General features: G+C 71.4%; 56 protein-coding genes (2 of these 56 running past the window's edge). 28 read left to right on the forward strand and 28 right to left on the reverse strand.

Annotated features, from left to right (window positions below):
* Window positions 1–966: the 3' portion of a sphingomyelin phosphodiesterase gene (gene sph / locus OG386_RS09965; RefSeq protein WP_328787803.1), read on the forward strand. Its footprint begins 24 nt before the window's first position; 966 of the gene's 990 nt are visible here — the last part of the coding sequence; its start codon lies beyond the left edge, outside the window; the stop codon is at window positions 964–966.
* A gap of 147 nt (window positions 967–1,113) precedes the next feature.
* Here the strand turns inward: sph and OG386_RS09970 are convergent, their stop codons facing one another.
* Window positions 1,114–1,428: a 4a-hydroxytetrahydrobiopterin dehydratase gene (locus OG386_RS09970; RefSeq protein ID WP_189741142.1), complete on the reverse strand. Its 315-nt coding sequence runs from the start codon at window positions 1,426–1,428 to the stop codon at window positions 1,114–1,116.
* 1 nt (window position 1,429) lies between these two features.
* The gene (locus tag OG386_RS09975) at window positions 1,430–2,695 is read right to left on the reverse strand and encodes a Twin-arginine translocation pathway signal (protein WP_405789443.1); all 1,266 of its coding nucleotides are present in this window, start codon (window positions 2,693–2,695) and stop codon (window positions 1,430–1,432) included.
* Between the two features lie 239 nt (window positions 2,696–2,934).
* On the opposite strand from OG386_RS09975, the gene OG386_RS09980 reads away from it, so the two are divergent.
* The 3 genes from OG386_RS09980 (at window position 2,935) to OG386_RS09990 (ending at window position 3,986) form a co-directional block, all read left to right on the forward strand.
* Window positions 2,935–3,123 carry a hypothetical protein gene (locus OG386_RS09980; RefSeq protein WP_328787804.1) on the forward strand — a complete coding sequence of 63 codons (189 nt, stop codon included), beginning with the start codon at window positions 2,935–2,937 and terminating at the stop codon, window positions 3,121–3,123.
* Window positions 3,124–3,225: 102 nt separating this feature from the next.
* Window positions 3,226–3,681 carry a hypothetical protein gene (locus OG386_RS09985; protein ID WP_328787805.1) on the forward strand — a complete coding sequence of 152 codons (456 nt, stop codon included), beginning with the start codon at window positions 3,226–3,228 and terminating at the stop codon, window positions 3,679–3,681.
* Entirely contained in the window at window positions 3,678–3,986 is a 309-nt protein-coding gene (locus OG386_RS09990; protein WP_328787806.1) for a hypothetical protein, read from the forward strand. The genes OG386_RS09985 and OG386_RS09990 overlap by 4 nt, the downstream gene beginning before the upstream one ends.
* A gap of 44 nt (window positions 3,987–4,030) precedes the next feature.
* Here the strand turns inward: OG386_RS09990 and OG386_RS09995 are convergent, their stop codons facing one another.
* The 3 genes from OG386_RS09995 to OG386_RS10005 all read right to left on the reverse strand — a co-directional run bounded on the left by OG386_RS09995 (window position 4,031) and on the right by OG386_RS10005 (window position 8,035).
* Window positions 4,031–4,243 carry a helix-turn-helix domain-containing protein gene (locus OG386_RS09995; RefSeq protein WP_328787807.1) on the reverse strand — a complete coding sequence of 71 codons (213 nt, stop codon included), beginning with the start codon at window positions 4,241–4,243 and terminating at the stop codon, window positions 4,031–4,033.
* A gap of 86 nt (window positions 4,244–4,329) precedes the next feature.
* Window positions 4,330–6,009, reverse strand: coding sequence for a BCCT family transporter (locus OG386_RS10000; protein ID WP_328787808.1), 1,680 nt, complete (start codon window positions 6,007–6,009; stop codon window positions 4,330–4,332).
* A 184-nt stretch (window positions 6,010–6,193) separates the two neighbouring features.
* Entirely contained in the window at window positions 6,194–8,035 is a 1,842-nt protein-coding gene (locus OG386_RS10005; RefSeq protein WP_328787809.1) for an AMP-dependent synthetase/ligase, read from the reverse strand.
* 85 nt (window positions 8,036–8,120) lie between these two features.
* On the opposite strand from OG386_RS10005, the gene OG386_RS10010 reads away from it, so the two are divergent.
* Complete coding sequence (locus OG386_RS10010) at window positions 8,121–8,852, forward strand: MerR family transcriptional regulator (RefSeq protein WP_328787810.1); 732 nt, start codon at window positions 8,121–8,123, stop codon at window positions 8,850–8,852.
* A gap of 63 nt (window positions 8,853–8,915) precedes the next feature.
* Window positions 8,916–9,590: a maltokinase N-terminal cap-like domain-containing protein gene (locus tag OG386_RS10015; RefSeq protein ID WP_328787811.1), complete on the forward strand. Its 675-nt coding sequence runs from the start codon at window positions 8,916–8,918 to the stop codon at window positions 9,588–9,590.
* A gap of 53 nt (window positions 9,591–9,643) precedes the next feature.
* Here the strand turns inward: OG386_RS10015 and OG386_RS10020 are convergent, their stop codons facing one another.
* From OG386_RS10020 to OG386_RS10040, 5 genes are all read right to left on the reverse strand, one after another.
* On the reverse strand, window positions 9,644–11,815 hold the full coding sequence (locus OG386_RS10020; RefSeq protein ID WP_328787812.1) for a 3-hydroxyacyl-CoA dehydrogenase NAD-binding domain-containing protein: 2,172 nt from the start codon (window positions 11,813–11,815) through the stop codon (window positions 9,644–9,646).
* Window positions 11,816–11,866: 51 nt separating this feature from the next.
* The gene (locus tag OG386_RS10025; protein ID WP_030771506.1) at window positions 11,867–13,081 is read right to left on the reverse strand and encodes an acetyl-CoA C-acetyltransferase; all 1,215 of its coding nucleotides are present in this window, start codon (window positions 13,079–13,081) and stop codon (window positions 11,867–11,869) included.
* A 94-nt stretch (window positions 13,082–13,175) separates the two neighbouring features.
* The gene (locus OG386_RS10030; RefSeq protein WP_266606460.1) at window positions 13,176–14,318 is read right to left on the reverse strand and encodes an acyl-CoA dehydrogenase family protein; all 1,143 of its coding nucleotides are present in this window, start codon (window positions 14,316–14,318) and stop codon (window positions 13,176–13,178) included.
* Between the two features lie 9 nt (window positions 14,319–14,327).
* The gene (locus OG386_RS10035; RefSeq protein ID WP_328787813.1) at window positions 14,328–15,353 is read right to left on the reverse strand and encodes an LLM class F420-dependent oxidoreductase; all 1,026 of its coding nucleotides are present in this window, start codon (window positions 15,351–15,353) and stop codon (window positions 14,328–14,330) included.
* Window positions 15,353–16,504, reverse strand: a complete 1,152-nt coding sequence (locus OG386_RS10040; protein ID WP_328787814.1) for a CaiB/BaiF CoA transferase family protein — start codon at window positions 16,502–16,504, stop codon at window positions 15,353–15,355. The genes OG386_RS10035 and OG386_RS10040 overlap by 1 nt, the downstream gene beginning before the upstream one ends.
* Window positions 16,505–16,772: 268 nt before the next feature.
* Here OG386_RS10040 and OG386_RS10045 point away from each other — a divergent pair, with 268 nt between their 5' ends.
* The gene (locus tag OG386_RS10045) at window positions 16,773–17,972 is read left to right on the forward strand and encodes a saccharopine dehydrogenase family protein (RefSeq protein ID WP_328787815.1); all 1,200 of its coding nucleotides are present in this window, start codon (window positions 16,773–16,775) and stop codon (window positions 17,970–17,972) included.
* Window positions 17,973–18,129: 157 nt separating this feature from the next.
* Here OG386_RS10045 and OG386_RS10050 read toward each other — a convergent pair whose 3' ends face one another.
* On the reverse strand, window positions 18,130–18,807 hold the full coding sequence (locus tag OG386_RS10050) for an endonuclease V (protein ID WP_328787816.1): 678 nt from the start codon (window positions 18,805–18,807) through the stop codon (window positions 18,130–18,132).
* Between the two features lie 26 nt (window positions 18,808–18,833).
* On the opposite strand from OG386_RS10050, the gene OG386_RS10055 reads away from it, so the two are divergent.
* Together OG386_RS10055 and OG386_RS10060 are read left to right on the forward strand one after the other, a co-directional pair.
* Window positions 18,834–19,133, forward strand: coding sequence for a YciI family protein (locus tag OG386_RS10055; RefSeq protein ID WP_328787817.1), 300 nt, complete (start codon window positions 18,834–18,836; stop codon window positions 19,131–19,133).
* A gap of 376 nt (window positions 19,134–19,509) precedes the next feature.
* Entirely contained in the window at window positions 19,510–20,199 is a 690-nt protein-coding gene (locus OG386_RS10060) for a GNAT family N-acetyltransferase (RefSeq protein WP_328787818.1), read from the forward strand.
* Here OG386_RS10060 and OG386_RS10065 read toward each other — a convergent pair whose 3' ends face one another.
* From OG386_RS10065 to OG386_RS10075, 3 genes are all read right to left on the reverse strand, one after another.
* Window positions 20,200–21,282, reverse strand: coding sequence for a WD40/YVTN/BNR-like repeat-containing protein (locus tag OG386_RS10065; RefSeq protein ID WP_328793208.1), 1,083 nt, complete (start codon window positions 21,280–21,282; stop codon window positions 20,200–20,202). It abuts the gene before it with no gap.
* 139 nt (window positions 21,283–21,421) lie between these two features.
* Entirely contained in the window at window positions 21,422–23,053 is a 1,632-nt protein-coding gene (locus OG386_RS10070) for an amidohydrolase (protein WP_328787820.1), read from the reverse strand.
* A gap of 64 nt (window positions 23,054–23,117) precedes the next feature.
* Entirely contained in the window at window positions 23,118–23,840 is a 723-nt protein-coding gene (locus tag OG386_RS10075) for a TetR/AcrR family transcriptional regulator (protein WP_328787821.1), read from the reverse strand.
* A gap of 71 nt (window positions 23,841–23,911) precedes the next feature.
* Between OG386_RS10075 and OG386_RS10080 the strand changes: the two genes are divergently transcribed.
* The 8 genes from OG386_RS10080 to OG386_RS10115 all read left to right on the forward strand — a co-directional run bounded on the left by OG386_RS10080 (window position 23,912) and on the right by OG386_RS10115 (window position 31,906).
* Entirely contained in the window at window positions 23,912–25,360 is a 1,449-nt protein-coding gene (locus OG386_RS10080) for a purine-cytosine permease family protein (RefSeq protein WP_328787823.1), read from the forward strand.
* Window positions 25,361–25,589: 229 nt separating this feature from the next.
* A complete protein-coding gene (locus OG386_RS10085; RefSeq protein ID WP_328787824.1) occupies window positions 25,590–26,006 on the forward strand; it encodes an SsgA family sporulation/cell division regulator in 417 nt (138 codons plus the stop codon).
* Between the two features lie 178 nt (window positions 26,007–26,184).
* Window positions 26,185–27,828: an ABC-F family ATP-binding cassette domain-containing protein gene (locus tag OG386_RS10090; protein ID WP_328787825.1), complete on the forward strand. Its 1,644-nt coding sequence runs from the start codon at window positions 26,185–26,187 to the stop codon at window positions 27,826–27,828.
* Window positions 27,829–28,238: 410 nt separating this feature from the next.
* On the forward strand, window positions 28,239–29,210 hold the full coding sequence (locus tag OG386_RS10095; RefSeq protein ID WP_266606448.1) for an acyl-ACP desaturase: 972 nt from the start codon (window positions 28,239–28,241) through the stop codon (window positions 29,208–29,210).
* Window positions 29,211–29,282: 72 nt separating this feature from the next.
* Window positions 29,283–29,585: a hypothetical protein gene (locus OG386_RS10100; RefSeq protein ID WP_328787826.1), complete on the forward strand. Its 303-nt coding sequence runs from the start codon at window positions 29,283–29,285 to the stop codon at window positions 29,583–29,585.
* A complete protein-coding gene (locus OG386_RS10105; protein WP_328787827.1) occupies window positions 29,578–30,711 on the forward strand; it encodes a hypothetical protein in 1,134 nt (377 codons plus the stop codon). Before OG386_RS10100 ends, OG386_RS10105 begins: the two co-directional genes overlap by 8 nt.
* Window positions 30,708–31,328, forward strand: coding sequence for a hypothetical protein (locus OG386_RS10110; protein ID WP_328787828.1), 621 nt, complete (start codon window positions 30,708–30,710; stop codon window positions 31,326–31,328). The genes OG386_RS10105 and OG386_RS10110 overlap by 4 nt, the downstream gene beginning before the upstream one ends.
* Complete coding sequence (locus OG386_RS10115) at window positions 31,325–31,906, forward strand: hypothetical protein (protein WP_328787830.1); 582 nt, start codon at window positions 31,325–31,327, stop codon at window positions 31,904–31,906. The genes OG386_RS10110 and OG386_RS10115 overlap by 4 nt, the downstream gene beginning before the upstream one ends.
* Here the strand turns inward: OG386_RS10115 and OG386_RS10120 are convergent, their stop codons facing one another.
* Both OG386_RS10120 and OG386_RS10125 read right to left on the reverse strand, forming a co-directional pair.
* A complete protein-coding gene (locus OG386_RS10120; RefSeq protein ID WP_328787831.1) occupies window positions 31,907–32,158 on the reverse strand; it encodes a WhiB family transcriptional regulator in 252 nt (83 codons plus the stop codon).
* 60 nt (window positions 32,159–32,218) lie between these two features.
* Window positions 32,219–33,010: a VOC family protein gene (locus OG386_RS10125; protein ID WP_328787832.1), complete on the reverse strand. Its 792-nt coding sequence runs from the start codon at window positions 33,008–33,010 to the stop codon at window positions 32,219–32,221.
* Window positions 33,011–33,296: 286 nt separating this feature from the next.
* Here OG386_RS10125 and OG386_RS10130 point away from each other — a divergent pair, with 286 nt between their 5' ends.
* Both OG386_RS10130 and OG386_RS10135 read left to right on the forward strand, forming a co-directional pair.
* On the forward strand, window positions 33,297–34,517 hold the full coding sequence (locus OG386_RS10130) for an IS110 family transposase (protein WP_328787833.1): 1,221 nt from the start codon (window positions 33,297–33,299) through the stop codon (window positions 34,515–34,517).
* A gap of 71 nt (window positions 34,518–34,588) precedes the next feature.
* Window positions 34,589–35,251, forward strand: coding sequence for a TetR/AcrR family transcriptional regulator (locus OG386_RS10135; RefSeq protein WP_328787834.1), 663 nt, complete (start codon window positions 34,589–34,591; stop codon window positions 35,249–35,251).
* Between the two features lie 9 nt (window positions 35,252–35,260).
* Here the strand turns inward: OG386_RS10135 and OG386_RS10140 are convergent, their stop codons facing one another.
* Window positions 35,261–36,151 carry an alpha/beta fold hydrolase gene (locus tag OG386_RS10140; protein WP_328787835.1) on the reverse strand — a complete coding sequence of 297 codons (891 nt, stop codon included), beginning with the start codon at window positions 36,149–36,151 and terminating at the stop codon, window positions 35,261–35,263.
* Between the two features lie 167 nt (window positions 36,152–36,318).
* On the opposite strand from OG386_RS10140, the gene OG386_RS10145 reads away from it, so the two are divergent.
* On the forward strand, window positions 36,319–36,984 hold the full coding sequence (locus OG386_RS10145) for a hypothetical protein (RefSeq protein ID WP_328787836.1): 666 nt from the start codon (window positions 36,319–36,321) through the stop codon (window positions 36,982–36,984).
* 258 nt (window positions 36,985–37,242) lie between these two features.
* Here OG386_RS10145 and OG386_RS10150 read toward each other — a convergent pair whose 3' ends face one another.
* The 3 genes from OG386_RS10150 to OG386_RS10160 form a co-directional block, all read right to left on the reverse strand.
* Window positions 37,243–37,674 (reverse strand): protein-tyrosine phosphatase family protein, encoded by a 432-nt coding sequence (locus tag OG386_RS10150; protein WP_328787837.1) that lies wholly within the window; start codon window positions 37,672–37,674, stop codon window positions 37,243–37,245.
* 507 nt (window positions 37,675–38,181) lie between these two features.
* Window positions 38,182–38,955: a barstar family protein gene (locus OG386_RS10155; RefSeq protein WP_328787839.1), complete on the reverse strand. Its 774-nt coding sequence runs from the start codon at window positions 38,953–38,955 to the stop codon at window positions 38,182–38,184.
* 406 nt (window positions 38,956–39,361) lie between these two features.
* Window positions 39,362–39,838 carry a hypothetical protein gene (locus tag OG386_RS10160; protein WP_328787841.1) on the reverse strand — a complete coding sequence of 159 codons (477 nt, stop codon included), beginning with the start codon at window positions 39,836–39,838 and terminating at the stop codon, window positions 39,362–39,364.
* A 365-nt stretch (window positions 39,839–40,203) separates the two neighbouring features.
* Here OG386_RS10160 and OG386_RS10165 point away from each other — a divergent pair, with 365 nt between their 5' ends.
* Together OG386_RS10165 and OG386_RS10170 are read left to right on the forward strand one after the other, a co-directional pair.
* A complete protein-coding gene (locus OG386_RS10165; protein WP_328787842.1) occupies window positions 40,204–40,419 on the forward strand; it encodes a hypothetical protein in 216 nt (71 codons plus the stop codon).
* Complete coding sequence (locus OG386_RS10170; RefSeq protein ID WP_327382301.1) at window positions 40,412–41,488, forward strand: response regulator; 1,077 nt, start codon at window positions 40,412–40,414, stop codon at window positions 41,486–41,488. The genes OG386_RS10165 and OG386_RS10170 overlap by 8 nt, the downstream gene beginning before the upstream one ends.
* A gap of 122 nt (window positions 41,489–41,610) precedes the next feature.
* Here OG386_RS10170 and OG386_RS10175 read toward each other — a convergent pair whose 3' ends face one another.
* Window positions 41,611–41,967, reverse strand: coding sequence for a hypothetical protein (locus OG386_RS10175; protein WP_328787843.1), 357 nt, complete (start codon window positions 41,965–41,967; stop codon window positions 41,611–41,613).
* Between the two features lie 205 nt (window positions 41,968–42,172).
* On the opposite strand from OG386_RS10175, the gene OG386_RS10180 reads away from it, so the two are divergent.
* The gene (locus OG386_RS10180) at window positions 42,173–42,403 is read left to right on the forward strand and encodes a hypothetical protein (protein WP_328787844.1); all 231 of its coding nucleotides are present in this window, start codon (window positions 42,173–42,175) and stop codon (window positions 42,401–42,403) included.
* 34 nt (window positions 42,404–42,437) lie between these two features.
* Here OG386_RS10180 and ligD read toward each other — a convergent pair whose 3' ends face one another.
* Entirely contained in the window at window positions 42,438–43,457 is a 1,020-nt protein-coding gene (ligD, locus tag OG386_RS10185) for a non-homologous end-joining DNA ligase (protein ID WP_328787845.1), read from the reverse strand.
* Window positions 43,458–43,532: 75 nt separating this feature from the next.
* Between ligD and OG386_RS10190 the strand changes: the two genes are divergently transcribed.
* Window positions 43,533–44,642, forward strand: a complete 1,110-nt coding sequence (locus OG386_RS10190) for an ATP-dependent DNA ligase (protein WP_328787846.1) — start codon at window positions 43,533–43,535, stop codon at window positions 44,640–44,642.
* Between the two features lie 82 nt (window positions 44,643–44,724).
* On the opposite strand, the gene OG386_RS10195 is transcribed toward OG386_RS10190, so the two are convergent.
* Window positions 44,725–46,125, reverse strand: a complete 1,401-nt coding sequence (locus OG386_RS10195; protein WP_328787847.1) for an FAD-dependent oxidoreductase — start codon at window positions 46,123–46,125, stop codon at window positions 44,725–44,727.
* 170 nt (window positions 46,126–46,295) lie between these two features.
* A complete protein-coding gene (locus OG386_RS10200) occupies window positions 46,296–47,273 on the reverse strand; it encodes an NAD(P)/FAD-dependent oxidoreductase (RefSeq protein WP_328787848.1) in 978 nt (325 codons plus the stop codon).
* A 66-nt stretch (window positions 47,274–47,339) separates the two neighbouring features.
* Here OG386_RS10200 and OG386_RS10205 point away from each other — a divergent pair, with 66 nt between their 5' ends.
* Both OG386_RS10205 and OG386_RS10210 read left to right on the forward strand, forming a co-directional pair.
* The gene (locus tag OG386_RS10205; protein WP_328787849.1) at window positions 47,340–47,957 is read left to right on the forward strand and encodes a helix-turn-helix domain-containing protein; all 618 of its coding nucleotides are present in this window, start codon (window positions 47,340–47,342) and stop codon (window positions 47,955–47,957) included.
* A complete protein-coding gene (locus OG386_RS10210; RefSeq protein ID WP_328787850.1) occupies window positions 47,954–48,448 on the forward strand; it encodes a nucleotide triphosphate diphosphatase NUDT15 in 495 nt (164 codons plus the stop codon). The genes OG386_RS10205 and OG386_RS10210 overlap by 4 nt, the downstream gene beginning before the upstream one ends.
* A gap of 18 nt (window positions 48,449–48,466) precedes the next feature.
* Here the strand turns inward: OG386_RS10210 and OG386_RS10215 are convergent, their stop codons facing one another.
* The 4 genes from OG386_RS10215 to OG386_RS10230 form a co-directional block, all read right to left on the reverse strand.
* Window positions 48,467–49,129, reverse strand: coding sequence for a GOLPH3/VPS74 family protein (locus OG386_RS10215; RefSeq protein WP_328787851.1), 663 nt, complete (start codon window positions 49,127–49,129; stop codon window positions 48,467–48,469).
* A gap of 95 nt (window positions 49,130–49,224) precedes the next feature.
* A complete protein-coding gene (locus OG386_RS10220; RefSeq protein ID WP_328787852.1) occupies window positions 49,225–51,285 on the reverse strand; it encodes an MDR family MFS transporter in 2,061 nt (686 codons plus the stop codon).
* Window positions 51,286–51,378: 93 nt separating this feature from the next.
* The gene (locus OG386_RS10225) at window positions 51,379–52,746 is read right to left on the reverse strand and encodes a 6-phospho-beta-glucosidase (protein ID WP_328787853.1); all 1,368 of its coding nucleotides are present in this window, start codon (window positions 52,744–52,746) and stop codon (window positions 51,379–51,381) included.
* A gap of 120 nt (window positions 52,747–52,866) precedes the next feature.
* Entirely contained in the window at window positions 52,867–53,856 is a 990-nt protein-coding gene (locus tag OG386_RS10230; protein WP_328787854.1) for a helix-turn-helix domain-containing protein, read from the reverse strand.
* 217 nt (window positions 53,857–54,073) lie between these two features.
* On the opposite strand from OG386_RS10230, the gene OG386_RS10235 reads away from it, so the two are divergent.
* Window positions 54,074–54,742 (forward strand): helix-turn-helix domain-containing protein, encoded by a 669-nt coding sequence (locus OG386_RS10235; RefSeq protein ID WP_327382314.1) that lies wholly within the window; start codon window positions 54,074–54,076, stop codon window positions 54,740–54,742.
* A gap of 64 nt (window positions 54,743–54,806) precedes the next feature.
* Window positions 54,807–55,250, forward strand: partial view of a toxin-antitoxin system, toxin component gene (locus OG386_RS10240; protein WP_327382315.1) — the 5' portion only. It continues 114 nt past the right edge of the window; 444 of the gene's 558 nt are visible here — the first part of the coding sequence; the start codon lies at window positions 54,807–54,809; the stop codon falls past the right edge of the window.

Here is a 55,250-nt window from a genome sequence, read left to right on the forward strand (position 1 = left end):
CGTCGCGCCGCCGCCACGGCCGTCGCGGCGGTCGCCGCGGGCGCACTGGCCGCCGCCACCGCGCCCGCCGCCTCGGCCACGGAGACCGCCGCCGCCCCGCGGCTCAGCGTCCTGTCGTACAACGTGTTCCTGATGAGCAAGAACCTGTACCCGAACTGGGGCCAGGACCACCGGGCCGCCGAGATCCCCAAGACCTCCTTCTACAAGGGCCACGACGTGGTCGTGCTCCAGGAGGCCTTCGACAACAGCTCCTCGGACGCACTGAAGGCCAACTCCGCCACGCAGTACCCGTACCAGACCCCGGTCGTCGGCCGCAGCAAGAGCGGCTGGGACGCCACGGGCGGGGCGTACTCCGCCACCACCCCGGAGGACGGCGGGGTCACGATCCTCAGCAAGTGGCCGATCGTCCGCAAGGAGCAGGTCGTCTACAAGGACGCCTGCGGCGCCGACTGGTGGTCCAACAAGGGCTTCGCCTACGTCGTCCTGAACGTGAACGGCACCAAGGTGCACGTGGTCGGCACGCACGCGCAGTCCACCGACCCCGGCTGCGGCGCGGGCGAGGCCGCGGAGATGCGCGCCCGTCAGTTCCGTGCCGTGGACGCCTTCCTGGACGGGAAGAACATCCCGGCGAACGAGCAGGTCATCGTGGCGGGCGACCTCAACGTCGACTCGCGCACGCCCGAGTACGCGAGCCTGCTCGCCAACGCCGACCTGGCGGACTCCGACAGCCGCACGGGCCACCCGTACTCCTTCGACACCGCGCTGAACTCGATAGCCAACTACCGCTACCCGACCGACCCGCGCGAGGACCTGGACTACGTCCTCTACCGCAAGGGCAACGCCCGCCCGGCGGGCTGGGAGAACAACGTGGTCAAGGAGCAGTCGGCGCCCTGGACGGTCTCCAGCTGGGGCACGTCCTACACCTACACCAACCTCTCCGACCACTACCCGCTGATCGGACGCTAGGCCTGTCGTCCCTGCGCGCCTCACCCGGCAGTCAACGAGCATCATCAACATCCGCTGGGCCAGCCAGTGGTACGGCGTCTCCTGAACAGCACAACGCCCCCTTCCGGCCCTTCGGGGTCGGGAGGGGGCGCTTTCGTGCGTCCGGGCTCAGTCCAGGGGGAGGGCCTGGTGTGCAGCCACGATCGCGTCGATGCGGTGCGCAAGGTCGAAGTCAGCCCGCGTCAGTCGGTTGCCCGCGTCGTGCGTCGTGATCGAGGCACGCAGGTGGTCGATACGGAGGTCGAGGTCTGCGTGATGCTGGATGCGCCGGGACCGGTCTGCGATGGTGACGATCGCGGCCACCGCGGCGTGGTAGCGGATCTCGTACGTCCGGGTGATCGCATCGCCCTCCTGTACCCAGCCCGGGAGCTTCTCCAGGCCTTCGGCGATCTCCTCGTGCGTCAACGGCTTCGGTACACCCATGTCAGCTCCCCTCGTTCACGGGCGCCAGAACCTCCGCGAGGTCCCGGCCTACCGGGGCATCGTGCCACGGCCGCATGGCCCGCTCCAGGCCCCGCAGTTCACGCAGCATGCGGGCCGACCGGGTCTCGGCCGCGATCTCGGCGGCCGCGCGGGCGATCTCGACGGCTTGTTCCGGCTGGCGGGCGCCGGCCGCCGCGGTGGCGTGCCGGGCGAGGTACACGCCGCGGTCCCGGCGGGCCGTCGCGGGTACCTCATCGAGGACCTGCGACCACAGGTGCTCGGCCTCCCGGCCGAGGCCGAGCCGCCCGTAGCAGGTGGCCCGTTGCACCTCGAGGTAGCCGGGGGTGCGGCGGCAGGCGTTGCCCCAGGGCAGGTCGTCGTCGACGCGGCCGAGGAGCTCTCCGGCGTCGTCGATGAGCCGGTCGACGGCCGTACGGTCGCCTGTGAGGCTGGCGCCGTGGGCCTGCTGCTGCATCGCCATGATCCGCACCTTCGGGAACAGGCGGTCGTCGTCGAGGGCGGCTTCGCACAGGTCGATGACGCCGTGGCCGTCGCCGAGGTCGGTCCGCACGTGGGCGAGGTTGACGAGGCTGTAGCCGATGAGGTGCGGGTCCTGGGACCTGGCCGCTATTTCCTGCGTGATCCCCCGCCAGAACGCGGCCGCGCCGAGGTCGCCGGCGTCTTGGTAGAGCCAGCCGACGAGCGCCGCGTACGCGGCTCCGACGCGCAGCAGCCCGCGCCGGGTCTCGCCCTGCGCGGACCGGACGAGCTTGTCGATGAGCTGGTACTGGGCAGACACGGTGCCGATGAGGTCGTGCGGCCCGAGGAACATGTCGGCCCGGTAGTGGCCCTCCAACTGCTGCTGGAAGTAGTCGATGAGCGCGGGGTCGACGTGCTGCCTGGCAGTAGGGCCGGGCAGGAGCGCGGCCGCGGTGACGTTGACGAAGGTCCTGCGGTTCACGTCTTCCTCTTGGTGTGCCTCGGGGCGGATCCAGCCGGCGGGTGCCGTGAATCCCAGCTCCTCGGGCCACCGTCCGAGCGCGTCATGCAGCACGGTCGCGGTCTCTTCCGGCGGCCAGCCGGGTGCACCGCCTTCCCACCGGCGCCACGTGCGCGCGCTGACGGTGAAATGGGCGTCGTCGAGGAACCGTTGGCCGTGCGCCTGTAGCGCGCCGGCGGCCTGTTCGATGCTGCGCCACCCGACCCGGAGTCGGGCGGCCCTGAGCGCGTCGTTTCGGGGGCTCACGGCCCCAGTGTGAGGTGTCATCGCGTCTGTCCCCGGCCGTGGCCGCTACGTGGCCACCGATGGCCGCGCGATGGCCTATCTGCCCATCTGCGTGCCCGCCCATCATCCTCCTATGACGACGAGCAGCGCAGACGAACAGCACCGCAGAACAGGCGTGTTGCCGGAACTGTGGCCGGGGCCCAGTGCTGAGCTGGTGGCTCGTGCGGCTGTCGGCTGGGAGCGGTTCCTTCGCTCCGCAGCAAAGCACGTGGAGCCGTCCGATGACTGAGGTGTACGAGTACCAGCCTCACCGGCTGCTCCGTAAGCGAGTCCGCGACATCGCATCCGGCGTCGAGGGTGAGCTCATGGCCGTCATCGCCGAAGGCGCCACGGACATCGCGTACATCAGGAAGTCGGACGGCCGCGAGTTCACGACCGCCGCCACCAACGTGCAGGCAGCCGGCCAGTGAGTGCGCTCGGGCGTCAGGCCCTGTACGTCGCGATCGTGTTCGGCGTGCTCGCCGTGATCGTCGTCGGCACCTGTTGATCTGACCGACCAACGAGGAGACCCCATGGCCAGCCCACCCCCGCCCCCATGTAGTGCCGGTAAGGGCGAAACCCCGACTCCGGCTATCGGCGCCACCCTCACTGCGCCCCGCCGCGCCGGCGACCCGCGCAGCCTTCTCCCTGCCGACGAATTCATGATCGTCACGGCTACTCTCGCCCGCCAGCACCCCGAGCTGGGCTGGGTCGCCGCAGAGCAGCGGGTGGTCGAGGCCTTGAAGTTCGTCGCCACGGTCGCACACAGCGCCTCCACCGATCTCGCCCCCTCCGGCCCGGTCGATGCCGGCTGGCACGCCCTGATCTCCTGCACCGTGATCTACGCCGAACTGTGCGCGCGGTTGGGTACGGTCGTCCACCACCACCCCGAGGTCACCGGGGCGGCAACTCCCGCACCCGGCCGGTTGGACCGCACCACGGCCGCGATCGAGGCCGCCGGGTACGACATCGCCACGGACCTGTGGTGATCACCACCGAGTACGTGACGTCGACGACCGACGTCGTCGTCTGTGAGGCCTGCTGGGTCGAACTGGTCGAAGCCGTTCGCACGACGGCACACGGTCACGGCCGGGACCTGCTGTGCATCCCCTGTGCCGAGGCCGGCTACCCGCCCCGCGTCACCCTGTTCCCCCCGCTCGGAATCTACGGACTCAACGGAAGGAAGCTGAAGATGGGCAAGCACGGCTCCGGAAGCCCGAAGCTGCCGCCGGATCCCGGCCCGCCGCTGCCGTCTCCGCCGCCCACCCCTACACCCGGCCGCCCGCCGGTGTAGGGCCGCGAGACTGCCCCGGCCGGCAATCCCCCCGTCGGCCGGGGCTACTCACGGACCAGCTGTACGAGCGGTGCGCCGATGGCGTCGGCAATGAGGACGAGGGTGTCGAGGCGAGCCGCAGCATGACCGCCCTCGATGCGATTGAGCGTGTGCCGTTCGATGCCGGCCCGCGGGGCGACCTCCTCTTGGATGAGGTGCGCGCGCCGGCGCGCTGCCCGAATGTTTTCGCCGATCTGCCTGCGGCGGGTGAGTACCAACTCATCCGACCACTACCCGCTGATCGGCCGCTAGGGAGGCGTCCTGTCGGACCGGGCCGGCGGCGCCCGGTCCGGCGGCGCCGCCGTCAGCGCCGGCCGCCGGGTGGCGGGGACGCGGAGGGCGGCTCGGCCGCGTCGGCCTCCGGATCGCCGGACGGCCCGATGCGGATCTCGAATTCGCCGCCGTACTCCTCGTGGCCCGCGGCCACGGCCACGGCCACGGCTTCCTCGCCCCGTTCGCCCTGGATGATCAGCGGGTCCCGGCGCAGGTCCCGCATGAGTGCCACGCACATACCGATCATGACCAGGGTGAACGGTGCCGCCACGAGGATCGTCAGGTTCTGCAGTCCGGCGAGCGCGTCGCCCTCGCCGTTGCCGATGAGCAGCATGATCGCCGCGACGGCGCCGGTGACCACTCCCCAGAAGACGACCACCGGCCGGGACGGTTCGAGGACGCCTTTTTGCGAGAGCGTGCCCATCACGATGGAGGCGGCGTCCGCGCCGGAGACGAAGAAGATCGCGACGAGGATCATGACCAGCAGGCTCATCACGGTGGCGGCGGGGAACTGCTGGAGCAGCCCGAAGAGCTGTCCCTCCGGGGTGCTCTCCTTGGGGAGGTCACCGCTCTCCTGGAGCTTCATCGCCGTGCCGCCGAAGACGCAGAACCACAGCAGGCTGACCGTGCTCGGTACGAGGATCACGCCGCCGATGAACTGCCGGATGGTGCGGCCGCGGCTGATCCGGGCGATGAACATGCCGACGAACGGGGTCCAGGAGATCCACCAGGCCCAGTAGAAGACCGTCCAGCTGCCGAGCCAGTCGGCGACCTCGCCGGCGCCGGTGGCCTCGGTACGGCCGACGAGCTGGGGGAGGTCGCCGAGGTAGGCGCCCAGGGACGTGGGCAGGAGGTCGAGCACGATGATGGTCGGCCCGGCGATGAACACGAAGACGACGAGCACCAGGGCGAGCACCATGTTGATGTTCGACAGCCACTGGATGCCCCGCTCCACTCCGGACACCGCGGAGGCCACGAAGGCGACGGTCAGGACGGCGATGACGGCCACGAGGAGTCCCGTGCCGACCGAATCCAACCACCCCAGCTGGCGGATGCCGCTGCCGATCTGGAGGGCTCCGAGGCCGAGCGAGGCGGCGGAACCGAAGAGGGTGGCGAAGATCGCCACGATGTCGATGACCCGGCCGGCCCCGCCGTGGGCGTGCCGGGCGCCGATCAGCGGCTCGAACACGGCACTGATCGTCTGGCGGCGGTCGCGCCGGAAGGTGCTGTAGGCGATGGCGAGCCCGACGACCGCGTAGATGGCCCACGGATGGAGCGTCCAGTGGAACAGGGTGGTGGCCATCGCCGTCTGCATCCGCTCGGCGGAGTCGACCGGGTGCGTGCCGGGCGGGGGCGTCCCGTAGTGCGCCAGGGGTTCGCTGACGCCGTAGAACATGAGCCCGATGCCCATGCCGGCGCTGAACATCATGGCGACCCACGAGACGGTGCGGAACTCCGGGACCTCGTCCTCACGACCGAGGCGGATCCGGCCGTAGCGGCTGATCGCCAGCCAGAGGGCGAAGACGACGAAGCCGCTGGCGGCGAGCATGAAGGCCCAGCCGCAGTTGTGGATGAGCCCTTCGAGCAGGCTGCTCGACACGCTCTCCAGCGAATCCGTCGCCACGGCGCCCCAGAGGACGAACGCGAGGGTCAGGCCCGCGGTGACCCCGAACACCACCTTGTCCGTGCGGGAAGGCTGATCGGCCGGCAACGAAGCCCCCCTTCCCCGAAGGGCTGGAACCGTACATCGCGACAGAGCATCATGCGTTTCACATTTAAGCTCATATCGACCAATGAGGGCCGTAGCCGCGGGGGCAGCCGCGCGGCGGCTCACCTGCTCCGCTCCCCCGGTGCGGTGAGCGCGGATCCCGCCCACCGCACCGGGGACCACCGGTTCACGCCGGCTCGTGCGGCTCCTCGTACAGGCCCTCGATCAGTTCGCCGTACTTGTCGCGGACCACCCGGCGGCGGAGCTTGAGCGAGGGGGTGAGTTCCCCGGTCTCGGGGCCCCACTCCTCGGTCAGCAGCCGGTACCGCTTGATCTGCTCGGTCCGGTTGAGCCGGGCGTTGGCCGCCTCCACCGCGCGGGCGATCTCCTCCCGGACGGCGGGGTGCGCGGCGAGCTCGGCCGGGGAGGCCGCCTCGATGCCCCGGGCGACGGCCCATACCGGGGCCAGTTCCGGGTCCAGGACCAACAGGGCCACGAGGTAGGAGCGGCCGTCGCCGTGCACCAGGGCCTGGCCGATCAGCGGGTGCTCCTTGACCGTGTTCTCCACCAGGGCGGGCGAAACGTTCTTGCCGTTCGAGGTGATGATCAGTTCCTTCTTGCGGTCGGTCAGCCAGAGGAACCCTTCCTCGTCGACCCGGCCGATGTCCCCCGTCGCGAACCAGCCCTCGGGGTCGGCGGCGCTCTCCACCGAGCCGTCCGGCCGCAGGTAGCCGCCGAAGACGGTCGACCCGCGGGTGAAGATCTCCCCGTCCTCGGCCAGCCTCAGCTCCAGCCCCTCGATCGGGCGGCCCACCGAGCCGAGCCGGAAGCCGTCCGGGCTGTTGACCGTGCACACGCCCGAGGTCTCGGTGAGCCCCCAGGCGTCCATGATGGTGATGCCCCAGCCGGCCCAGAAGCGGACCACGTCGATCGGCATCGGCGCGGTGGCGCTGGCCGTCCACATCAGCCGGTCCATGCCCGCCAGCCCCAGCAACGGATCCAGCACCTGCTCCTTGGCCCGGGCGTACGAGGCTTCGAGCGCGGCCGGCACCTCCTCGCCGCGCTCCCGGTGGGCGGCCCGGGCGCGGGCCAGGTCGTTGGCCGCCTCGATGGCCGCGCGCTGCTCCTCGGGGAGCTGCGCGAGGACCGCGCGGACCGAGGCGGCGAGCTTCTCCCACACCCGGGGCACGCCGAAGAACTGCACCGGGTGCAGCTCGCGGACCGCCCCCGAGACGGCGGCGGGGTCGGCGCACAGCCGTACGTGCGAGGCCCGCAGCAGGGGCAGGTAGATGCCGAGGACCCGCTCGGCGATGTGCGCGAAGGGCAGGTAGCAGATGTGCTCGGCGTGTTCGGGCAGGTCCACGTGCCGGTCGAGGCGGATCGCCTGGAGCATGAGGTTGCGGTGGGTCAGCCGCACGCCCTTCGGGTCGCCGGTGGTGCCCGAGGTGTAGACGACGGTCAGCGGGTCCTCGGGGCGCGTCTCCTGCCAGGCCTTCTCGAAGTCGTCGGAGCGGTGGAGCCGGGCCCCGCCGGAGTACAGGGAGCCGTAGGTGGAGTGCCCGCCGGCCTCGGCGGCCTCGGCCACGACGAGACGCTCCAGGGGTACGTCCGGGGCGGCCAGCAGCGGCTCCCACCGCGCGAGTTCGCGGGCGCCCTCGACGACGGCGACCCGGGCCCGGCTGTGGCGGGCGATGTGGGCGATCTGCTCGGGGGCGGAGGTCCCGTACACGGTGACGGGTACGGCACCGAGGTGGACGAGGGCGAGGTCGCTGAGCCAGTGCTCGGGGCGGTTGCCCATCATCATCAGCACGTGTTCGCCGCGCTCGACGCCGAGGGCCGCGTATCCGGAGGCGAGGACGGCGACCTTGCGGCGCACCTCGCTCCAGGTGAGGGTCGTCCACTCGGCGGCGTCGGGGCCGGCCCGCCAGGAGAGGGCGGGCAGCTCCCCGTGCTCGGCGGCGTTGCGGGCCAGCAGGGCCGGCAGGGTGATCTCTTCGGGTCGTCCGGGCAGTCGCAGGTTCGTGGTCATGGGCAGCTCCTGGCCGTTTCACATCGTTGGTGCGACAGCAATACTGTTGAACCCAAGCTGTGGAGCAGAGAGCGAGGCGCAGACGATGGCCGACCAGGCACCCGAGCCGATGCTCACCGTCGACGAGCTGGCGGCCAGGGCGGGCGTCACCGTGCGCACCGTTCGTTTCTACAGCACCCGCGGGCTTTTGCCCCCTCCCGTGATCGGCCCTCGTCGGGTGGGGCACTACGGGCCGGAGCACCTGTCCCGGCTGGCCCTGATCGAGGAGCTGCAGCACCAGGGCATGACCCTGTCCGCCATCGAGCGCTATCTGGACGCGCTGCCCGACGACCTGAGCGCCCATGACCTGGCCATCCACCGCGCGATGGTGGCCAGTTGGGCTCCGGACGCGGCCCAGGAGGTGTCGCGGGAGGAGCTGGAGAAGCGGGTGGGGCGGAGCCTCGCGGACACCGACGTCCGGCGGCTGACGGCGATGAACGTGCTCGCCGCCTCGGGGGACGGGTTCCGGGTGGACGTGGGGCTGTTGCGGCTCGGGGTCGCACTGCTCGACGTACCCATCGCCCACGAGACGATCCTGGCGGCGCGCCGGGTGCTGATGGAGCACACCAGGTCGGCGGCGCACGAGCTGACGGCGCTGTTCCGGGACGAGGTGTGGGGGCCGTTCACGGAGGGCGAGAGCGACCCGGAGCGGGTGGAGTCGATGAAGGCGCTGTCTGCGCACATGCAGCCCATGGTGGTCCAGGCGCTGGTGACGGCCTTCCAGCGGTCGCTACGGGAGGAACTGCGGGCGGCGTTCGCCTCGGAACCGGAACGGTAGGGGGAGGCGGACGGCGGCCGCGCGGCCGGTCGGCGCCCCTGCCGCCCCGGTATTTTGTGGATCATGGCTGTCATTCACCGCACCACCATGTCGCCCGGCAAGCTCGAACTCCTGGCCGGCTGGCTGCCCCGGCGCCCCTGGTACCGGGGCGGCCCGGGTACCCCGCAGCTCGCCAAGGCCGGCGGATTCCGGCTCGACGACCCCGAGGGCGAGGTGGGCATCGAGTTCATGGTGGTCACCGACACCGCCGGGGACGATCCGGTGACCTACCTGGTCCCGCTGACCTACCGCGGGGCTCCGCTCGAGGGGGCCGACGACGGCCTGATCGGCACTTCCGAGCACGGCGTGCTGGGCCGTCGCTGGATCTACGACGGGACCCACGACGTCGTCCTGGTCGAGCAGTTGCTGGCCCTGCTGGCGGGACGCACGACGGCCCAGGACCAGAACGCGAGCGGCGTCCCCGACCCGACGGTCGAGGTCCGCACCGAGGGGGCCGGGGTGCCGCAGGGCCTGACCGGCCCCGGGACCGTGACGGACACCGCCGGGGCGAGCCTCGTCACCGTGGGCCCGACGGGTCAGGAAAGCCCGGTGGCGACCCTGACCGTGTCCCGCGTGCTGCACGACGGTCCCGCCCCCACCGCAGACGGCGCACCGGGACGGATCCTGGCCGGCTGGTCCGCCCCGGACGGCGCCCGACAGCACGGACCCTTCGCCCACCTGGCCGCGTTCACCGCCTGACCCGGAGGACGCCCCCGGGCCCGCTCACGGGCGGGCCCGGGGGTGCCGCGCGATCAGTCCGCGTAGGTCTCGCCGCGCTCCGACTTCGCGACCAGCGAGGCCGGCGGGATGAAGCGCTCGCCGTACTGGTCGGCGAGCTCGCGGGCACGGGCCACGAAACCGGGCAGGCCGCCCTCGTAGCCGTTGATGTACTGGATCACGCCGCCCGTCCAGGCCGGGAAGCCGATGCCCATGATGGAACCGATGTTGGCGTCGGCGATCGAGGTGAGCACGCCCTCGTCGAGGCAGCGGACGGTGTCCAGGGCCTCCGAGAAGAGCATCCGCTCCTTCATGTCCTCGAACGGGATCTCGTACCCCGGCTTGGCGAAGTGCTCGCGCAGGCCCGGCCAGATGCGGGCGCGCTTGCCGGCCTCGTCGTACTCGTAGAAGCCGGCCCCGCCGCTGCGGCCGGGGCGGCCGAACTCGTCCACCATGCGGTCGATGACCGCGTCGGCGGGGTGCTCGGTCCACGCCTTGCCCTCGGCCTCGAAGGCCTTGCGGCTCTCGTTACGGATCTTGCGCGGCAGGGTGAGGGTGAGCTCGTCCATCAGCGAGAGCACCTTGGCCGGGTAACCGGCCTGGGCGGCGGCCTGCTCGATCGAGGCGGGCTCGACGCCCTCGCCGATCATCGCGACGCCCTCGTTGATGAACTGGCCGATGACGCGGGAGGTGAAGAAGCCGCGCGAGTCGTTGACCACGATCGGGGTCTTGTTGATCTGGCGGACCAGGTCGAAGGCGCGGGCGATGGCCTCGTCGCCGGTCCGCTCCCCCTTGATGATCTCCACCAGCGGCATCTTGTCCACGGGCGAGAAGAAGTGCAGCCCGATGAAGTCGACCGGCCGCGCGACCCCTTCCGCGAGGCCCGTGATGGGCAGCGTGGAGGTGTTGGAGCACAGCAGTGCGTCCGGCTCGATGACGTCCTGGATCTCCTGGAACACCTTGTGCTTGAGGGAGGTGTCCTCGAAGACGGCCTCGATGACGGCGTCGCAGCCCGCCAGGTCGGCCGCGTCTGCGGTCGGGGTGATCCGGGCGAGCAGCTCGGCACGCTTGGCCTCGGTGGTCCGGCCCCGGGAGAGCGCCTTGTCGAGCAGCTTCTCGGAGTACGCCTTGCCCTTGGCGGCGGCCTCGGCGGTGACGTCCTTCAGCACCACCTCGATGCCCGCGCGGGCGCAGGAGTAGGCGATGCCGGCGCCCATCATGCCGGCGCCGAGGACGGCGACCTTGCGGACCGCGCGCGGCTCGATCCCCTGCGGGCGGCTACGGCCCGCGTTGACGGCCTGGAGGTCGAAGAAGAACGCCTGGATCATGTTCTTGGCGGTCTGACCGGTGACCAGCTCGGTGAAGTAGCGGGCCTCGATGGTCAGCGCGGTCTCGAAGTCCACCTGGGAGCCCTCGACGGCGCAGGCCAGGATGTTGCGCGGGGCCGGGTACGGGGCCCCGTTCAGCTGCTTCTTCAGGTTGGCCGGGAAGGCCGGGAGGTTGGCGGCGAACCGCGGGTTGGACGGCGTACCGCCCGGGATCTTGTAGCCGGGTACGTCCCAGGGCTGCTTCGACTCGGGGTTCGCGTCGATGAAGGCGCGGGCCTTGGCCAGCATCTCCTCGGGGGTGGCGGCCAGTTCGTGCACCAGGCCGTTGTCCAGGGCGCGCTGCGGGGTGTACTGGGTCCCTTGCAGCAGCACCTTGAGCAGGGCGTCGGCGATGCCCATCAGGCGCACGGTACGGGTGACGCCGCCACCGGCGGGGAGCAGACCGAGGGTGACCTCGGGCAGGCCGATCTTGGAGCCGGGCGCGTCGAGGGCGACGCGGTGGTGGGAGGCGAGACAGATCTCGTAACCGCCGCCGAGGGCCGCACCGTTGATGGCGGCGACGACGGGCTTGCCGAGGGTCTCGATCCGGCGCAGCGAGCGCTTGATCTCGGTGCCGGTGTCGAAGGCGATCTGCGCGTGCTCGGGGCGCAGCCGGATCATGTCCTTGAGGTCGCCGCCCGCGAAGAAGGTCTTCTTGGCGGAGGTGAAGATGATGCCGCGGATGGAGTCCTTCTCGGCCTCGGCGCGGTCGGCTACGCCTGCGATGGAGTCCTTGAAGGCCTGGTTCATCGTGTTGGCGGACTGGTTGGGGTCGTCGAGGATCAGGGTGACGACGCCGGTCTCGTCCTGTTCCCAGCGGATCGTGGTGGACTCGCTCATGGTCACTGCTTTCGTTTCGGAAGGTCCGGTGGGCAGGGGGAACGGGGCGGATCAGAGGCGTTCGACGATGGTGGCGACGCCCATGCCGCCGCCGACGCAGAGGGTGACGAGCCCGTAGCGCTTGTCCTGGCGCTCCAGCTCGTCGACGATCGTGCCGAGGATCATCGCGCCGGTGGCGCCGAGCGGGTGACCGAGCGCGATCGCGCCGCCGTTGACGTTGACCTTGTCGAGGGACAGGCCCATGTCCTTGACGAAGCGCAGGACGACGCCCGCGAAGGCCTCGTTGATCTCGACGAGGTCGATGTCGTCGATGGTCAGCCCGGCCTTGGCGAGGGCCTTGCGGGTGGCCGGGGCGGGGCCGGTGAGCATGATGGTGGGCTCGGAACCGGAGACGGCCGCCGAGACGATCCGGGCCCGCGGCGTCAGGCCGTTGCGTTCGCCCGCCTCGCGGGAGCCGATGGCGACGAGCGAGGCGCCGTCGACGATGCCGGAGGAGTTGCCGGCGTGGTGGACGTGGTCGATCTTCTCGACCCAGTGGTACTTCTGCAGCGCGACCGCGTCGAAGCCGCCGAGGTCGCCGATGTCGGCGAAGGAGGGCTTCAGCTTGGCGAGGGTGTCGGCGGTGGTGCCGGGGCGGACGAACTCGTCGTGGTCCAGGACGATCAGGCCGTTGCGGTCGGTGACCGGGACCACGGACTTCGCGAAGCGGCCGTCCTTGATGGCCGCGGCGGCGCGCTCCTGGGAGAGGGCCGCGTACTCGTCGACGTCGCGCCGGGAGAAGCCCTCGATGGTGGCGATCAGGTCCGCGCCGATGCCCTGCGGGACGAAGCCGGTGTCCCAGTTGGTCATCGGGTCGGCGAACCAGGCACCGCCGTCGGAGGCCATCGGAACGCGGGACATGGACTCCACGCCGCCCGCGAGGACCAGGTCCTCCCAGCCGGAGCGGACCTTGGCGGCGGCCAGGTTGACGGCCTCCAGGCCCGAGGCGCAGAAGCGGTTCTCCTGTACGCCGGCCACGGTGTCCGGGAGCCCGGCGGCGATGGCCGCGATCCGGGCGATGTCGGAGCCCTGGTCGCCGACCGGGCCGACGACGCCGAGCACGATGTCGTCGATGGTGGCGGGGTCCAGGCCGGGGTTGCGCTCGCGCAGGGCGTCGATGAGTCCGACGACCAGATCGATCGGCTTGGTGCCGTGCAGGGCGCCATTGGCCTTGCCGCGGCCGCGCGGGGTGCGGATCGCGTCGTATACGTAAGCTTCGGTGCTCACTGGTCAAGCCTTTCGGAGGTGTCCAAGGGGGAGGTGTCCAAGGGGGAGATCCCCACGGGGAGGTGTCCCACGGGGAAGGTGTCCACGGGGAAGGTCAGCCGAGCAGCGAACGGCCGATGATCTCCTTCATGATCTCGGTCGTGCCGCCGTAGATGGTCTGGATGCGGCCGTCGGTGAAGGCTCGGGCGACCCGGTATTCGGTCATGTAGCCGTAGCCGCCGTGGAGTTGCAGGCAGCGGTCGGCGACGCGCTTTTGCAGCTCGGTGGCCCACCACTTGGCCATCGAGGCGTGCACGTGGTCCAGTTCGCCGTTCGAGTGGTCCGTGATGCAGCGGTCGAGGAAGGTCCGGGTGACGGCGACCTCGGTGGCCATCTCCGCTATCTCGAAGCGGATGTGCTGCAGCTTGGCCAGCGGACGGCCGAAGGCTTCGCGCTCCTTGACGTACTGGGTGGTGATCTCCAGCAGGTGCTCGGCGGCGGCGATGCCGGCCATCGCGATGCCCATCCGCTCCTGCGCGAGATTGGTCATCAGGTGGACGAAGGCGCCGTTCAGCTCGCCGAGCAGGTTCTCCTTCGGGACGCGTACGTCGTTGAAGAACAGCTCGGCGGTGTCCTGGGACTTCTGTCCGATCTTGTCGAGGTTGCGGCCGCGCTCGAAGCCCTCCGCGCCGCGCTCGACGACCAGCAGCGACAGGCCGTGCGCCCCGCCCTCCGGGGTGGTCTTGGCGACCACGATCACCAGGTCGGCGAGGATGCCGTTGGAGATGAAGGTCTTGGAGCCGTTCAGCACCCAGTGGTCGCCGCGGTCCTCGGCGGTGGTCCGGATCCCCTGGAGGTCGGAGCCCGCGCCCGGCTCCGTCATCGCGATGGCGGTGATGGTCTCCCCGGAGCAGAAGCCGGGCAGCCAGCGGCGCTTCTGCTCCTCGGTGGCGAGCGAGGTCAGGTAGGGCCCGATGATGTCGTTGTGCAGGCCGATGGCCAGCCCGGGGGCGCCCGCGCGGGTGAACTCCTCGGCAATCACGGCGGCGTAGCGGAAGTCGGTGTTCCCGCCGCCGCCGTACTCCTCCGGGACGGCGAGGCCCAGCAGCCCCTGCCGGCCCGCGGCCCGCCAGGCCTCGCGGCTGACGATGCCGTCCTTCTCCCACTGCTCGTAGTGCGGCAGCACCTCCTTGCTGAGGAAGGTGCGTACGGTCTCGCGGAACGCCTCGTGGTCGGCGTCGAAGATGCGTCGTTGCATCGGGGCCCCCTAGAGCCAGCTCTTGACGGTTTCGATCAACTTGGCCGGGTCGGGGCCGACCGGTGTGACGTTGAGCATGGTGACGCCCGCCTCGCGGAAGGCCTCGACGCGCTCGCGCACGTAGCCCTCGGGCCCGCACAGCGTCATCAGCTCGCAGAACTCGTCCGGGACGGCAGCAGCGGCGTCGCGCTTGCGTCCGGCGAGGTACAGCTCCTGGATCTTCCGGGCCTCTTCCTCGTACCCGTAGGCGACGGCCAGGTCGTTGTAGAAGTTCTTGCCGACCGCGCCCATCCCGCCGACGTACAGGGCGATCTGCGGGCGCGCGAGGTCCCGTGCGGCGGCCGCGTCCGGGCCGATGGCGAGCAGGCCGCCCGCGACGGTCTGAAGCGGACCGAGCTCCGGCGACCGCTTGGCCGCCCCCTCGGCGAGCGGTCCGCCCCACACCGCGGCGGCCTTCTCCGGGATGAAGAGGGTGGGCAGCCAGCCGTCCGCGATCTCGGCGGTCAGCCGAACGTTGGCCGGGCCGAGCGAGGCGATGTAGACGGGGATCGCGGGGCGGACCGGGCGGGTGAGGATCTTCAGCGGCTTGCCGAGCCCGCTGCCCCGCTCCGGCGGCAGCGGCATGTCGGTGATGCCGTGGTGGTCGATCGTTTCGCGGCGCCAGATGCGCCGGCACAGCTCGACGCTCTCGCGCGTGCGGCCGAGCGGCTTGTCGTACGGCTTCCCGTGCCAGCCCTCGACGACCTGCGGGCCGGAGGCGCCGAGCCCGAGCAGCGCCCGGCCGCCCGAGAGCGCGTCCAGGCCGGCGGCCGTCTGGGCGATGAGGCCGGGGGTGCGCGAGTAGACGTTGAGGATGGCCGAGCCGATCTTCAGCCGCTCGGTGCGGGCGGCGAGGTAGCCCATGATCGTCGGGGAGTCGAACCCCCAGGCCTCGGCCACCCACACCGCGTCGAGCCCGGCCGACTCCAGCGCGGCGGCCTGGTCGGCGGCCCGGCGCGGGTCCCCGGCGTAGTCGAGCATCATCGACAGTTCCATCAGGCCTCTTTCGAGAGCAGGGCCGGTACGTCCCAGTCGGCGGCCACCGACTCGGTGTCCGCGCCGGGCAGGGCGGGTTCGGAGGTCACGCGGGTCGGGGTCGCGGAGAACCGCGGCGCGGGCGCGGGCTGGACGATCCCGGCGTACTCGGTGAAGGTCCCGCGGGACGCGAGGTGCGGGTGCCCCGGGGCCTCGCGCAGCGACAGCACCGGGGCCACGCAGGCGTCGGTGCCCTCGAACACCGCCGTCCACTCCTCGCGCGTACGGGTCCGGAAGCGTGCGGCGACGACCTCCCGCAGCTCGCCCCAGCGGGCGACGTCCTTGCGCGCCGGCGCCCGGTCCCCGATGCCGAGGAGCTCCGTGAAGGTGTCGTAGAACTGCTGTTCCAGCGCGCCGACCGCCATGTACTGGCCGTCGGAGGTCTCGTAGGTGCCGTAGAAGGGACAGCCGCCGTCGAGGAGGTTGGCCCCGCGGCGGTCCTGCCAGCCGCCCGCCGCCATCATCCCGTGGATCATGGCGGTGAGGTGGGCGGTGCCGTCGACGATGGCCGCGTCGACGACCTGGCCGGAGCCGGTGGCGCGGGCGTGGTGCAGGGCGGCGAGGACCCCGACGACCAGGTAGAGCGAGCCGCCCGCGTAGTCCCCGACCAGGTTCGCGGGGACGGCCGGCGGCTCTCCCGGCTTCCCGATCATGCCGAGGGCGCCGGTGACGGCGATGTACGCGATGTCGTGCCCGGCGGTCTCGGCGAGCGGGCCGCGCTGGCCCCAGCCGGTCATCCGGCCGTAGACGAGCTTCGGATTGCGGGCGTGGCACTCGGCCGGCCCGACCCCGAGTCGCTCGGCCACCCCGGGCCGGAACCCCTCGACGAGCACGTCGGCCCGCTCGACCAGGTCCAGGACGCGGGCGGGCCCGTCGGCGGACTTGAGGTCGACCAGGACGGACCGTTTGCTGCGGTTGGTGATGTCGTGGGCCGGATCGACCGCGAGCCCGCCGCCGCCGGGCCGGTCCACGCGCACGACGTCGGCGCCCAGGTCGGCGAGGAGCATCGCGGCGAACGGTCCGGGGCCGATGCCCGCCAGTTCGACGACGCGCACCCCGGCGAGCGGGCCGGGCCCGCTCGCGTCCCGGTTCCCGTTCCCTGTCACTGCCATCGGGCCCCCAACGGCTCTGGTGTGCATGGTGTGCGTGGTGTGCGGCTATGTGACACAACTGATGTAACACCAGTGATGCTAGGAACGAGCTCCATCGAACACAAGCCCCCGGGCGGGGCTCCCGGCCGATCGTCCACCCCCGGAGTGTCCGGCTCCGCGCGATCGGGCGGGGCGCCGCTCTCCACTGCCGGCGCGCCGCACCCGCTCGTGCTGACGGTCGAGCACCACGCTAGCCTCGGCCACCGAAACCCCCTGGGAGGAGCCGTTCATGAACGCAACTGTCCCGCACGACCGGCCGGAACGTGCCTATGACGTCGTGCTGTTCGGCGCCACCGGGTTCGTGGGCGCGCTCACCGCCGAGTACCTCGCCGCGCACGCGCCCGCCGGCTGCCGGTGGGCGCTGGCCGGCCGGGACACCGCGAAGCTGGAGCGGCTGCGCGAACGGCTGGCCTCGATCGATCCGGCATGCGCGCGACTGCCGCTGCTGCGGGCCGACGCCCAGGACCCCGCGGCCGTGCGCGAGCTGGCCGCGTCCACCCGGGTGCTGGCCACGACGGTGGGCCCGTACATCTGGTACGGGGCGGAGCTCGTGGCCGCCTGCGCCGAGGCGGGCACGGACTACGTGGACCTCACCGGGGAGCCGGAGTTCGTGGACCGCATGTACGTCGAGCACGACGCACGGGCCCGGGAGACCGGGGCGCGGATCGTGCACGCCTGCGGCTTCGACTCGATCCCGGCCGACCTCGGGGCGTACTTCACGGTCCGGCAGCTGCCCCAGGGGGTCCCGCTGGCGGTCGACGGGTTCATGCGGTCCAACGCCTTCTTCTCCGGCGGCACCCTGGCCTCCGCGCTGACCGCGCTGAGCCGCGGCCCCCAGACCCTGGCTGCCGCGCACGCCCGCCGGCTGCACGAACCCCGGCTGCTGGGGCGGCGGGCGCGCGGGCCGGTGGGGGCACCGCGGTTCAGCCGCGAGACCGGGACCTGGGCGCTGCCGCTGCCCTCGCTGGACCCCCGGATCGTGGCCCGGTCGGCGGCCGCGCTGGAGCGGTACGGCCCGGACTTCCGCTACCGGCACTACGCCTCCGTCAAGCACCTGCCCGTCGCGGTGGGCGGTACGGCGGCGCTGGGCGCGACGGTGGCCCTGGCCCAGGTGCCGCCGGCCCGGCGGTGGCTGATGGACCGCTGGGAGCCGGGCCGGGGACCGGACGCGGAACGCCGTGCGCGCAGCTGGTTCAGCGTGCGGTTCGTGGGCGAGGGCGGCGGCCGGCGCGTGCTCACCGAGGTGGCGGGCGGCGACCCCGGCTACGGCGAGACGGCGAAGATGCTGGCCGAGTCGGCGCTGTGCCTGGCCCACGACGCCCTGCCGGAGGCGGCCGGGCAGCTGACGACCGCCGTGGCGATGGGCGACGCCCTGATCGCCCGCCTCCAGAAGGCGGGGATCACCTTCCGGGTGGCGGACGCCCGCTGACCGGCGGGACCACTGACGGGCCGGACCGCTGACCGGTGGGCCGCTGACCGGTGGGCCGACCGGGCGGGCCGGTTCACCGGCCGGGCGGGTTCACCGGCCGGGCGAGTTCACCGGCCGGGCGGGTTCACCGGCCGGGCGGGTTCACCGGCCGGATGCTTCAGGAGGCCTCCCGCAACGCCCTGCGGCACAGGGAGTCGGCGTGGCGGGTGGTCTCGGGGATCCGGAAGCGGGGGCTCAGGGCCAGGGCGTGCGCGCAGGCGTTGTCCAGCGAGACCCGGTGCCCGACGGAAACGTAGACCGGCTTGATCCCGTCCTGCGTGCGCAGCGCCCGCCCGACCTCGGCCCCGTCGGCCGCGAGCAGCGCGGCAGCGTCGCCCCGCCGGGCGCCCGGTTCCTCGTAGGTGAAGGTGAACGGATTCTTCGCGACGCCGATGGCCGGGAGCCCGGTGACCACCCCGAGGTGGCAGGCGAGGCCGAAGCCGCGGGGGTGCGCGAGGCCGTAGCCGTCGCAGACGACGAGGCCGGGCTCGGTCTTCAGGGAGTCGAGGGCGGCCAGTACCGTCGGCAGCTCGCGGAAGGCGAGCAGCCCGGGCACGTAGGGGAAGCTGACGCGCCCGACGGCGGTGGCCTCCTCGACGACCTCCAGGGTGGCGGCGTCGAGCACCACGGCCGCGGCGGCGACCAGGTCGCGCGCGTCGTCGTAGGCGACGTCCACTCCGGCGACGAGGCCGTGGCCGGGTGGCGGGCCGAGCTCGGTGAGCACGACCTGATGGCGTAGTTCGTCCTGTATCGCCCGGGCTTCGGCCTCGTCGGCGGGGGTCTTCACACTCGTCATGATGCAGCGAGAGTAGCCTGACGATCATGTTCGTCATGGAGCTCACCTACACCGCCCCCATCGAGTCCGTCGAGGAGCAGATGGACGCTCACATCGCCTGGCTGGACGGCTACTACGCCGCCGGCGTCTTCCTCGCGTCGGGGCGCAAGGTCCCGCGCGACGGGGGCGTGATCCTGGCCGGCGGGGTGTCCCGGGCCGAGATCGAGCGGATCGCGACCGAGGACCCCTTCGCGGTGGCGGGAGTGTGTGACTACACCATCACCGAGTTCCTCGCCACGAAGACCTCGGCGGACCTGTCGACGGTGCGGGAGAACCCGGTCACCTAGGCCGTCTCTTTCGGATCTTGCCGGGCCCGCGACGCCCGGCACCGCACCTGGCCGCGTTTGCCGGGGCACCCGAGTGCGTCCAGTACACGGAGCGCACCTCCGCCTCGCCCTGCTTCCCCCAGGCCCGCGGGCCTGGGGAGACCCATGGCACCGGACGCCGCGGGCTCGGCCGACGAGATCCGAAAGGGACGACCCAGCACTGTGCACGGCACGGTCACCGGGTGGCGACGTCCGGCACCGCACCGGACGACGCCGTCCGGGGGACCCCAAGCCGCCGGTCCGGGCGAGTGCGTCCCGTACGAGCCGCGGCCCGGCAGCCTGGGGTCCCTCCCCGCGATGGCCGTGGAAGACGCACCGCACCCGACGGCGCAACCCGGTGGCCCCTTCCCGGTCACGGCACCAGCCGCGCGGGGACGGCGCCGTCCCGGTCAGGCCCGCCCTCCTCGTCCCGTCGTCCGACCCGTTCGCCGGGCTCGACCGGCCCGGCTCCCGCACCCCGCTCGACCGACCGCCCCTGCCCACCGGAGTGTCCATGCAGCCCCGCCCCGCCGTTCCCGCCGACGTCCCCGAGCTCATACGCCTGCGCGCCGTCGCCCTCGACTCCCTCGGAGTCGACCCCGGGCCCGCCGACGCCGCCTGGCGGCAGGTCGCCCGCACCTGGTTCCTCGAACGCATCGGCGAACGCCCCGACGTGCACTGCCTGGTCGTGGGCGGAGCTCCCGGCGAACCGCTGCTCGCCACCGGCATGGCGTGGGTCACCTACCACCTGCCCAGCCCCCTCTGGACCGACGGCCGGCGCGGCTACCTCGACGGGATCGTCACCGACGCACCCGCCCGCGGACGGGGCCACGGCCGCCGGATCGTCGACGCGCTGGTCGAGTGGCTCGACGGCATCGGCATCCACTACGTCCAGCTGCACGCGAGCCCCGACGGCGAGCCCGTCTACCGGGCCGCGGGCTTCACCGCCGGGCGCTACCCGGGCATGGACCTCGTCACCGCCCCGGCACCTCAGGCATCCCAGGTGCCCCCGTCACCCCCCGCTCCCGCTCCCGCTCCCGCGAGCTGATCAGCGCCGTCGTTCCAGCCGCGCCACGCGCCCCTTCTCCCCCGCCGCCCAGCATCCCGCGTCGGCCGCGCAGTCGACCGTGTCGAAGGATCCCGCGTCCAGGGACCGCCAGCTGCGGCCCCCGTCCGTGGTCACATCGGTGCCCGTGGGCCCCACCGCGAGGGCCGTCGCCCGGCCGTACGGGAACCAGGCCGCGCCCGAGCGGTAGGCGGGCGGCGGCGTCGCCGCCCGCGTCCAGGTGCGTCCCCCGTCGGCGGACACCGCCGCGGCCTGCGGGGAGGCCTGCCCGGTGCGGTAGTCACCGCCGACCGCCAGACCCCTCGTACGGTCCCGGAAGGCGAGGGCGAAGACCCCGCGCGCCGGATCGCCCGCCGGGACGGTGGATTCGGCGACCCGCCAGGTCAGACCGCGGTCCGCGGAGTGCAGCACCCGGGCGCGGGCACCCCCGCCGGTGGCCAGCCAGACATCGCGCGGGCCGGAACTCACCAGGCACTGGCCGCTCGCGGCGAAGCCCGCCTCGCCCGGTAGCGCCTCGGGCATGCCCCCGCTCGGCAGGACCCGCCAGTTCCGTCCGCCGTCGTCAGTGGCGAGGATCCGGAACTTCCCGTCCACCGGATCGCTCATCGCCAAGCCGTGCCGGGCGTCGAAGAAGGTGAGGCAGTCGTAGAAGGCGCGCGGGTCGGGGTTGCGGAAGGTCTCGGTCCAGGTGGCCCCGCCGTCCTCGGTACGCAGCACCCTGGAGGCCTCGCCCTCCCCAATGGACAGGGCCACCGCGCGCCGCGCGTCGAAGGCCTCGATGTCGCGGAACTCCAGGGCCTCCGCGACCGCGCCCGGCGGCGAAACGTCACGCCAACTGCGGCCGCCGTCCACCGTGCGCAGCACGGTCCCCTTGGAACCGGCCACCCACGCCGTGTTCCGGCCGACCGCCGCGAGCCCGCGGAAGCGCACGTCCTTCCCGGTGTCCTTCAGCGCCCAGCCGGCGCCGCGTAAGTCCTGCGCCAGCGGGGCCGGGTCGGGGGCCGGGGCCGCATCGGCCTGGGCGGGGGCGGCGAGCACCCCCACGAGCAGGGCTGCCGCGCACATGCCGATTCCGAGTTCCAGGAGTCTCATGGCGCCGGAAGCTAACGCACCCCGGATGCGCCGTCCAGAGCGCCTTCCGGCCCCTACCAGCGCACGTACCGGAACACGTACCGGAGCACGTACCCACGACCTCGTTCCCCGGTCACAGGCTCGCGGCGCGGTGGGTCACTCCGCCGTCGACGACGGTGAGGAGCACGGGCAGGTCCGGCAGTTCGGTGGCGGCGACGGTGAGCGGGTCGTCGGCGAGGACCGTCAGGTCGGCGCGGTGGCCGAGGGCGATCCGGCCCGCCAGGTGCTCCTCGCCCGCCGCACGGGCGGCGTTGACGGTCATGCCCTGGAGGGCCTGCAGGGCGGTGAGTGCCTGCTCGGGGCCGTGGGGGGCCTGGGTCAGGTCGCGGCTGGGGCGGCGGTGGCGGGCGCCGCCCATGACGCCGAGCGGCGGGTACGGGGCGATCGGCCAGTCCGATCCGAGCACCACGGTGGCTCCGGAGTCCCACAGGTCACGGCAGCGCCAGGCACGCGAGGCGCGCTCCTCGCCGAGCCGGCGGGACCAGTTGTCGGTGTGGTCGGCGCGGGTGAAGTCGCAGCAGTGGGTGGGCTGTACGGAGGCGATGACGCCTAGCTCGGCGAAGCGGCGCAGGGTGTCGTCGGGAACGGTCTCGATGTGCTCGACCCGGTGACGGACCTGGGGCCCGGGCCCGCCGGAGGCCTGGGCCTTCTCGACGGCGTCGAGCACGTGCCGTACGGCGGCGTCGCCGATCGCGTGGGTGGCGGTGGGCACTCCGGCCCGGTGGAACTCGCCCACGATCCTCGTGTAGACCTCGGGGTCGGGCCAGAAGGCGTGCGTGGACTCGCCGTTGCGGTCCGGGTGTTCCAGCCAGGCGGTGCCGTTGTCGATCGTGCCGTCCATGAAGATCTTCACGCCCTCGGTGCGCCAGAGCCTGCCGCCGGCGCCCTGCTGGGCGATGAGCGCACGCACGGCGTCGGCGTCGGTGCCGGGCTGGCACCAGGGCGCGACGCGCAGGCGCAGCGGCAGCCGTCCGGCTCCGTCGAGTTCGGCGTAGAAGGAGAGGCTGTCCCCGTTCGCGTCCATGGCGTGGCCGCCGGTCAGCCCGGCTGCGGCCATCTTGCGCAGCGCCGCGGCCAGCCGCTCGCGGCGCTCCTCACGGGTGGGCTGCGGGGCGACGCGTTCGACGAGTTCGCAGGCGGCGTCCTCCAGGAGCAGGCCGGTGGGCCGGCCGGCCGCGTCGCAGACCACTTCGGCGGACGCCTGGTCGAAGGTCCGCGGTCCGTCGACGCCCGCGAGTTCGAGGGCGCGCCGGCTGGCCAGCACGGAGTGGGCGTCGAAGAGCAGGAGGGTGGCCGGCACGCCGTCGAGCACGGAGTCGAAGGGGGCGGTCTCGACGGGCCGGTCCCCGAAGGCGTTCGGGTCCAGGCCCCAGCCGCTCAGCCAGGCGCCGGGCGCGAGGCCGCGTACGCCGGCGGCGAGTGCCGTGCGCACCTGTTCCAGGTCGGTGCAGCCCGACAGGTCCAGTCCGTGGGTCAGTTCGGCGCCCGAGACGGGGTGGATGTGGCCGTCGACCAGGCCGGGGGTCACGACGGCTCCCTTGAGGTCGACCACCGTGGTCGAGGCGTCGGCGAGCGCACGGACGTGGCGGTCGTCGCCGAGCGCGGTGATCCTTCCGCCGGAAGCCGCCAGGGCGGTGTCCGGCAGGAACCCGCCCGTGGCCGGGTCGAGCAGGCGGGCGTTGAGCAGGACGAGAGGGGTGCGCACGGAGCCTCCAGCGGGGGAGGGGCGGGGAACGTCGGGCGGGGGGGGAAGGGTCGGGCGCGAAGGGTCAGGCGTCACCGGCTGCTTCGCCGGCGGCGTCACCGGTGGGGGCGCCGGTGAGGGCGCCGGTGAGGGCGCCGCGGGGCAGGCCGAGTTCGCGTTCCGCGGTGGTGACCGCCATCCGGGTCACCGCCTCGGGGCGGTCGCGGTCCTCGGTGTTGGCGTGGACGCCGAGGCCGTCGAGGACGACGAGGATCTGGATGGCCGTCACGTACGGGTCCTCCGTACGGAACTCGCCGCGCTCGACGCCCTCGCGGATCACCTCTTCCAGGCGGCCGCGCCAGGCGGCCTCCTGCTCGGCGACCCGGTCGCGCAGGAGGGGCCGGTAGCGGCTGAGGTGGCGGGCGTTGATCCAGAGCCGGCTGATGGCGTCGTAGGCCTCGCCCGACGTGCGGGCGAAGAACCGCTCCAGCCGCCCGGTCGGGGTCGGCACGCCCCCGTCCGCTCGGGGCGGCCCGTCCGCTCCGGGCAGCCCGTCCGCTCCGGGCGGCAGCAGGACCTCCAGTTCGGCCCCGGCGGCCGTCCCGAACGCCTCGGCGACCAGGTCCTCCACCGAGGGGAAGTAGTGGCTGATCAGACCCGGCCGTACGGCGAGCTCTTCGGCGATGCGGCGCAACGTGAGGCACTCCAGCCCTTCGGCCAGGGCGACGGCCGCGGCCGTGTCGACGATCTCGGCCCGCCGGGCCTCGGGGGACTTGCGGATCCGCTTGCGCTGGACGCTTGACGACATACCGGGGATGCTATTGAGTGTGCGACCAATAAGCAAGCGAGGCGGACACGCCCAGCACCCGGAGGTCCCTCATGGCGTCCCCGATTCCCGACCCGCCTCCCGGTTCGCACCCGGCCCCCGGAGCGCTCGGACAGGCCGCGCCGACCCCGGAACGGGCCACCCGCATCGAGGCCCACGGCATCGACCACATCCCCGATTCCGAGCGCCACGGCCGCCCCCGGGACCTCTTCGCCGTCTGGGCGGCGGCGAACGTCAACTACCTCAGCCTGGTGATCGGCGGCGCACTGGTCCTCATGGGGCTGAGCCTGTGGCAGTCCGTGGCCGTGATCGTGGTCGGCAACCTGTTCTGGCTGCTCACCGGCCTGCTCGCCACCTCGGGCCCGGCCGCCGGAGCACCCAGCGAGGTGATCACCCGGGCCATGTACGGGGTCATCGGCAACCGCGCGATGAACGCGATCGGCGGCTGGCTGGTCTCCGTCTGCTACTTCGCCCTCAACCTGGCCGCCGCCGCGGCCGCCGCCTTCGCCCTCGTGGAACGCGTCGGCATCACGACGAACACCGGGATCAAGGCCGCCGTCATCGTGACCATCGCCGCGCTCACCCTGGCCATCAGCGTCTACGGCCACGCGATGATCATGAAGCTCTACCTCCCGATGACCCTGGCCCTGGCCGCCGCCTTCGCCGTCGTCGGCATCTGCGTGGTCCGCCACACGGACTTCGCCTACCGGCCCGCCCCGCCCCTGACCGGCGTCGGCCTCTGGGCGGCGCTCCTCGCCGGCACCACCCTCATCACCTCGGGCCCGCTCTCGTACACCACCAGCGCCGACTTCTCCCGCTACCTGCCCGGCACGTCCTCGCGGAAGGCGATCATCGGCTGGACCGCCCTCGGAGCCTTCCTGCCCAGCGTGGCCGTCTGCTCCTTGGGCGCGCTCGCCGCGACCGCGGTCGACATGGGCGACCCCCAGGCCGCACTGCAGAAGCTCCTGCCCGGGTGGTTCTACCCGGTCTTCCTGCTCGCGCTGATCCTCGGGACGATCTCCGTCAACGCCCTGACCGCCTACAGCGCCGGGCTCGCCCTGCAAGCCGTCGGCATCCGCATCCGGCGCTCCGTCAGCGTCCTGTTCGACGGGGCCGTCGCCGTCGCCCTGACCCTCTACGGCCTGCTCGTCTCCAACCTCCTGGACACCGTCAGCAACTCGCTCCAGCTGGTCGTCGTGCTGATCGGCCCCGTCATGGCGATCTACGCCACCGACGTCCTGCTGCGCGGGTTCCGCTACGACGGCCGGGCGCTGGCGGACGAGACCCCCGGCAGCCCCTTCTGGTACGTGGGCGGCGTCAGCCCGGCGGGCGCCCTCGCGCTCGCGGCCGGGGTGAGCGCGGCCGCCCTGTGCGTCAACACGCTCTACACCGGGCCGGTCGCCTCCGCCCTCGGCGGCATCGACCTCTCGCTGCCCGTCGGCATGGTCGTCTCCGCCGCCCTCTACGCGGCCTTGATGCGGACCCTTACGCCGGTGGAGTGATCGGTAACCAGCCCTTCTCCGAGGCGCCCCGGACCCACCGCGGATCGGGGCCGCCTTCGGACACACCTACCGTCCGGTCACTCTGTGCGATCACACGGATTGGTTCAAGCCAATCGGTGACACAGCTCACGCAACGGCCCATGCACGGATTTGCCGATTCCGGCGTCTATCGGGTTGCCGGGCTCCACCCCAACAGTCCGGCAGCAGATCCGCCGCAAGGGAGTGAGCCTTGATCACTGTCATCGAGCAGGCCGCACAGGCCCGTCTGGTCGCCACCGCGCCGAAGGTCGAGACCGTGCCCGTCACCCTCTGCTACGACCGTGCGGATCCGTTCGCCGTGCGCATGGCGTTCCCCGCCCCGGCCACGCTGGAGGGCGTCGAGGTGTCGTGGACCTTCTCGCGCGAGCTGCTGGAGTCCGGGCTGGACCGCCCGTCGGGCTATGGCGACGTACGCGTACGCCCGTACGACGGCGACCGGACCACCATCGAGTTCCACGCGACGGAGGGCGTCGCGATCGTGCTGATGCTGACGGCCGAGCTCCACCGCTTCCTGGAGCGGGCGGCGGAGTTGGTGCCGCCCGGCCTCGAACACCTCTACCTGGACATGGACCACAACCTGGCCGAGCTGATGCGCGACACCTGCTGAGTTAATTGGTTTGCGGGCGGCTACGACCGCCCGTAGCTTCGAAGACGCCCCATCGCCGTCGAAACGGAGCAGGACATTGCTCGTCTGAGGTTCGAGACACCGACCACCACGCCCTGCGGCTGAGCCGTCGGCTGTCTCCCCGCGTTGCACGCACCACTCACGCAACCTGGAGGCCTCCATGAGTAACGCCCCTACGTTCATCACCTGCTCCGCACTGTCCTTCGACTGGCCCGACGGCACCCCCGTCTTCGACGGGTTCCAGCTCACCGTGGGCCCCGGCCGCACCGGCCTGATCGGCCTCAACGGCTGCGGGAAGTCCACCCTGCTGAAGCTGATCGCCGGCGAACTGGCCCCGACCGAGGGCCAGTCCTCCGTCGCCGGCTCGGTCGGATACCTCCCGCAGAACGTCACCCTCGACACCACGCTGCGCGTGGACGAGGCGCTCGGCATCCACACCGCCCGCGCCGCGCTCCACGCCATCGAGGCGGGTGAGGCCACCGAGGCGAACTTCACCGCTGTCGGCGACGACTGGGACGTGGAGGAGCGGGCCCTGGCCACGCTCGACCAGCTCGGTCTCGCCCGGATCGGCCTGGACCGCACCGTCGGCGAGCTCTCGGGCGGCGAGTCCGTACTGCTGCGGCTGGCCGCCCTGCTGCTCGCCCGCCCCGACGTCCTACTGCTGGACGAACCCACCAACAACTTGGACCTGCGGGCCCGAAGCCGCCTGTACGCGGCCGTCGAGTCCTGGTCCGGAGTGATGCTCCTGGTCAGCCACGACCGGGAACTGCTGGAGCGGGTCGACCAGATCGCCGACCTGCGCGACGGCGAAGTCCGCTGGTACGGAGGCAACTTCACGGACTACCAGGACATGCTCGCCGCCGAACAGGAGTCCGCCGAGCGGATGGTCCGGGTAGCGGAGGCCGACGTGCAGCGGCAGAAGCGCGAACTGGCGGACGCCCAGGTCAAATTGGCGCGGCGCAAGCGGTACGGGCAGAAGATGTACGACAACAAGCGCGAGCCGAAGATCGTGATGGGTGCGCGCAAGCGCGCGGCCCAGGAGTCGGCGGGCAAGCACCGGATCATGCACACCGAGAAGCTGGTCCAGGCGAAGGAACGCCTGGACCAGGCGGTGGAGGCGGTGCGCGACGACGACGAGATCCGGATCCAGCTCCCCGCCACCCAGGTCCCGCCCGGGCGGCAGGTCCTGACCCTGAGCGATCTGCGCCTGGCCCACGGAGCCGCCGTGCCGGGCGAGTGGGAACTGCGGGGGCCGGAACGGATCGCCCTGGTGGGCTGCAACGGCTCGGGCAAGACCACGCTGCTGCGCACGATCGCGGGGCAGCTCCCGCCGGTGTCCGGGGCGGTCGTGGCGCACGTGACGACGCGGTTCCTGCCGCAGCGCCTCGACGTCCTGGACGAGAGCCGCTCGGTCGTGGAGAACGTGGCGCGGTTCGCCCCGCAGGCCACCAACAACCTGATCCGGGCCCGGCTCGCACACTTCCTGTTCCGCGGCGCCCGGGCGGACCGTCCGGCCGGCACGCTGTCGGGCGGCGAACGCTTCCGGGCGGCACTGGCGGCACTGCTGCTGGCGGAGCCCGCTCCGCAGCTGCTCATGCTCGACGAGCCGACGAACAACCTGGACCTGTCCAGCGTGCGGCAGCTGACCGACGCGCTGGAGTCGCACGAGGGCGCACTCCTGGTGGCGAGCCACGACGTGCCGTTCCTCGAGTCGATCGGCATCACGCGATGGCTCCTACTGGACGGGGAGCTGCGGCCGACGACGGCCGAGGAGGTCCGGGAAAGGCTGTGGTCGAGTGACTGAGACCACGCCGGTGCCGGCGGCCGGCCGCTAGCAGGCGGCGACTGAAAGCCGGGGGCGGCTGGCCTGGCTGGCTGGCTGGCTGGCTGGTGCGCCGCCAGCCGGGCCCGCCCACACCCGCACCCGTGCTCGACCCCCATCAGCCTGCCCACGGGTGATCGGCGAGGGCCCGTTCGTCGCGCCCCCGGTAAAGCGGAAGCGATTTCTTTCGTCAAACCGGGGGGCGGCAAACCACCTACTGGCGTGATTTTGGCCCCTCGAAGCCCTCTCAGACCGTCCATAAACTGCATAGATAACTGGATGTAACCGGACATACACCTGCCGGGGGGTTGGCTGGCCTTGATGTCACGCTTAACCTACGACTCCGTAAGCTACGGAACCGTAGGTAATTCGCTTTGCACCCAGGAGTACCCGTGACGATCACCTCTCCCCACCTCGGCAGCTCGGAGGCGTGGACGGACGCCAAGCTGCTGTTCGCGCTGGAAGAGGTGGTCGAGAAGGAGCTCAACCGCCACCTGAAGGTCACCAAGGACTGGATGCCCCACGAGTACGTCCCGTGGAGCGAGGGCCGGAACTTCCCGGGCTTCTTCGAGGACGGCGAAGCCTGGGACCCGCAGCAGTCCAAGGTCACCGACATCGGCAAGATCGCGCTGGTCGTGAACCTGCTGACCGAGGACAACCTCCCCAGCTACCACCACGAGATCGCGACGCTCTTCGGCCGCAACGGCGCCTGGGGCACGTGGGTCCACCGCTGGACCGCCGAGGAGGGCCGCCACGGCATCGTGATGCGCGACTACCTGCTGGCCTCGCGCGCCGTGGACCCGGACAAGCTGGAAGCCTTCCGCATGCAGCACATGTCGGAGGGGTTCGAGTCCGACAACCGCCACTCGATGCTGCACTCGGTGGCGTACGTGGCCTTCCAGGAGCTCGCGACCCGCATCTCGCACCGCAACACCGGCCACCAGTCCGGTGACCCGGTCTGCGACCGGATGCTGGCCCGCATCGCGCAGGACGAGAACCTGCACATGGTCTTCTACCGCAACCTGCTGGGCGCGGCCTTCGAGCTCGCCCCGGACCTCACCATGCAGGCCGTGCGCGACGTCGTCGTCAACTTCCGCATGCCCGGCCACGGCATGCCCGGCTTCGAGCGCATGGCCGCGCAGATGGCCATCGGCGGGGTCTACAACCTGCGGATCCACCACGACGACGTACTGAGCCCCGTGATCCGCTTCCTCAAGATCATGGACATCGACGGCCTCGGCCCCGAGGGCCAGAAGGCCCAGGAGGAGCTCGGGCTGTTCATGAACGGCCTGGACTCCGAGGCCCGCAAGTTCGACGAGAAGCTGGCCGCCCGCGCGGCTCGCCTCGCCGCCCGCAAGGGCTGACCGATTTCCGCTCGCTCGGGCGAGTGATGCCGATTGCCCTGGCAGGGCCCCGCTCTGCCAGGGTTTCGCGTCATGACCTCGCTCCAGGTGGACATCGACCAGCTGACCCGTCTGACACGCGCCCTGGACTCCTCGCTGGTCTCCCTGCGGGAGGCCCGGCGCGCACTGAACCACGTACGACCCGACCAGCTGGGCACGACGGACCTCGACGCGGCGTGTGACGGCTTCCAAGAACGCTGGGCCTACGGCACGCAGGAGCTGACCAAACGCGTCAAGGACGTGCGGGAGGGCGTGGACCGCAGTGCCGCGGAGTACGCGGAGCTCGATCAGGCCGTCCGTGCGGCCTTCCTCCGGGCGGCGGCCGCGCATGGCTGAGTACGCGGCGCTGGGCTTCGACCCGGCCCCCGGAAATCCCGCGACGGTCCTGGCCCTGGCCAAGAAGCTCAGCACCTCGGCCACCTCCCTCGGGGAGGCATCCCGGGTGGTGAAGGACCTGGTCTCCCACAGCTCGGCCTGGCAGGGCGAGGCCGCCACCGCCTTCCGCGCCTCCCTCTCACGGGACCTCCCCCGCTACCTCGGCTCGGCCCACACCTCCCTCGCGGAGGCGGCCCGCCGGCTCACGGGGTGGCACGACACCCTGGTCTCCCACCGCGCTCTGGCCACCCGGTACGAGGCCCAGGCCGCGGCGGCGAAGACGGAAGAGGCCCTCGCCGATGCCCGCCGCCTGGCCCGCGAACTCGCCGCCGAACACGGCACGGCCGCCCGCCGGGTTGCGCAGACCCTGAACGCGGCGACGGACCGACTGGCCCCGGAGGAACCGGGCCTGCTGGCCTCGATCTGGAACAAGATCGTCGACGATCCAGCGGACGCGATGTCGAACGCGTCGGCGATGCTCGGTTTCGTCGGCGCTTTGGTAGCACTGGCCTGCCCGCCTGCGGGGCTGGCGATCATGCTCGTCGGGAGCGGCCTGTCCTTGGCTGCTCTGGCGATGCACACCTCGGACCCTAAGTTCCGAAAATCCTTGACCGACGGATTCGCCAAGGGCCAGTTCGACGCGGACTTCTGGAAGAGCAGCGTGACACTCCTCGGAGACACGGTCGGCGCAGTCCCGGGTGTGGCCGCAGTCGCCTCCGGCGCCAAGGCGGGCACGGCGGCTGCCCGGGCAGCGATGGCCGCCGCTCCGGAGGGAAGCGCCGTGGCAGGACTCGCCCCCGGGGCCACCGCGTTCAGGCAGTCGGCATGGACCACTTCTGAGGACCTGCGGCAGCTGGACAGCCCGCTTACCGGATGGGCAATGCGGTCATCGACTCAGGAAGCCAGAGACCGGGTGGGCGTGGCGGTGGCGGGGACGGGCGCGCTGACTGCGGGGATGGACTACGGGTCGGACAGCGAAGCCATCGAACACAGCTCAACGGCCGCAGACGGCACCCGGTGGGTCCTGGACGATGCTCCTTCAGCCATCAGGAAGTCGGGGCACGTCTGGTCGGTGCTCAGGCCATGACACAACAGCACAGCTTCCCACCGGTGTGGTTCCGCCTGCCCCCGGGCTTCCATGACATCGGCCCCGGCGACGCAGCGTCCTTGGACGCGTTCGCGGAAGCTCTGGACAGCCCCGCTGCCCGAGGGGAACTGTCCCAGCTCATGGGCGGCCTTGAGGCGTTGGCGGGGCACGGCGTCGTACACACCGCGCTCGGCTTCCATCCCGAGGAGCCGGCCGGGGTCACCACCTCACTGTTCTCCCTCACGATCCGGCGAGTTGGGCAGCCCAACCCCCGACTCGCCGTGGTACGTACGGCCCTAGCCATCGCCCGATCAACGCTGTGGACCAGCTCGGTCCGCAGTTTCATCGACCTGCCGTCGGCTCTTCCGTGCTGCCTGGTCGGCGGGATCATTTCCGTGCCGGATATCGAGCATCACCTGTTTCAGGCCAAGGTCGCGACAGTGCATCCCGATGGACTGCACTTACTCATCCTCGATCTGACCAGCGCCTGGACCGAGCATGCCGCTGCCTATACGGACATCCTCGAAGCGGTCGCGCACACCCTCCAGTTCACCGACCCCGACCCGAGTGCGCCGGAGGCCATCGGGACCTCACGCATCCTGGAGGTACTGCTATGAGCGTCGCTCTCACCAAGGCAGCATGGGACCACCCCCCAACGGTGGCTGGATTCAAGCGGCTGGCCGCTCGCCGCCTGGGCTGGGTGCTCAGCCTTGGGGGTCCACCGCTGATCGCCCTGGCCTGCATCGGCTTTGTCCCCCACGCGGGATTGGCGTTCTCTCTCATGACCATCCTCGCGGCCCCCTTGTTCCCCTGGGTGATCGTCGCCTACTTCCGTCGACGCCGCGTCGCCGCCGTGCTCAAGTCGTATCCGTGGCGTGAGTGGCCGTGTCAACACCCGCGTAGGCCACCCGGAAGCCCCGCGACCATCGCTATCCCGTTCAGGGAGGACTTCACCGCCATGTTCCGGATCATCCCGCTCCCCGTCCCGCTCGAGACCACGGAGAACGGCCACCCGGACCGGATCTGGTTCGCCGGAGACCCGCGCTTCGGTGGCGTCGTATCTCCCGTCGGGGGGCACTACCCCGTCCGCGTCGTGCCCCACACTCCGCGCCGGGAGGAGTGCGGTGGCGAGGGGTTCGACCTCGCGCGGCGCGTGGGGCTGGTCCGTGGGAGCGGGAAGGGAACGCGCACCTGATCAGCTACGGCGGCGGGGGCGCAGGGCCAGGCGCTCGGCTTCCGAGAGGCCGCCCCAGACTCCGAAGCGCTCGTCATTGGCCAGGGCGTACTCCAAGCACGCCGCCCGTCCCTCGCACGCCCCGCACAGCCGCTTCGCGTCGCGAAGCGAGGAACCGGGCTCCGGGAAGAAGAAGCCGGGGCCCGTCTGGGCGCACAGGGCAAGGTCGTACCAAGCGGTGTCAGTGGTTGCGGCAGTGGTGTTAATCGACATGCCGGAGATACTTACCGCTGCCGATGGACGTCCGATCAACGGCTGATCAACACATGTTCATCACCCGGGTGCGGGTGTGCTGGCTATGACCGCGAACCGCGCCCCGAAGGGGTCCGCCAGCTTGGCGGACCGGCCGACTCCCTCCATGGACACCGGGGTGAGGCGTACCTTGCCGCCCGCTTCCTCCGCCTTCGCCGCCGCGGCGTCGCAGTCGGCCACCTCGAAGTACGGCGTCCAGTAGGGCCGTTCGGCGTCCTCGACCGGGTCCGTGGAGATCGGCACCAGGCCGCCGAAGGCCGCCTCGTCCGTCGTGCCGGCCGGTTTGACCATCGTGTACGTACCGCCCTCGTAGGACATCGCGGTGGTCTCCCAGCCGAAGACCGCGCGGTAGAACTCGGCAGCCCCTGCCACGTCGCCCGTGTACAGCTCCGTCCAGCACAAGGTGCCCACGTCCGTCACCGCGCCCAGGACGGTGTTCATCCTCGGCTGCCACACCCCGAAGCCCACGCCCGCCGGGTCGGCGCATATCGCCATCCGGCCGAAGTCCAGCACGCTCATCGGCTCGAAGGTCACCGTGCCGCCCGCCTTCGTCACGGCGGCGGCCGTCGCGTCAGCGTCCACGCTCTGGAAATACACCTGCCAAGCACAAGGGCCCTGCTCCACCGGAACGTTCATACCGCCCGCGACGGTCTTGCCGCCGAGGTGGAACATCCCGTACCCACCGACCTCCTCACTGCCTGCCTGGAAGTCCCAGCCGAACAGTGCCCCGTAGAAGTCGGCGGCGCCTCCGATGTCGAGCGCGCCGAGGTCCACCCAGTTCGGGGAGCCGTCCTTGTAGTCCGTGGTGAGCATGGTCCGCGCTCCTTCCGACCTCGTCTTCGAGCCCCGTCCTTCCTCCTCGAGCATCGCACCCGCCACTGACATTGATACTCGTAGCGGGTTCCGGTGGTCGTGGCTCTGCCACTGACTGACGCCCTGCTGGGCTGTCTTCCCGCTGTACCGTCCGGCTGCCGGGCCCGTTCTTCATGGCTCCGGCCAGGTAGAACATGACCTGATAGGAGCTTGGTCAGAAGCCCCCTCAATGTCCTGTCTGTCCCACCTGGCCGGTGTCACCTCCGGCTAGGAAGGCACCTCCAGCATGACAGCAGCGGACACAGCGGGCACGAGCGGCCAGTGGGTGTTCGGCGGTGTGGACTCGCACGCCGACACCATCCACGTCGCGGTCATCACCGACAACGGCGGCCACCTCGCCGACGCAGAGTTCCCCACCACCACCGCCGGATACACGGCAGCCCTGGCCTTCCTCTGCGCCCACGGGGACGTGATCGCGATCGGCGTGGAAGGCACCGCGTCCTACGGAACCGGGTTCACCCGCGCCGCCGTCGCCGATGGCCTGAGCGTGCTCGAAGTCAACCGCCCCGACCGCGCCGAACGCCGCCGCAGCGGCAAGTCCGACCCCATCGACGCCTACGCCGCCGCCCGCGCCGCACTCTCCGGACGCGCCTCCAGCGCGCCCAAGGACGAGACCGTCACTGGCATACGCGCCCTCCACAACGCCGCCCGGTCCACGGTCAAAGCCCGCACCGCCGCCATGAACCAGATCGGGCACATCCTCGTCAGCGCCCCCGAAACCATCCGCGCCCGCTATCGGGCCCTGCGGGGAAAGCCGCTCATGGATGCCCTGGCACGACTGCGGCTCACGGCAACGACAGACGCCGTCCACACCGCCGTGCTGAGCGCTTTGAAGAGCCTCGCCCGACGCGTCCAGGCCCTGACCGCTGAACACGACGAGCTCACAGCAACACTCGACAGTGTGGTCACCGAACACAATCCGGGCCTGCGGGGCGCCTACGGCGTCGGCCCCGACACCGCGGCCCAGCTCCTGATCACCGCAGGCGGCAACTCCGACCGTCTCCGCACCGAAGCTTCCTTCGCGGCCCTGTGCGGGGTCGCCCCCGTTCCTGCCTCCAGCGGGAAGACCAACCGTCACCGCCTCTCCCGAGGCGGCGATCGCGCCGCCAACGCGGCCCTCTACCGGATAGCCCTCGTCCGCATGGCCAGCGACCAGCGCACCCGCGGCTACGTGGCCCGCCAGACCGCGGCCGGCCGGACCAAGAAGGAGATCATCCGCCTCCTCAAACGGGCCATCGCCCGGGAAGTGTTCCGCTACCTCACCACGACGGTCGCCGTCCCCGAGGTCGCGGACCTGCGGCCCACACGCCAGGCCAAGAACATCACCCTCACCGCCATCGCCCACCACTTCGGCGTCTGGCCATCGGTCATCTCATGCATCGAACGCGGCACCCGCCGCGACGACAACCTCGCCAACGCCTACCGCGACTGGCTCACCACTGCTTGACAGCCAATAGGAGCTTCAGCGGCTCCCTTCCTCCACCGAGTGAACGACCGTGCGTTCGGTAAGATGGTGCTATGGCTGACGGACGCGTGGAACGCGGCAACCAAACGCGGCGGACCGTTCTCGACCGGACGATGAGCATCGCTTCCGTGGACGGTCTGGAAGGCCTGTCACTCGGGAAGATCGCCGCGGATCTCGGCCTGAGCAAGAGCGGGGTGTTCGCGCTCTTCGGCTCCAAGGAGGACCTGCAGCTCGCCACCGTCCGTGCCGCCGTGGACGTGTTCAAGGACGAGGTGGTGCGGCCCGTACACCGGGACCCGGACGGTCTCGCCAAGGTGTGGCGACTGTGCGAGCGCTGGCTCGACTACTCCGGACGCCGGGTCTTCCCCGGCGGATGCTTCTTCTACTCCGTCTCCGCGGAGTTCGACGCCCGCCCCGGCCCGGTACGGGACGAGATCGCCAAGGCACGGTCCGACTGGACGCGTTACGTCGAGCGGCTGCTGGACGAGGCCCGCCTGACGGGCGGGTTCCGGGACGCCTCGGATACGGACGAGGTCCCGCAGGTCGCCTTCGAGCTGACGGCCCTGATGGAACTGGCCAATGCGCATTCCGTCCTGCACGGCGACCCACTGGCGTACGAGCGGGCCGGCCGGGGGATCCTCCGCCGGCTGCGCGCGGTGGCGGCCGCTCCGGACGAACTCCCGGAACGACCGCCTGCGTTCAGCTCGCCTTCCTGACCCTGCTCCTCACATGCGTCGCACGGTCGCGGGTGCGGTCGCGAGCGCGGGCTCGCGCTCAGGTTCGGACAGTGCGAAGTCGACCGCCGTCGCGATGACGTCGGGATCGGCCAGGATGCGGCGGTGGCCGAGGCCCGAGGTCTCGACCAGGCGGGCCTGCGGGCCGTAGGCGGCGGCGATCACGCGGGACTGGGCTGGATCGATCACGTCGTCCTGGGTGTCGTGGACGAGGAGGATCGGCGCCCGCATGCCGGGAAAGGGACGGCGGGCGTCGAGGCGCTGCCAGACCTCGAGGTCGCCGGGGAAGAGGCGGCGCTCGACATGGGTGCGCAGGGCGCGCCCGACTCCCTCGCCGAGGTTCAGCCCGGCCCGGAAGCGCTCCACGAGGTAGTCGAACTGGGCCACTCCCCCGATGCCGACCACGCGATCGACCCGTATGCCGTCGTGCAGCATGGAGAAGGTGGCGAGCACCCCGAAGGAGTGGGCCACCACGGCCGAGAAGTCGCCGTGCTCCGCGTGCAATCGGCCGATGATGGCGCGGTAGTCGAGGATCGTGGAGGCCCGGCCGTCCGACTCGCCGTGCCCCGGCGCGTCGAAGGCGATCACGGTACGCCCCTGGGCGCGCAGGGCCTCGACGAAGCCGGCGAGCCGCGAGGCGCGCGAGGACCAGCCGTGCACGATCAGCACGGGCCGGTCCCCGTCTCCCCAGCGGTAAGTGGTCACGGCCGTGCCGTGCACGACCATTCGCCCGCGCTCCGCCCGCGCCATCACCTCGGCCTCCTCGGGCCGCAATCGCGCGCGTCCGAGGGGCCGAACGAAGAGCGCGAAGGCCCGGGGCCCGGCCAGTCCCGGGGCGAGCCGGGCGGTGATGTTGAGGGTGGTGCTCAGGAGTGAAGCCATGGGGTTCATGTGCGGGTTCTCCGGAATTCTCCTCAGGGCAGCCAGATGCCGATGGCGAGCCAATGGGGAGATATTAGCACGATCGTTCGTGTTGTTTTATGCGCAAGCGCATGCGCGACCACCACTGGCCTATTGTCCCGTCTCGTCCGATCGAGGCGTCTAGTGCTGTGACCGAGAAGGTTCAACGGGTTCGCGCCGACGCCCGCCGGCTTGGTCGGGCGGTCCGGGGTGTCGGATGGCGTGACTACGATGCCAGCATGGGCTACACCACGACGTTCACCGGTCGGATCGCCGTCGAGCCGCCACTCAACGAGCAGGAGATCGCCTACCTGCGAAGGTTCGCCGGCACCCGGCGCATGGACCGTGGCAACGGCCCCTACTACGTCGACGGCACTGGCCACGCGGGACAGGGCCGCGACGCGGACATTCGCGAGTTCGGCAAGCCCCCGGCGGGCCAGCCCGGCTTGTGGTGCGAGTGGGAGCCCACGGATGACGGGGCAGCGATCGAATGGAACCGACACGAGAAGTTCCACGACTCATCCGAGTGGATGGCCTATCTGGTCGGCCACTTCCTGAAGCCTGGCGCTCATGCCCAAGGCCAGCCCGGGTTCGAGAACTTCACCTTCGACCACGTGCTCAACGGTGTGATCGACGCGCAGGGCGAGGAGTCCTGGGATACCTGGCAGCTGATGGTGCGTGAGAACGAGGTGTCCGTGTCTGGGCCCGTGGAGCCCGAGACGGCGTGGCTCTGTGGGGGCTGCGTCGCGCTGATCGCTGATGAGGACACCATCTGTTGCCCAGGGTCGGAGCCGATGCTGGCGTACGCCGAGTAGGTTGCTCGCGCCGACGGCGGCGGTGCCGGCCGATTGGGCCGGCGGGCCGCTGCGGCGCGGGTTCGGCTCGCACATTCGTCGATGCCCGGACGGACCTGTCTCCCGCATCCGCCTTACCCAGAGGGACAGCCAGCGCACTCAACCGGTGAACCTTTCCGGTCATAGCATTAGCCAGCGAGCCCTGATCCCAGTGCTGTGCCCGAGAGGGTCCACCGGGTTGGTGCGGCGTCTTGCGCTGATGGCCGATGCGTGATGCCGCTACTTCTGGAAGCGGGAGACGAAGCGGCGCTGCCAGGGGGTCTCTACGGCGCGCGGAGCGTAGTGCTCCCGGACGTAGGCCACGGCCTCACCATTGGGTACCCCGTCAAGCACGGCAAGGCAGGCCAGGGCGGTGCCGGTCCGGCCGTGTCCGCCGGCGCAGGCGATCTCGACGCGCTCGGCCTCGGCGCGTGTCCATGCCTCGCGCAGCGCGTCGGCGGTTGTGCCGCGGTCGGACGGCAGCCAGAAGTCGGGCCAGCGGAGCCAGCGGTTTTCCCAGGTGACCGGCGGTGGCCGGTGGCCCAGCAGGTAGAGCGCGAAGGCGGGCTGTGGGCCTTGCGGGAGTGGCCGACGCAGTCCCCGGCCGCGGACCAGCCGGCCTGAGGGAAGTCGCAGCACACCCGCCAGCGTGGGTTCCCATGTGGCGGTCACGGTGCGAGCGTAGCCCCCGTTCGGTTGACGGTCAGGCGGCTGTCATCTGCCTGCCACCCCAGCGGAGGTCTTTCGCGCCGCTCACGAATGTGCGGTGGCTGTCGCGATACCGGTATCTGCGGTGCGTGCGCCGCCCGCCGGCAGAGCGACCCCGGGAGGTCTTCGCTCAGCCGGGCCCGCTACTGCCCGGGGCCGGTGCAGCTGGGGGCCGGATCGTCACGCTGCCCTCCTACGTCCGGCGGCCGGCCCGACAACGTCAAGAGGGCATTGACCGATGCCGGCGCAGGCCACGATCGCCATGGGCCCGGGCCCGGGCCCCGCCAGGCTCACCCCGCCCGCGGCCGGCGGCCGCTCCACATCCCCTTGTAGGGCGAGGCATTAGAGGAGGAGGGACTGACATTCCGCGCCCGACGCCGAGCCTCCAGCTGGCAGACGGCCATTGCCGGCACGCTCGCCTAACCAGCCGCTGCGGCAACTTCAGCCGCCTACCCGGCCCAGCCGGACCGTTCAGTAATGGAAGCCCCTGCCGTATTCAGCGCGGCTCATCGTGAAGTCGGCCGGGCGTTCTCGCCGCAGGTACTCATAGCGGGAACTGAAGATGTCCATGGCCTCGTGGATCGAGCAGCCGAGGTGGTCGCGGAACCGCTCCATGCCCTGCATGGTCAGGCCACTGAGGATCTCATCGTCCGCGAAGGCGAGAGGGCCGGCCGCCCAAGGAGCGGAGCCAGGATCCGAGCCGGGCCAATGGGTCAAAGTGGCGAGCAAGCGGCCTTCCGAGAGGGCCACCGCCACATACCTCCCGCGGGCCGCCGCCTCCGTGAAAGCCGCGGCTGCCGTGTGGTCCAGGAGGAAGACGAAGTGCTGGGCAATCCGCCGCCTCCACTCATCGAGCTCCCCGTCGGCATCCAGCCTGAGGTTGGACTTGAAGGCCGCGTCGACGAAGACCGAGACGAGCACTCCGAGGAAGTCGGCCTCCAACAAGCCGTCCGCGTGGTCAATCAGGATCGCGAGGTCGTGGTTCCCGTGGCCGGGACCGTGCCAGTCCTGGAGGCAGTCCACCAGCGCCATCCAGTTGTGGCCGAAGTAGCCGACGAACGACAGCTCCCGGGCGAAGGTGCGGAAGACAGACGCGGCATCCCGCATTTCACGACCGTCCAGCCGCAACACCAGACCGTTCCGCTGCACGAGCGCGGCAGTCTCCGACGCCAGCCAGGGGTCATCCGGCGAGGTGAACACGACCCACGGAGAGCGGCGTTCCGTCAGGGTGGGCTGCGGCTTCATGGGCGAGATCCTTGCACGGCACTTGCTCAGCGCCCGAGCAATTGACTGCATGCAGGTCGTTGCCAACGAAAGCGTCTTCGACGAGAACGGACACCCGTCACCCGAGCCAGCCGTCGCCCTCGTGCTTCGGGCGCCATCAGTCCGCGACAACTGGGCGACGTGATCTCACCCTTCCGCCCCGCCACCCGCCCCCAACTCCGCACATCCGCACGGGCGGCCGACAACTGCTCCACCGCCGTCGCACCAGCTTCCACGGGCCGGAATCCGCTGGCGACGACCACCCTGTTCACGCCGCCCGGCGGGGCGAACGGCACCGGCACCTGGGCCAGGCCCTCCCCGAGCCCACGGGCTCGGCCCACTGGGTCCATCGACACGGCCCCGCCCAACGAGAGGCACGGACGGCGGGTCACTTCGACGTCCGGTCTGCCTGCGGCGCCGGCTCGAGGCGGAGGAGTTCCTTGGTGGAACAACTCGAGTCGGGATCTACCACCAGGCAAAGGTTGAGTCCTTGCCCGTCCCGCCGGACCTCGGCCGACAAGAGGCACGTGCCTTGCGTGTCATCGGTGGCCAAGGAGACGGTGTCGCCGCTGGTGAAAGCGTCGTCGGCGTAGGAGGAGCCGTCCTCGGTCGGACTGAAGAAGCTCCAGCGCCCGGCTGCCGCTCCAGGGCACGAAAAGCCTCCGAACACCGCGCTGTTAAGACCTTCCCACGCCATGCTGCGGTCGGCGCCCAGGCGAAGACGCTCGCCACCTGCGTTGCTCCACTCCCCCGCGAGCACAGACTGATCAACACGGGCCGCCCCTCCGCCCGCAGGGGCACAAGCAACGCCGACCCATGCCAATGCGGCGATCAGGACCGACCACCGCCCCACTGAAGCGTTCATCCGCATCCCCACCCCACAGTAGATTGAACACGTTCAGAATAGCGGGTATCCGGGAACCTTCACGGCGGGATGCGGCCGTCACGGAGCGCCGAACGCTCCCGTTCGTTCGTCCTGCATCGTTGCCGGAAGCCGCAGTGTTGCAGAGCAACACTCCGGCAACGATCAACGCGGGTAGGTCTTGACCAGTGGGGATGGACCGTCAGCAGGCGATCAAGCCGGCGCAACGGGAGTCGCTGTCGCTCCTGTTTCCCCATCACGTACTGCAACGTTCGTCGGGTCGTCCATGCTGGTTCTCCCTCCCGCAATCCGCCGGATGGACGCCAACTCCCGTTACATGGAACGGGTTGCACGAATGGAGAATCACGATGGACCGTCCTCTGCTGTCGCTGAGGTCGACCCTGGTGCTTCTGCTCGCCCTGCTCGCCGGCACGGTGGCGGGCGGGCTGACAGCCGTCACGGGGGAAGGCGCTGCGCGCAGCCTCCTCGTGGGCATCGCCGTGGTGGGCCTGGCCGTGCCCTTCTTCAACCACCTCATCGATACCGACGGCCGCGGGACGGCCAAGGAACAGAACCATGGGTGAGTTGCGGCCCCTGGGAGACGACCTCAACGATGCCTCCCGTGCACTCGCGGAGGCGCTGCGGGAATTGTTCGAAGGTCTAGGAGTGTCCGTACGCCGGTACGCGGCGCGGCGCCAGCGGGACCCGGGGACGTTCTCGCGCTATCTGAACGGAACCCGGTTACCTCCGTGGCAGGTGATCAGCGACCTCTTCGCCGATGTGGCCGAGCACCGTGGAACCGCGGTCACCACGGAGGCCATCGAGTTCGTGCGGGGCCTGTACGGGTCAGCCGTGGACGCTTCCTCCTCCCCCAAGCACGCGGTGGAGATCTTGGAGCAGCAGCTGGCCGATGCCGACCGGGTTTCCCGGCGGTCCAGCGTCCGCGGGGACGTCCTGGGCGATGCGCTCCTGGACCGGACGGAACGCATCGCGGACCTGGAGACGCGGCTCAACCAGCTGGAGGCGGACCGGATCGCCGAGCAGCGGCGGGCGGACGAGCTCGCCGCCGCCTACCCCGACATCTCCGGACTCCTCCATGAACGCAACACGCTCCAGATCGAAATCGAGCGGCTCGGAGCGGACCTCAGGCAGGCACAGGCCCAGCGTGCCGCCGCGGAAGACCGCTGCCACCTCCTCGAACGCCAGCTGGAGGCCGTCGAAACGGTCACGGTGGCCGGACCGGCCGCCACCCCACAGGCCATGCCCAAGATCCTCATCGTCGACGATCAGCCGAACAACCTACTCGCCATGACGGCGGTCCTGGCCACCCTCGACCAGGAACTCGTCACGGTTTCCTCGGGCCGGGAAGCGCTCAAGGCGCTCCTCGACCACGACGATTTCGCGGTCATCATCATGGATGTGCAGATGCCCGAGATGGACGGCTACGAGACCTGCGCCCACGTGAAGCGCCGGCCGCGGACCCGAGACATCCCCATCATCTTCCTGACCGCCATGGGCCTGGACTCCGAACACTCCGCCCGCGGGTACGCGGCGGGCGCCGTCGACTACATCAGCAAGCCCTTCGACCCGTGGGCCCTGCGCGCCAAGGTCGCCGTCTTCACCTCCATCTACCTGGAGCGACACAACCCGTAGACGACGCCGCGCGGCCCGCCCGCCGCCGTCGCCTTCCGATGTGACCGGGGTGCACGAGGCCTCGCGGTCGAAGGCCGGCGGGCGGGCGCCGTCACGCCCGTAGGGTGCGGCCGTGGTTGAGCTCAGTCGTCGAGCCCTTCGACGACCTTGCGGAGCTCGCGGGCTCCGCGGTGCGACATGGCTCGGATCACGCCGTCGAGTAGGGCACGGGCTTCGAAAGGGTCGCCGCAGCAGTACCCGTGCACGCTGCCGAACTCGTCGTCGTGCCAGAGCTCGCGCTCGGGGCGATGAACGTAGTCCTTCCACAGGCGCAATGCCGTGCCGATGTCCCCCGGCTGGAGGTAGTTGCGCGTGCGTTCGAGGCGAACGATCTCGGAGAGCGCCCGCGGGGAGAGACGGTCGATGGCCGGCCTCGAGCTGTGTGGCCGGCGCCGGTCCGGGATGCCGGCACGGATGCGTCCTGGCCGTCTACGCGGCATGGACCTTTCGGTTGGTCGTCATGCCGTACATGCTGCCAGAGCCGCGCACGGTGTTTCGAACGGATTCGGCGGGCCTGGTCGAACCGACCGCCGCCCTACTGGGCGTCGGCGGGCCGGTGGTCTCGCCAGTGGACCTGCCCCTGCGCCCCGAGCACCGTCGTGGGATCGGGGCGCGCCCCGGTGGGCGAGGGGATGCTCCACGCTCATGCCGCAGCCCGTGTTCGTCAGCCGTGCCTGGGTGGAGCTGGTCGGGTACTACGCGGCCGAGTCCGGCGACGACGACTACGCCGCCTTCGCCGACCGCCATCCCGCGCTGCTCGACAAGCGCCTGCTCACGCACTACTACCGCCCCTCCACGCTGGCCACCCCGCGGGCGAAGGACGGCTGGGTGGAGCCCGACCTCGCCCCCTTCCCCGGGCGGGACGCCGCCGTGTAGCGCCCGTCGTCCCCCGCTCGTCGGTCCTCGCTCGTCAGTCCTCGTGCTTCGCCCGGCTGGGCTGGACGCGCTTGGGCTCGCCCGGCATCTTCGGGTAGTCCGGGGGGTAGGGCATGTCCCCCAGGCCGTGCTCGTGTTCGTCGCGGGCCGCGAGTTCCAGTACGGCGTCCAGGGCGAAGGCGTGCTCGTCCATGTCGGCGTGCAGATCGCCCAGTTCGGCGAAGCGGGCCGGCATCGTCACGATGTCGAAGTCGCGGGGCTCCGCGTCGTCCACCTCGTCCCAGCGCAACGGCGCCGATACCGGTGCGTGCGGGCGGGGACGGACGGAGTAGGCGGAGGCGATCGTGCGGTCGCGTGCCGTCTGGTTGTAGTCGACGAAGATCCGCTCGCCGCGCTCCTCCTTCCACCAGGCCGTCGTGACCTTGCCCGGCATTCGGCGTTCCAGTTCTCGGCCGAGGGCGATGGCGCACCGCCGGACCTCGGTGAAGGTCCAGCGCGGCTCGATCGGCACGAAGACGTGCAGTCCGCGGCCGCCCGAGGTCTTGGGCCAGCCGCGCAGCCCCAACTCCTCCAGCAGGGCTCGCAGTTCATGCGCGGCCGCCACCGCATGGTGGTAGTCGGTGCCCGGCTGCGGGTCCAGGTCGATCCGGAGCTCGTCGGGACGGTCGGTGTCCTTGCGCCGCACCGGCCAGGGATGGAAGGTGAGGCACCCCAGGTTGGCCGCCCACAGGACGGCGGCCGGTTCGGTCGGGCAGATCTCGTCGGCCGTGCGGCCGCTCGGGAAGGCGATGTGGGCGGTGGGGATCCAGTCGGGAAGGTTCTTCGGTGCCCGCTTCTGGAAGAAGGACTCGCCCTCCACCCCGTCGGGGAAGCGTTCCAGGGTCGTGGGCCGGTCGCGCAGGGCGCGCGTGATGCCGGGCGCGACCGCCAGGTAGTACTCGGCCACGTGCCGCTTGGTGAGGCCGCGCTCCGGGAAGTACACCTTGTCCGGGCTGGACAGCCGTACCGTCCGCCCGCCCGCGTCCAGCTCGATCGCATTACCGGCAGCACCCATGTGCGCCACGGTAGGCGGGCCCGGCCATGCCCGCATACCGGGCAGGTCCGGACGTACCACCGCAGAATCGAAGGCATGGATCTGCCAGTGATGCCGCCCGTGAAACCGATGCTCGCCAAGTCCGTCGCAAAGATCCCGCCGGGGATGCAGTACGAGGCCAAATGGGACGGCTTCCGGGCCATCGTGCATCGCGACGGCGATGAGATCGAGCTCGGCAGCCGCACGGGCAAGTCCCTGACCAGGTACTTCCCCGAGCTGGCGAAGGCCCTGAAGAGCAATCTGCCGAGCCGATGCGTCATGGACGGCGAGATCGTCATCGTTCATGGCGGGCGCCTCGATTTCGACCGGCTGACCGAGCGGATCCATCCCGCGCAGTCCCGCGTCGCCCTGCTGGCCGAGAAGACGCCCGCCAGCTTCGTCGCCTTCGACCTGCTCGCCCTGGGCGATGACGCGCTGCTCGACACCCCGCTCGCCGACCGCCGTGCCGCCTTGGTCCGCTCCCTCTCCACCGCTCGGCCCCCCGTGCATCTCGCGCCCGCGACCACCGATCCCGCGCTCGCGCAGGAGTGGTTCGAGCGATTCGAGGGCGCCGGGCTCGACGGGGTGATCGCCAAACCCCTCGATCTCCTCTACCGGCCCGATGCCCGCCTCATGTTCAAGGTCAAACACGAACGTACCGCCGACGTCGTCGTCGCGGGTTTCCGTTTCCACAAGAGCGGTCCGATCGTCGGATCGCTGCTGCTCGGCCTGTACGACGTCCACGGCACCCTCCAGCACGTGGGCGTGTGCGCCGCCTTCCCCATGAAGCGCCGCGCCGAGCTGGTGGAGGAACTCGAACCCCTTCGGATGCTCGACCCGACCGGCCACCCGTGGGCCGCCTGGGCCGAGGAATCCGCCCACGAGAGTGCCCGGCTGCCCGGCGCGCAGAGCCGCTGGACCGGCAAGAAGGACCTGTCCTGGGTGCCGCTGCGACCCGAGCGGGTCGTCGAGGTGAAGTACGACCACATGGAGGGCGACCGCTTCCGGCACACCGCCCAGTTCCACCGCTGGCGGACCGACCGGACGCCCGAGAGCTGCACTTACGCCCAGTTGGAGGAGGTCGTCGGCTACGACCTCACCGAGGTGCTCGGTCCCACCGCCGGTCCGACCGCCGGCGCCGCCGATGCCGACGGCTCCCCCGACTGAGCGGCCGACCACTACCGCGCCGCCACCACCGAGCCACCACCGCGCCGCCACGCCGCCACCACCGAGCCGCCTCCCCCGCGGCTCAGCCCGCCGTCAGCTTCTCCCACTCCTCCCGGTCCGGCCCCGACGCGTTCGGCGCGTAGTGCGGCCGGGCCGCCAGCCAGCGCGCCACCCTGCCGCGGACCTCCGGATCCGCGTACGCCCGCCCCGGCAGCTCCGCCAGGTGCCGGACCCTCGCCCGCGCCCGCATCACCTCCGGGTCCTCCAGCGCGCAGTCGAACAGCGCGGACACCTCGCGCGCCGTCCCGCCGCGCACCGCCCGGGTCGCGAAGCGCTCCCCGATGGCCGCGTCCGCGACGACCTGGAAGTCGAACCACGGTTTCAGGCTGTGCTCCGCCCAGGCGTGGTGATCGGCTGCGTACCGCGCCGATCCCGGGTCCCGGTGCGCCGTACGGGCCACCCTGCGCGCGGCCCACAGTGCGAGCGAGGTGCCCTGCCCCAGGGTCGGGTTGGTGTGCGCGATCGAATCCCCGACCGGTACCAGCCCGGTCACCACCGGGCCCGCTTCGTCGACCAGCGCACTCCACCGGTTGTCCAGGCTCGCCGTGGCCAGGACGCCCGACAGCGGCTCGGCGCCCAGTCCCAGCCAGGCCGCGCCGGGCGGGAAGGCGCGCGCCGCCGCCTCGAACACCGCGGGGTCGCGCAGCGCCGCGCGCGTGGAGTCGGCGGTGTGCACGAACAGGGTCACGGCGAACACCCGGTTGTCGGCGGGGAAGACGGCGCAGCCGGCGAAGGGCCCGCCGGTCACCGCCCACGGCCGACGCGGTCCCTCGTCCCTGCCCGCGGGCAGCCGGTACCAGCGGCAGAAGTACGCGATCCCGGTGCGGTGCCGTTCCACGACGGGCGGCCGGCAGCCCGCCTCGGCCAGCCTGCGCTCGGTGCCGCCGCGCCGCCCGCCGGCGTCCACGACGAGGTCCCCCGGGTAACTTCCGATCTCGGTGGTCACTCCCGTCACCTGGATCCCAGCACCCTCGGACGGCCCCGGGGCCGTGATCAGCCCGGTGACCGGCTCCCCGTACCGGACGACGACCCCCGGTTCCGCGCGCAGCGCCGTGGCCAGCGCGCTCTCCAGGACGATGCGCCGGGCCTGGAGCATCACGAGGTCCTCGTCGCCCGGTCGCGCGGGCGGACGTACGTCGAACCAGTCCAGCTCGTGGCGCTCGCGGGCGCCGAGCCGGAGCATCTCCTCGTGGACGTCGGGCAGATCGCCGCGCAGCACGTTGCGGGCGGCTCCGAGCAGCACGTGCGGCTGGGCCGCCTGTGGGACGGTCGGCCGGCGCCAGCCGAAGAAGTCACGGTCGAGCGCCGTGCCCGGGGCCCGCGTGTCGCGCTCGAAGACCTCCGCCGTGTGTCCGCGTCGCGCCGCGAGCAGCGCGGTGGCGGCCCCCGCGACACCTCCGCCGATGACCAGCACATGTGCCATGGAGCGTCCCCCCGAACCGTTGGACCGTACGACGATCACACTGCCCAGAGCCTGCACGGACGGGAGCCGGCCGAAACCCGCACAGATGTCCTAAAAACGCTCCAGCGCTCGCGCCGAACGGCCGCCTCCCGGCACACCGCGCACCAGCGCGCACGCCGGCTCGCTCCGGCTCACACTCCAGCGCTCGCGCGGTGGGCCCGAACGGCCCGCCGGGTCTCCGCCTCGATCAGGTCGGTGTTGATGGCCACCGCCGCCCGCACGCCCTGGGCGGCCGCGCCCGGGACCTTCTCCAGCGGTGAGGTCACGTTGCCCGCGACCCAGACCCCGCGCAGGGCGGTGGCTCCGGTGGCCGGGTCCGAGGCGATGCAGGTGCCGATCGCCCGACCGTCCCGCTCCACGACCGTGGTCGGCAGGCCGAGACCGGTCAGGACGCCCGAGCGGGCGGTGAACCGCGGGGCGACCACCAGGGCCCGGCACTCCACCACGGCGCCGCCCGCCAACGTCACGCCGGTCAGCCCCTCGTCCTCGACCGCGAGGCCGATCACCTCGCCCTCGACGACCCGGACACCGAGGGCCGCCAGCAGTTCCCGGTCCTCGGCGGTGAGCTGCCAGGTGTGCGCGAGCAGGGTGGTCCGCTCGCTCCAGTGCCGCCAGAGCTCGGCCTGGTGCACGGCGAGGGGCCCGTCGGCCAGCACCGCGATCGGCTGGTCCCGCACCTCCCAGCCGTGGCAGTACGGGCAGTGCAGCACGTCCCGCCCCCAACGCGCCCCGAGGCCCGGTACGGCGGGAAGCTCGTCCACCAGACCGGTGGCGACCAGCAGCCGGCGCGCCCGGACGGCCCTGCCGTCCCCGCAGCGGACCAGGAAGCTCCCGTCGGGCAGCCGGTCCGCGGCGACGGCCGTGCCCGGCCGGATCTCCCCGCCGTAGCCGGTCACCTCCGCGCGCCCCTTGGCCAGCAGTGCGGCGGGGCTCTCCCCGTCCTGCCCCAGGTACCCGTGCATGTGCGCGGCCGGGGCGTTGCGCGGGCTGCCGGAGTCGATGACCAGTACCGTACGGCGGGACCGGACCAGGGTGAGCGCCCCGGCCAGCCCGGCGGCCCCACCGCCCACGACCACCACGTCGAAGGAGCTGTCGCTTGCGTTGTCCATACCTGCGAGGGTCCGCCCACGGCGGCCCGCTTGACAAATGTTGTTGCCGAAGCGGCAAATGGATCCATGGCCACCGAGGAGCAGGACGAGGAACTCGCCGGCGTGCTCACCGCCGTGGGCCCGCGGCTGCGCGCCCTGCGCCGACAGCGCGGCACCACGCTGGCCCAGCTCAGCGAGACCACCGGCATCTCGCTCTCGACCCTCTCGCGGCTGGAGTCCGGGCAGCGCAGGCCGACGCTGGAGCTGCTGCTTCCGCTGGCCAGGGCGCACCGGGTGGCGCTCGACGAGCTGGTCGGCGCCCCTGAGACCGGGGATCCGCGGGTCCGGCCACGGCCCTTCGTCCGGCACGGCAGCACCTACGTGCCGCTGACCCGGAAGTTCAGCGGGGTGCACGCCTTCAAGCAGATCCTGCCGCCCCTCGAAGGTCCGCCCGCCGAACCCGAGCTACAGGTCCACGAGGGCTACGAATGGCTGTACGTGCTCTCCGGGCGCATCCGACTGCTGCTGGGCGGGCACGACCTCGTCCTCGGCCCCGGTGAGGCCGCCGAGTTCGACACCCGCACCCCGCACGCCTTCTTCAACGCGGGTCCGCAACCGGCGGAGTTCCTCAGCCTCTTCGGCCCCCAGGGCGAGCGGATCCACGTCCGGGCCCGGCCCACCCCTCCATCGGAAGGACGTCCATGAGCACCCCCCACGAACGCCCCGAGCGGGCCGCGCCGCAGCCCCATGCCGTCGTCGGCGTCGGACTGGTCGTCCTGGCGGCCGACGGCCGGGTGCTGCTCGGCCAGGCGCACGACGGCCGATGGGAGCTGCCCGGAGGCAAGGTCGACCCCGGGGAGGGCTTCGAGCAGGCCGCCGCCCGGGAACTCGCCGAGGAGACGGACCTGCGGGCGGCCCCCGAGGCGATCCGGGTCCTGTCCGTACAGATCGACGCGCAGTCCGGCCTGACCAGGCTCACGGCAGCCGCCGTCACCACCGCGGCGGAGGGCGTCCCGGCCGTCACCGAGCCCCACAAGATCACCCGCTGGCAGTGGTTCGCCCCCGCCGAGATCCCCTCGGCCCTCTACGCCCCGTCGGCGGCCGTGCTGCGCGCTTGGCGCCCGGACCTCACCACGCTGCCGCACGACGACTTCTCGTACGCCTACCCGACCTCGGCCCCGGCAGCAAGTGCCTGAACGTCCGCGGTGCTCGGCCTAGGTGGTGGCCGTCAGGACCGTCACCGTGGTCACCGTCACCATCGCGGCCTGCATGTCCCGGATGGCCGCCCGGACGCTCTCGGCCGCCCACTGGCCTTCGGCGATCTGCGCCGTCCTCGTGCTCACCTCGTCGGGCTCCCGGCCGGGGAAGGCGAGCCGGTGCAGCTTGGCCGAGTGGATCAGGGCGATGAGTCCCGCCGTGCGCTCGTCCGGCTCGGCGCCGTCGATGACGACTGCGTGGAGCCGCTCGCGCAGGGCGCGCTCGACCGTGCCGTCGGCCTCCGGATAGCGGCGCTGCGGGAACACCCCGAACACCTTGTGCACCTGCGTCACCACCAGCCCGCGCTCGCCCAGCCTCTCCAGGGCGGCACCGACCGCCTTGGGCTGGTCCTTCGTCAGCCAGTCCGACGCCCGGCGCTTGCCGCGGTTGCGCAGCCAGGCCTCCATCAACCGGATCCGGCCGTCGAGCAGTTCTTCCCCGGTGGACTCGGTGCTCCTGAGCTCCAGGTACTTGCCCGACACCGACACCCGCTCCGCCAGGACGAGTTCGAGCAGGAGCGCCCCGGCCACGGCCCAGCCCGCCGACTGCCGCTGCCGTGCCGCCCCGGACTCGTCGTCCAAGGACAGCAGCATGATCTCCTCGGCCAGTGTGATCCTCACGAGCGCCCCCGTCGTCCGTCTGCGATCCGGCTGTCCCACCGCCTCGCAGGGGAGGACGGTCGACCGATCCACGAGGTTCCCTTCCGGGCCGGGGTCTACCGCCGCACCACCACCTTTGGCGCGAAGTTGCCCTCCCCCAGGTCCTCCGCGAGCAACCGCTTGGCGATCGCGTCCGCCGCCACCCGCAGTTCGGCGCTCCGCGGCCGCCCACGGTCCTTCTCCAACTGGTCCCCCAGCCACTGGGCCCACGCCTTCGAGATCACGTCGGCCTCCCGCTGCCCGGCCGCGGTGAGGGTCACGAAGCCGTCCTCGCGGCTGACGAATCCCTCGTCCACCATCCGCTCGTAGACCGGGACCAGCACTTCCGGCGGCAGGGACCGACGGCCGGCGATCAGTACGAGGCTGGCGTGGCCGACGGTGCGGGTCATCAGCTCCACCTGCATCACCGCCCAGGCGCCGGCGATGTCCAGCCGGGTGTCGGAACCCCGGACGATCCCCCGCGCCGTGTCCGCGCCCATGTTCCGTACGAGTTTGCCGACGGCGAGCTCCAGCAGCTTGGCCGAGTCCCCCGAGGCCGTGGCCGGTGAGCCGAACCCGTCGCCCATGTCCGTGGAGCCGGCCCGGGCGCTGTCGCGCAGCCGTACCTGTTTGAGGAAGAGCGCCACGACGAAACCGAACACGGCGACCGGAACGGTGTACAGGAACACGGTCTGCAGGGCCTGCGCGTACGCGTCGATCACCGGTGCGGCGACCGCCGGATCGAGCCGGTGCACCCCTTCCGGGGTGGACGCGGTCCTGGCCAGCTCCTGCGGATCCTGCCCGGAGAGCCGAGCCGCCTCCACGTACGCCGCCTCCAGTGCGGGCCCCAGGTGGTTCGCGTAGATCGTCCCGAAGACCGCCGTCCCGAAGGCGCTGCCGAGGGTGCGGAAGAAGGTGACGCCCGAGGTGGCCGTGCCCAGGTCGGCGTAGTCGACGGTGTTCTGCACGGCGATGGTCAGCACCTGCATGGACAGGCCGATGCCCACACCGAACACGAACATGTACAGCGATTCCAGCAGGGTGCTGGTGCCCGGCCCCATCCGCGACAGCAGGTACAGGCCGACGCCCATGACCGCGTTCCCGACGATCGGGAAGATCCGGTACTGGCCGGTCTTGCTGACGACGTTGCCGCTGAACACGGAGGCGATCAGCAGGCCGATGACCATGGGCAGGGTCCGGACGCCCGAGATCGTGGCCGAGTCCCCGTCCACGTACTGGAGGTACGTCGGCAGGAAGGTCATCGCACCGAGCATCGCGAATCCGACGACGAAGCTCAGAATGGTGCACACGGAGAAGACCGGATTGCGGAAGAGCCGCATAGGCAGCATCGGTTCCGCGGCGCGGGTCTCGGCCAGGCAGAACAGCGCCAGTGCGACCGCGCCGCCCGCGAACAGGCCGATGATGACCGGCGAGGTCCAGCCGTACTCGTTCCCGCCCCAGCTGGTGGCCAGGATCAGCGCGCTGGCGCCGACGGCGACCAGCGCGATGCCCAGGTAGTCGATCACCGGCTTGCCCGAGGCCCGGACCGCCGGGATCGTCTTGGCCGCCGCGATGACGACGAGGATCGCGATCGGGACGTTGACGTAGAAGCACCACCGCCAGGTCAGCTGGTCGGTGAAGAACCCGCCGAGCAGCGGGCCGATCACGGTGGCGACCCCGAAGACGGCGCCGATCATGCCCTGGTACTTGCCGCGTTCGCGCAGGGGCACCACATCGGCGATCAGCGCCATCGCGGTGACCATCAGGCCGCCGGCCCCGATGCCCTGGACGCCGCGCCACACGATCAGGAGGGTCATGTTGCTGGACAGGCCGCACAGGAAGGAGCCGCTGATGAAGACGATGGCGGAGATCTGGAAGATGAGTTTCCGGCCGAAGAGGTCACCGAACTTGCCGACCAGGACCGTCGCCACGGTCTCGGCGAGCAGGTAGGAGGTCACCACCCACGACATGTGGTCGCCGCCGCCCAGGTCCCCCACGATCGTGGGCAGCGCGGTGCCCACGATCGTCTGGTCGAGCGCCGCCAGCAACACGCCGAGCATGATCGTGCCGAAGATGACGTTGCGCCGTCGCCGGTCGATCTCGGGGGGCGCGGGGGCCGTGGCGGGGGCAGTGGTCACCTTCGCACTGTCACAGCGCGCCCGCCGCGGCGCATGCGGCGCTGAGCCGTACGGGGCAACCGCCCACCGGGATCGATGCCGGTGGACCGGGCCTCAGCGCAGGTAGGCCAGGCCCGGGTGCTCCGCCGCGTACCCGTCGAGCAGCCGCCGGGCCACCCCCACCGAGTCGACCAGCGGATGGAGCGCGAAGGCCTTGACCGCGTCCGCCCGCGCACCGCTCGCGGCCGCCGCCAGGACCTCCCGCTCGACCGCCTTGACCGCCGTCACCAGCCCCACGGCGTGCAGGGGCAGCTGTGCGACGCCCACCGGGTGGGCGCCGTTCGCGTCGACCAGGCAGGGCACCTCGATGACGGCCTCGGCGTCGAGGACGGAGAGCGTCGACCGGTTCCGGACGTTCAGGATCAGTGTGGCCCGCTCGTCCCGGGCGATGGCCCGCATCAGCGCGAGCGCGACCTTCTCGTAGCCGCCGGATTCGAGGTCGCTCTCCTCGCGCTCCGGGGCACCCGCCGCCTCGCGGTTCTCGGCCATGTACGTGGCCTCGCGCTCGGCCCGGGTCCGGTCCCAGGCGGCCAGCGCCGCCCCGGCCGGCGCCCCGGCCCGGCCGGCCTCGGCGTAGAAGCCGCGCTGCTGGTCGCGCAGGAAGGCCCCGCGCGTCTGCTCGGCCTCCTGGTACGCCCGTACCGTGTCACGGTTGAAGTAGTAGTAGTGCAGGTACTCGTTGGGGATCGCGCCGAGCGAGCGCAGCCATTCGGCCCCGAAGAGCCGGCCCTCCTCGAAGGACTCCAGGGCTTCGGTGTCGGCCAGCAGCCGGGGCAGCTCGTCGCGGCCACCGATGTGCAGCCCGCGCACCCAGCCCAGGTGGTTGAGGCCGACGTAGTCGATCCAGGCCTCCTGCGGGCGGGCGCCCAGCAGCCGGGCGATGCGCCGGCCGAGGCCCACGGGGGAATCGCAGATGCCGATCACCCGCTCGCCGAGCTCCTCGGCCATGGCCTCGGTGACCAGCCCGGCCGGGTTGGTGAAGTTGATGACCCACGCCCCGGGGGCGGTACGGGCGATCCTGCGGGCGAGCGCGCGCGCCACCGGCACGGTCCGCAGGCCGTACGCGATCCCGCCCGCGCCCACCGTCTCCTGGCCCAGGACTCCCTCGGCCAAGGCGATCCGCTCGTCCGTCGCGCGCCCTTCCAGGCCGCCGACGCGGATGGCGGAGAAGACGAAGTCCGCCCCGCGCAGGGCTTCGTCGAGGTCTCCGGTGACGGTGACGGCCGGGGCGTCGACCACGGGATCGGCCGCCGATGCGGCCGACGCCTGGTCGCGGAGCACCCGGGCCATGGCGGTGAGCCGCGCCGGGTCCTCGTCGTACAGCGTCACCTGGGACACCCTGCCCTCGGCGCGGTCGCCGAGGAGCGCTCCGTAGACGAGCGGTACCCGGAATCCGCCCCCGCCGAGGATCGTCAGCCGCACGCCCCTACCGCCTTTCGCCAGTGCAGATCCCGTTGCCGGCGCCGCAGTGCCGGCCGGTGCCACGATCGGTGACACGCACGCCACGACACGCGTCCGCCGCCACCAGTCTGCCCCGGTCGGTCACTCCACCGGCGACGGCACGGCGCGCAGCCTGGCGCCCTGCTGCTGCGTGAAGCCCGCGCCGCTGCGGACGGGGCCCCTCGGTGCGCCCGTGGGCGTCGAGAGGATCAGGGTGATCCGGGTCAGTCCCATCTCGCCCAGCATCCGACTGGTCTCGGCCACCATCCGGCAGCGCACCAGCCCCCACCGCGGGTCGGGGTGGCGAACGGTGCGCACCGCCCCGTCGAGCTCGGCGGCGTCGGCCCCGTGCGTGCTCAGCCAGTGCGGCACCCCGTACCGGTAGGCCGCCTCCATGAACGGGTCACGGGCCACTTCCTGGCGGATGCTGCGCAGCCCCTCGTCCTCGGGGGCCCCGGCCAGCGCGGTCGCGAACTGGGCCAGCAGCGGTACGCACCAGGCGGGTTCGTGGTCCTCCAGCACGGCGGCCGCGTCCGGGTGGAACAGCACGAAGCGCAGGAAGTTGTCGTCCGGCAGGGCCGTCGGGTGCGGCCTCACCGACTGGAAGAGCTGGTCGAAGGCCGAATTGGTCAGGGCCACGTCCCAGCGGTGGTCCACCAGGAAGCTCGGGTACGGCACGGACTCCATGAGGGCCGCGTAGTCGCACAAGTAGTCGCGCTGCGCCGGGTCCTCGGGCAGCCGGTTCTCCTCGGCGGCCCGCCACGTGGGCGGCGGGTCGCGGTCGACCATGACGCGGAACAGCCAGAAGCACTGCCGCTCGCTCATCTCCAAGGCCTCGGCCAGGGCGAGGAGTTTGCGGTCCGTCCACTCCTTGACCAGGCCTCTTTCCCAGTTCCCGTACGCGCGCACGCTGATGCGCAGCCGGGCGGCGAGGTCTTCCTGACTCAGGCCCAGCTCCTCGCGGCGCTGGCGCAAAATCTCCTTGCGTCGCTCCGACCGCACGGCACCGCGGGCGGGTTCCTCGCCCGCCAGGCGCTCTTCAACGGCTCGGGCGAGTCCATCGGACGGGCCCACCGCTGCGAGATGTGGCACTGAGAGCTCCCCCTCCTCCGGTCTGGATCTTCATTTCCGTGTGGCGATCCTGCTACCGACTTCATTCGAGTGTCAACTATTGTGGCAATTCCAGCCTCTTGACAGCTCATTCCCGCCACAGCTGTGGCACGTTCTAGCCCTTCTGGGCAAGAGCGGCTAGATTCCAGAAGCCGACCATGTGCCCATACCGACTTCGCGCGATCTAGGAGAACCACTGGTGACAGACGGCTTCCCGGCTCCCGTCGCGGTAGCCGACGCACCCATGGCAGCCACCATCACGCGTGTCGCCGAACTCGCGGGCAAGATGGGCCGCGACCTGAACCAGGTCTTCGACCTGCGGCGGCTTTCCGAGGCCTCCGGCGTACCCGCAGACGTGGTCAGGACCCTGCTCGACGGCAGGCCGGCCGGCGAACCCGATCTGCAGACCCGGTTCCTCCAGCGCCTCGACCTGCTCCGGCGGACCCGCGTCAAACCGAACGGCCGCCGCTACACCCAGCAGGAGATCGCGGACGGCGCCGGCATGTCCCGGCAGCAGGCCGGCGCACTGATCAACGGCGACCGGCGCCCCACCATGGAGCATTGCGACGCGATCCAGCGGTTCTTCGGAGTGCACGCCGGCTTCCTCACGGCGCACGACGCCGACGCCCTCACCGACGCGCTCCAGCGGACCGAGCAACAGCTGCTCCAGGACTTCGCGGGGCGGGCGCGGGAAACCGTACCGGCGTCGGCCGCATCGGCGGGCGATCCACTGGCAAGACTCCTCCAGAACCACGGTGTACGGGGCATCGCCTGGCGCGCCGCCCAACTGCCCAGCGACAAGCACCGGGACAAGGTGACCGAATGGCTGGACATGCTCCTCGAAAGCGTAAAACCGAACGAATCCTGACCCAGTCGAAAGTCTGGGTCTGATCCTTGAGTCCTGATCCGGATCCGCGCCGACGGGGAGAACGGTGAGCATAGGCAGAGAGCAGCGGCGGTTGTGCGGGGAGCTGGTGGCCGGCATCCGGCTGACCGCCCCCGTGGAACCCGTGGACCTCTACGCTGCCCTCTGCGAGGGCATGAGCAGACACCGCGGCCGCCGGGTGGACTTCCGGATGGCCTCGTTCCCGCCGCGGACGGCCAGCGGCCTGTGGCTCGACATGGCGGACCGCGATCTCGTGGTCATCGAGGAACGCACCGCGCCGGACCACCAGTTGGTGATCCTGGGCCACGAGCTGTGGCACATGAAGGCCGGCCACTGCAGCCACCACGTCGACGGCGCCGCCGTCGCCGCGCGACTGCTGACCGACGAGGCCGACATCGGCGAGACCGTGCGCCGCGTCGCCGCGCGCACGCGCGCCGACGTCCAGGAGGAGACCGAGGCTGAAACCTTCGGCTTACTGCTGGGTAGTCGG

The organism is Streptomyces sp. NBC_00273, from assembly GCF_036178145.1.
Taxonomy (GTDB): domain Bacteria; phylum Actinomycetota; class Actinomycetes; order Streptomycetales; family Streptomycetaceae; genus Streptomyces.

What these genes read in the sequence shown, in the direction of transcription:
- OG386_RS09970 (WP_189741142.1), bottom strand. Translation starts at nt 1,428, where the DNA reads ATGGGTGTACCGAAGCCGTTGACGCACGAGGAGATCGCCGAAGGCCTG.
- OG386_RS09975 (WP_405789443.1), bottom strand. Translation starts at nt 2,695, where the DNA reads ATGACACCTCACACTGGGGCCGTGAGCCCCCGAAACGACGCGCTCAGG.
- OG386_RS09980 (WP_328787804.1), top strand. Translation starts at nt 2,935, where the DNA reads ATGACTGAGGTGTACGAGTACCAGCCTCACCGGCTGCTCCGTAAGCGA.
- OG386_RS09985 (WP_328787805.1), top strand. Translation starts at nt 3,226, where the DNA reads ATGGCCAGCCCACCCCCGCCCCCATGTAGTGCCGGTAAGGGCGAAACC.
- OG386_RS10005 (WP_328787809.1), bottom strand. Translation starts at nt 8,035, where the DNA reads ATGACCACGAACCTGCGACTGCCCGGACGACCCGAAGAGATCACCCTG.
- OG386_RS10010 (WP_328787810.1), top strand. Translation starts at nt 8,121, where the DNA reads ATGGCCGACCAGGCACCCGAGCCGATGCTCACCGTCGACGAGCTGGCG.
- OG386_RS10015 (WP_328787811.1), top strand. Translation starts at nt 8,916, where the DNA reads ATGGCTGTCATTCACCGCACCACCATGTCGCCCGGCAAGCTCGAACTC.
- OG386_RS10020 (WP_328787812.1), bottom strand. Translation starts at nt 11,815, where the DNA reads ATGAGCGAGTCCACCACGATCCGCTGGGAACAGGACGAGACCGGCGTC.
- OG386_RS10030 (WP_266606460.1), bottom strand. Translation starts at nt 14,318, where the DNA reads ATGCAACGACGCATCTTCGACGCCGACCACGAGGCGTTCCGCGAGACC.
- OG386_RS10035 (WP_328787813.1), bottom strand. Translation starts at nt 15,353, where the DNA reads ATGGAACTGTCGATGATGCTCGACTACGCCGGGGACCCGCGCCGGGCC.
- OG386_RS10040 (WP_328787814.1), bottom strand. Translation starts at nt 16,504, where the DNA reads ATGGCAGTGACAGGGAACGGGAACCGGGACGCGAGCGGGCCCGGCCCG.
- OG386_RS10045 (WP_328787815.1), top strand. Translation starts at nt 16,773, where the DNA reads ATGAACGCAACTGTCCCGCACGACCGGCCGGAACGTGCCTATGACGTC.
- OG386_RS10050 (WP_328787816.1), bottom strand. Translation starts at nt 18,807, where the DNA reads ATGACGAGTGTGAAGACCCCCGCCGACGAGGCCGAAGCCCGGGCGATA.
- OG386_RS10055 (WP_328787817.1), top strand. Translation starts at nt 18,834, where the DNA reads ATGTTCGTCATGGAGCTCACCTACACCGCCCCCATCGAGTCCGTCGAG.
- OG386_RS10065 (WP_328793208.1), bottom strand. Translation starts at nt 21,282, where the DNA reads ATGTGCGCGGCAGCCCTGCTCGTGGGGGTGCTCGCCGCCCCCGCCCAG.
- OG386_RS10075 (WP_328787821.1), bottom strand. Translation starts at nt 23,840, where the DNA reads ATGTCGTCAAGCGTCCAGCGCAAGCGGATCCGCAAGTCCCCCGAGGCC.
- OG386_RS10080 (WP_328787823.1), top strand. Translation starts at nt 23,912, where the DNA reads ATGGCGTCCCCGATTCCCGACCCGCCTCCCGGTTCGCACCCGGCCCCC.
- OG386_RS10090 (WP_328787825.1), top strand. Translation starts at nt 26,185, where the DNA reads ATGAGTAACGCCCCTACGTTCATCACCTGCTCCGCACTGTCCTTCGAC.
- OG386_RS10100 (WP_328787826.1), top strand. Translation starts at nt 29,283, where the DNA reads ATGACCTCGCTCCAGGTGGACATCGACCAGCTGACCCGTCTGACACGC.
- OG386_RS10105 (WP_328787827.1), top strand. Translation starts at nt 29,578, where the DNA reads ATGGCTGAGTACGCGGCGCTGGGCTTCGACCCGGCCCCCGGAAATCCC.
- OG386_RS10110 (WP_328787828.1), top strand. Translation starts at nt 30,708, where the DNA reads ATGACACAACAGCACAGCTTCCCACCGGTGTGGTTCCGCCTGCCCCCG.
- OG386_RS10115 (WP_328787830.1), top strand. Translation starts at nt 31,325, where the DNA reads ATGAGCGTCGCTCTCACCAAGGCAGCATGGGACCACCCCCCAACGGTG.
- OG386_RS10120 (WP_328787831.1), bottom strand. Translation starts at nt 32,158, where the DNA reads ATGTCGATTAACACCACTGCCGCAACCACTGACACCGCTTGGTACGAC.
- OG386_RS10125 (WP_328787832.1), bottom strand. Translation starts at nt 33,010, where the DNA reads ATGCTCACCACGGACTACAAGGACGGCTCCCCGAACTGGGTGGACCTC.
- OG386_RS10130 (WP_328787833.1), top strand. Translation starts at nt 33,297, where the DNA reads ATGACAGCAGCGGACACAGCGGGCACGAGCGGCCAGTGGGTGTTCGGC.
- OG386_RS10135 (WP_328787834.1), top strand. Translation starts at nt 34,589, where the DNA reads ATGGCTGACGGACGCGTGGAACGCGGCAACCAAACGCGGCGGACCGTT.
- OG386_RS10140 (WP_328787835.1), bottom strand. Translation starts at nt 36,151, where the DNA reads ATGGCTTCACTCCTGAGCACCACCCTCAACATCACCGCCCGGCTCGCC.
- OG386_RS10155 (WP_328787839.1), bottom strand. Translation starts at nt 38,955, where the DNA reads ATGAAGCCGCAGCCCACCCTGACGGAACGCCGCTCTCCGTGGGTCGTG.
- OG386_RS10160 (WP_328787841.1), bottom strand. Translation starts at nt 39,838, where the DNA reads ATGAACGCTTCAGTGGGGCGGTGGTCGGTCCTGATCGCCGCATTGGCA.
- OG386_RS10165 (WP_328787842.1), top strand. Translation starts at nt 40,204, where the DNA reads ATGGACCGTCCTCTGCTGTCGCTGAGGTCGACCCTGGTGCTTCTGCTC.
- OG386_RS10170 (WP_327382301.1), top strand. Translation starts at nt 40,412, where the DNA reads ATGGGTGAGTTGCGGCCCCTGGGAGACGACCTCAACGATGCCTCCCGT.
- OG386_RS10175 (WP_328787843.1), bottom strand. Translation starts at nt 41,967, where the DNA reads ATGCCGCGTAGACGGCCAGGACGCATCCGTGCCGGCATCCCGGACCGG.
- OG386_RS10180 (WP_328787844.1), top strand. Translation starts at nt 42,173, where the DNA reads ATGCCGCAGCCCGTGTTCGTCAGCCGTGCCTGGGTGGAGCTGGTCGGG.
- ligD (WP_328787845.1), bottom strand. Translation starts at nt 43,457, where the DNA reads ATGGGTGCTGCCGGTAATGCGATCGAGCTGGACGCGGGCGGGCGGACG.
- OG386_RS10190 (WP_328787846.1), top strand. Translation starts at nt 43,533, where the DNA reads ATGGATCTGCCAGTGATGCCGCCCGTGAAACCGATGCTCGCCAAGTCC.
- OG386_RS10195 (WP_328787847.1), bottom strand. Translation starts at nt 46,125, where the DNA reads ATGGCACATGTGCTGGTCATCGGCGGAGGTGTCGCGGGGGCCGCCACC.
- OG386_RS10200 (WP_328787848.1), bottom strand. Translation starts at nt 47,273, where the DNA reads ATGGACAACGCAAGCGACAGCTCCTTCGACGTGGTGGTCGTGGGCGGT.
- OG386_RS10205 (WP_328787849.1), top strand. Translation starts at nt 47,340, where the DNA reads ATGGCCACCGAGGAGCAGGACGAGGAACTCGCCGGCGTGCTCACCGCC.
- OG386_RS10210 (WP_328787850.1), top strand. Translation starts at nt 47,954, where the DNA reads ATGAGCACCCCCCACGAACGCCCCGAGCGGGCCGCGCCGCAGCCCCAT.